Source organism: Actinoplanes sp. NPDC048967, assembly GCF_040649415.1.
GTDB lineage: Bacteria > Actinomycetota > Actinomycetes > Mycobacteriales > Micromonosporaceae > Actinoplanes.
Genome location: NZ_JBEZFL010000017.1, coordinates 57,672 through 115,178 on the forward strand (window position 1 = coordinate 57,672; position 57,507 = coordinate 115,178).

A 57,507-nucleotide genomic window follows, 5' to 3' on the forward strand; every position below is an offset into this window, starting at 1 on the left:
CAACGCCGAACCGGCACTCCGCAACCCGGACGGCACCTGGCCCGACGAGTCCTGCTCCATCCACCCGGACCCGACGACCGGCACCGGCTGCATCACCCCGCGCACACTTCACCTCGTCCAGCAGGCCACCGCCGCCGGCTTCCCGAAGCCGGGTTGCTATCGAGTCGACGACCACGGCGAGCACCCGAAAGGACGCGCCTGCGACTTCATGATGACCACTCGCGGCGAAGCCTCCGGCGCGCAGAAGGCCCAAGGCGACGCAATGGCCGCATGGGCCGTCGCCAACGCGGATCGCCTCGGCATCATGTACGTCATCTGGTTCCGCATGATCTGGACCCCAGCCCAAGGCTGGCACACCTACAACAACCCCTACGGTGGGAACGACCCATCCGGCTGGCACACCAACCACATCCACCTCAGTGTCGCCTGACGTTTCCGGGCCACACCGGGGGAATTGAGGATCCCCGTTCCCAGGTTTGCGGCCTGGTAGGACGAATTCAGACGGCGCAATGTCAGCGGCAGTCGTCCATAGAACATTTCCTAGGCACGCGTAGTGCATCGAGACGGACAGGGGCTTAGCTCTGGTTCGTCACTCTCAATCGGCTCAGCTTGTTCTTCTTCCCCCACGACGGACGGTCCGTAACGAACTCCACCGTCCCGGACCGTCGAAGGCACCCGGAAGCATCGCCTGTGTCGAATGCACACTAACGAGACATGGCGGGAGAGCCGAGGATTCAGCCCGCCGTTTGTCCGTAGATAGCAAACGCCACCTTCACTACCTGGGCCACGTTTTGCAGGTTCGCCGGAGCGTCGTCAAGCAAGCCCGTCACGCGGTCGAATAGTGCTTCAACCCAGCCTGTGTTGGGCTCAGCCTTGGCTGCCTCCCGCTCCAGCGCGGCGGCGACCTCCTCATACTCCGGCTGCTGGCCCACCGGGACGAGCTGCCCGAACTCGCGAAGAGCATTCACGAATACGGCAAGTGCCTGCGTCTGGTTGGTGTTGGCCTGGTCCTGAGTAACGTCGCGGTTCGCGACGGCGAGTTGCCCGCTGTTGTTGCCCATGATCGTCACGTTCACGCCAGCAGCGTCTCTCCGGTTCAGATACTCCACCACGCCGCCGTACTGTTCAATGCACTCAGTCCCGGCCGGCTCTATGGCTAGGCTCTCGTTGGTTCCGCCCAGGAGTCGCCGCCCCCGGAGGTATCCAACGGCCTCTGCCAGATCGGCGGCACTGAACAAGATCCCGTTGAACCAGCCGTAGGGGCAGGTGGCGATCTCGGTGATCTCCGTTGATTCTCCGGTTGCGTCCCGTTCGTAGACCCAACGGAGTACCGCGTCGCGACACGCGCTGCGCCGGGCACGATTGTCTTTGCGGCTCTCGATCCGCGACGCCGCTTCACGCCGACCCGAGTCGGTCAGCCACACCGGGAGACTCATGCCCTGGCTGCCGAAAGTCTTCGCCGAGCCGTTGAACAGCCCCGCCTCCTCAAGCGCGGCCACGGCCACCTCAACGTTGGGCCTGACTAACGGCTCAAACTCCCCGACCCCTAGGTCGGTCATCATTTCGGAGACCGAGGGCACAAGCCCCGACTTGGCATTCGAGTAGGCGTATCCCCAATCGAGCAACCAGCCAGCGACCAACTCCAGCTCAGAGCCGGTGACGGCACCGTCACTCGCGCCACCGGTCGCTTGCACCTTCCCGTCGATCGGGAGTCGCACCGGAGTCTTCGCAAATTCCCGTTCAATCTCACGGGCCATCTTCCGAATACCGGCCCTGTTGATCTTAAATCCGCTTGCCATGCGCTCCCCTGGTCGCCAACGGTCAACGTCGCGCGACACGGTACTCCCGGGGTGCGACACATCGTTCGTAAGTAGCCGTACAACCGTGACTGCTCACCCACGGACGACCTCTCACATACGATGTTGCACTCAGTGACCGTGCCTGAGAGCCATCGGCCGAGCCAACAAGGAGCCAGGCAAGTTGACTTGGGATTCGGTCGGGTTCCGTCTTCGCACAAGGCGTAGCTCGGCCCTGCCATCGTGAGTCACCGTCGATGTACGAGACCGAGTTGCGCTCCGTCCTGACGGGACTCCAGCGAGGGCTACACTCGGTGACGACTTTGGGGAAGGGATCCGCTCGTGACCGACTACGACCAACAGCTCGCGCGAACGCACCACCAGGTGACCGTTCAGGGCAACAACAGCGGGAACATCGCGTCAGGCAACCGGGATGTCGCTCAGACGGCAGCCACCCAGAATCAACTGGCCGCCACCGACATTGCGGAGATCATGAAGGCAGTGGTCGAAGCCGCTGCATCGCTAGGGCTGACCGAACGTGACCGCGATGAACTCGTGCGTACAGCGCAGTCCGCGCAGTACGAGCTTGACGCCGACGACCCCGACCCGCAGCAGGTGAAGTCGCTGGGGAGCAAAGTAATCCGGCTGCTCGGGCGCACCACGGGTGCCGTACTGCCTGTCGTGCTGACGAAGTACCTCGAATTGAAGCTCGGCATCGAGCCAGGCGCGTGAACGACGCGACGCGACGCGAATTCGCCCTGCTCGACTGGCTCGTCGCGCGACGTCCACCGGATTCGTCAGGCGTATATTCCCTGGCCGAGATGTTTGGCGGGAATCCGCCAGTCGGCGATGAGACCCTATGGATGGACACACTTCAAGATCTTGATCAGCGGGGGCTAATCCGAACCGCAATCGTCCTTGATTTCTTCGCCAGCGGGGTCCGACTCACCGCCGGGGGCCACGCAGAAACCCTGCGACGGCACGAACGACGTGATGATCCACTTCAGCGCGCCATCGGGTGCCGTCGAGGGCTGCTGTTGTGGGCGTACGGGCTGGACAAGGCCGCACCGGTGACTGGTTTCTTATCCTCGCCGCACGCTTCGCGCGAGGGGGCTGTATTCAGTGAGCGTGACATCGACGCTGCTGTTACCTACCTTGTCGACGAGGGACTCCTATATGCCTCGGATGGCACGGACTCCGACGCGGTACCGGTCATCCTTGTGCGCCTGACGGCCCGAGGCAAACGACATCTCGAAGAGCATGACTCCGAGAGGTCAGACCGCGGCAACGTCGTGTACGTGATGGGCGACAACAATGGCTCGCTCAACATAGGGAACCGCGACGTCACACAGCACGGCCCGACTGCCCAACTGCGCCCAGAGCCCGCATCTGCCACAGTGCCGCGCGAACTTGCAAAATTGGGCGGAACCGTTCCTTTACCTCAATTCGAGCGGTGGGCCGTGCTCCCACAAGCACGGCTTGCGTTGTTCGCTCGCGACTGGATGAGCCCATTCCTCTCTGGCGCGTCGAACGACCCAAAGACTGAATTCAGATTCATCTGGCGGCTCGCGTGCTCAGAGTGGCCGACATCGCTGCGACCGAAGTCGATCTCTGATGCGTTGATCGACCTGCTTCGCGGCCCGGAGGTGATGGACGCAGTCGCTCGGCACGCCGAAGTCGCCGATCTAGCCTGGACGCGGTACGCGGATCAGGGACGGACCAGCTTCGGTGCGCTGTTGCGTGCAGACAAGGACACTGGTGAGCCGACGGCCTGGGCGCGGTTCAATCCGCCGCCGACCGACGAACACTCGCTGTTCGGGCGCGAGCTGGGCTGCGCCGACCTATTGATCGCCATCCGCCACGGCCACGGTAAGGCCGCTCGGAAGGCGATGACGCTTACCGAGTGGGAACAGACTTTCAAAGCCTGGCTGCAGCGCACTCTTGAAGTTGCCGCCTTCCTTGCTCGGTTCGGTGCCGACCTTGCCGCAGAACCTGTGGCCCGTGTGGCGGTCGCGGTTTCGACGACGACAGACATGGGCGAAATCGTGGACCTGACTTCGATGTCCCGAATTCCTGGGACAACGACGCTGCCATGGTTCCTCGCGTCGGCCGCCGCCAACGCGAGTGGCATTTCGGTCGCCGACCTCAGCCGAGCCTGGATGACTACGATGTGCGAAGACGTTCTTCACCTAGACGATTACGACCTCACCAACCGATGACAGGCGTGACCATGCGCGCTGGGGCCGGTTTCCTCCAGGCGGTTTGTCGGGTTGCAGTGTCGACGTCAGCCAGCGGATCGCGGTAGAGCGGCGAGGCGTTCGAATGCACTGGACAGCGCGTTGGTCTTGGGCCAGCCGGCAGCAATCTTGACGCTGGTTCAGCGCGCGGGTGCGGGTGATCCGCGCGGCGATGTGCGGCAGCGGGGATGATCGGCCTGGGGCAACCGGCAAGTGGACCTTGCAATGCGCAGGAAGCGCGAGCGTGGTGGCCACACGGGTTCTGCGTCAGGCTCGGTCCAGGTCGCTTCGGAGTCGATTGGCCAGTTCGATCGTTTCTTCTCGGGGTTCAGCGTCCAGGTCGGCGAGTTCTTTGGTGAGGGCGCGCAGCAGGACGCGGATCCCGTCGGCGTTGCCGAGTGCGTGGCGGGCCTGCATGGCTTTGAGGTAGAGCGCCTCGTTGTAGCGGTCCAGGCCGATGGCCTTGTCGAGTAGGTCCGAGGCGGCTTGCGGGTCGGTGCCGAGTAGGTCGTCGGCCAGCATGAGGTGGGCCTCGGTCGCCCAGCGGCGGACGGTCTCGCGGTGCGGTTGGATCCATTCGTAGTCGTGGCCGTCGGCGAGTGGCGCGGTGTACAGGTCGCAGGCGGCGGTGAGCAGTTCGCGGCGGCGCGGTTCGGCGGCGATGGTCGCGTCGCGCATCAGGTTGCGCAGCGTCCACACGTCGACGTCGACGGTTGCCGGGTCGAGCCTGTACTTGCCGGCGGCCTTGATGACGTAGGCATTTCTGGTATCGGCGGTGCCGGCGCGGCCGAGGACGTGGCGCAGGTTCGAGGCGTTGGTGTGGACGCGTTGGTCGGCTTGGCTGAGGCGGGCGTCGGGTTCGAGGTATTCGCCGATCTCGCGAGTGCTGGCGCCGTCGGGATGCACGGCGAGGTACACGGCGAGTTCTTGGGCCTTGGCGCGCAACGGGCGGCCGTCTGCAGTGATGTCCTTGATCTCCGGTTTGCCGAGTACGCGAAGCTGGGCACGTCCCGGTGCCTTCCGCACGGACGGTGTGGTGTCGACGACGGAACCGTCGGCGCGGTCGGCTTGCAGAGGCATCAGCGCGGCTGGACCAGGGGCCTCACCGGTGGCGGTAGAGAGCTGAACCGGCGCCGAGCGGCTGGCCGGCGGCGCTTCCCCGGTGTGGGCCTCGCGTGCCGCATCAAGGAGATCGCGGGTCGCGGTAACGTCGAGAACGGCCAGCCGCATCTCGGAGTCCTGATCGCCGGGCTCGAGGCGGGCGTCGCCGTCGTCGGAGACCGAGAGGGCTGGGCCGTGAGGCCAGCGGCCAAGGATGACGGTGGTGATGCTCAAGCTTTCGGTGAGGCTGAAGGTGATGCGGGCTCGGGTGCTGGCGGCGGCCTGCTCGCTGCTGGTGATCAGGAGCAATGGCGGCAAGGTTTCCTCGGACGGTGCCGTGTCGCGTAGGGCGTCGATGTCGGTGAGGCTGTGTTCGTCGAGGATCCGGGCGCGGTGGAGCAGGTGGGTGTCGAGCAGGGTGAGTGTCTGCTCAAGGCCGTCGGTGATGTGCAGTCGTGGCCAGCCCATGATCGAGATGTCGCCGACCAAGGCGGTGAGCGTGGCGTGGTCGATGATGACTTCAGCGCGGAGTGCCGGGTCGGTGGGTGTGCCCGCAGTAAGCGCAGTGATGATCAAGCCGCGAGCGGCGGCGTCAGCCCCAGAGCCGACGAGTCCAACACCGCCGGAGGGCACTGTCTCGCCGTTCTTGGATTCGGCCGGCGCTGGAGCGACGGCGTGGCGGGTGTGGTGCTGGGCGGCGAGCACCGGGGCGGGTAGGTCGCGCAGCTCTTCAGTGGTGCCGGGAACGTAGCGGCGGCGGCGTTGCAACCAGATGAGGGCGGCTGTCGCCGTGATGGCAGCGGCCAGCGTCCAGGGGATGATGCTGCCTCCCGGCAGGACCAGATCCTCACCGTTTTGATCGTGCGAGCTGCCGTCCTCCGCATGACCGGCGGTGGGCGGTGCGGGATCGGCTGAGCGGCTTGCCCCGGCATCGGGGCTCTCCGGCACAGGGGCGGCACTTTCTGCGGGCGGGGTTGTCGGTTCGGGCTCGTTCCGCTCGGATGGTTCGGGGCGAGGCGCCGTGCGAGGTGGTCGGGCAGGTGTGGCGCCGGCTGGCGGGACCGCGTCGGCCGGCAACCGGAGGCTCCAGCCGGGATAGATCAAATCGCAGTCAGTCAGCGCCTGGTCGCGCGCGACGTGACGATGTTTGTTGAGCGAGCAGAGTTCGGGCCACCGATTCGAATCGTCCAGCCACGACTTGGCGATCTTCGAGAGGGTGTCGCCGCGGCGGACCCGATACTCGTAGCGGTCTTGGCCGACGGCGACTGTGACCAGACCGCTCGCTTCTATCGGCTCTTCCTCACGGGCGCTGTCGCGCGCTGGGTTCGGCGTACCGGCTGCGGCTCCCGGATGCATCGGAAAGACGGTCTGGTCGGACCCCGAGGCGGGAACGGCTTGCGCCACCGAGGTAGCAGCGACGGCTGCGCCAGCAGGGGTGGCGACCAGAGCGACGGTGGCGGTGCCGGTGAGCCCGACGATCAGGCGATGCAACGGCATCGGCAGCCGCCATCGCGGCAGCCGACGGCCACGTAGGGAACCGGCCACGCTGCCTACCAGCAGCGTCGCGAGTATCGCCCACGTTAGCCAGCCCGCCCAGATCAGCACGACCCGCAGCCCGGCGACGGGCGCGGCGGTGGCGTCGGCGAACGGAGCGGTGGTCCACCACGAGGACCACACAGTGATCGGATTGCCGAATCCGGTCCACAGCAGCCACGGCGGCCCGCCGAGCAGAAGGACCCCGGCGACCACGAGCCGGACGATCGGCGCGGACCGACGTTTCGCATCCAGCCCGACCGCGGTGGTGGGACTCGGCGCGGTCCATAGTGAAGGTTGCCGGGCGTATTGCGCCGCGCGGCGTGCCGCCTGCGATAGCTGCTCGTCTTCCATCGGTTCGATTCCCCCGAGGCTCGCCCGAATCATCCTCAGTAGCGGTCGGCGCCCGCCGGTCGCTACAGAGCAGCATCGATCTTTCACGATGTGAAGATCTGATCACCTATCGTCATCGGGGTCGTCGCCGTCACCGGTGGGCGCGGGACACTGCCCGGCATGGCCCCGGCGGATCTTTATCTCAGCGTGCACCTCGGCGCGCAGTGGACAGCTGCCGTCGCCTCGGTCGGCGGTCGGACGTGGCCGGTGACGTTCGACGGTCAGACGCGCATCCGGACGGGCGTCTGGACCGATCCGCAGTCCGGCACCGCCGTAGTTGCTGCAGCCGCAGTTGCCGCAGCCACCCAGCACCCGGATGCATACCTTCCGGATCCGATGGCCGCCCTGCGGACCACGACGGCCGAGACTGAGGCCGGGGCGATCGCGGCGGTCTCAGCGTTGCTCGCCCACGTCGCCAACACTGCCTCCACTCAGGCGGGTACCCCCGTGACCACGCTGATCGTGACGACTCCACAACCATGGGGACCGAAGTCGAGACAGCGGCTTACCCGAGCCGCCACCACCGCCGGGCTGCCCGAACCGACCATCGTCACCGCTGCCGCGGCAGCCGCCGCTTCACCCGTCCTCAACACGGCGCGGGACGGGTACGTGCTGGTCTGCACCATCGGCGACGACTACCCGCACCTCACTGTGCTGGACGCCACCGAGCAGTACACGCAACTCGCGGCCGTCATCGTGCACGATCCCGATGCGCCCGGGATTGACCGAGCCCTGGCAACCACGATCCGGCACCGCACGGGCGACAGCGCAGACCTTCCTGGGGATGTGGACTGGCAGACCGCGGCTGAGATAGACCGTGCCCGCACCGCGCTGATCAGCACCGCCCGCACCCCAGTCCTTCTGCCCGGCCAATCCGACCCCGTCGTCCTCGAAAGCTCCGACCTGGACAAGGCCGCACAACCACACCTCGATCAGCTCGCGTCGGCCCTTGCCTTGGCACTCACCGAGGCCGACATCGACCCGGCCGACATCACGGCGACTGTCCTGGTGGTCTACGACGCCACCGCTGCGGCGACCTCGATAGCGCTCGCCGACGCCGGCCTCCCGCCGCTGGCGACCCTTACTCAGTCGGACCAGATAGCGGCAGGCGCCGCACGCCTCACCGGGAACATCCGCGCCGCCGCAGCTCCGACGGCCGCCACAACCCGACTCCCTCGCACCCGCCTCACCATCGCCAGCCTCAACGCGGTCGCCGTATTCGCCGCCGCCTCGGTCGTATTGCTCTTGCAGACGGTTACCACCGCCGACGTCTCCACCATCAGCACCTACATCACCGGCGTACGCCTGCCGGTCGCCAACCTCACCCTCGCCGCAGCGATCGCCGCCACCGCCGCCATCGCAGCAGCTCAACTCGCCCCGACCACCTGGCTCTCACCGCAAGGCATGAACGACCCCGCCTCCACCGGCTACCTGCTGCGGCGCTCTTACCTTGGTGCGGCAGCAGCCGGCCTCGCGCTGGCCGGACTGTGGGGGCTCGGCACCGGCGTCGGTGTCGGCTGGACCGACCCGGCGTACCTGCGCTGGGCGCTGACCGCCGCTGCCCCGATCGCCGCCTGCGCGGTCGTCATCGCCGCCGTGTCGCCGCGGATCCCCGCCGCCCGGCTCGCTGACTGGCTGCCCCGCATGCGCCCACCGCTGTGGCCCATCGCCGCAGCCGCCGCCGGCGTCTACCTCGTCCGCGCCGCCTACACCCTGACGTTCCCTACCGACCTCACCGGCATGGTCGGCCTCACCGCAGCGATCGGCGCCGCCCTGCTCGGCGCGGCCACCGCCGCGACTGTCACCAGCCACCTCGGCATCCGCGTCGCCGTCGGTCTCATCCTCGTCCCCGGCTACGCCCTGATCGTCGCGGTCAGCACCATCGGCTACCTCACCGCCACGTACGTCGCAGCCCTCATCTGGTGGCACCTCGCCGCCACCGTCCACACCATCCGCGAAGCCGCCCCCGACAACCCGGTTACCCGCTGGCTCGCCAAGACCTGAACCAATGACCTGTACCGCGCCGTGAAGCCTCACCGGCGTGGTGCGAGGCGAATGCCTGCCGGAAGTCGCCGTCCCCCAGCCCGCCCGTTGAGCATCCGCTCGACGGGCGTCCTTATGCCCATCGAAAGGAGACTGATGATGACGATCTTGACCACTCCGTACCGCCATCCCGGCTTGCACGGGGCGCGAAGCCGCCGGACCGCCTATGGATGAACGGGCACCGCAGAGCAACCTCCCCGACGCACCTCACCCCCGCAAGCGATCTCGTCGAGTCCGCGTGCTCCCGCCCACGGTGGTCCCGATGCAACCCGACGACTACGAAAAGGCCGTCTCAGCACTCGCCGCGCTGATCGCCGCTTGGTGGCACAACCACCGAACCGACGCCGATCACTGACTCGGCCGTCACGCCCGGCACCGGGCTGCTCGAACGCACAGAGCACCCGGTGCCGGGCTTTTCGTGTTTCTGGAGCCTGACGCGCGGCTTGACCCTGGCCACGGATGGACCGACGGTCGATACCCCGCCCTGTAAATGATCTTGAGGTGATGATCATGGCTAAACGATCCCGCACGCCCCATCGCGTCCGGCAGATCATCGAAGACACCAGCCGCCGGATCGCGATCTACCTTCGCCGGTCCACCGACGAGGACCACCAGCCGTTCAGCCTGGAAGCCCAGGAAACGAAACTCCGGGCGTTCGTGGCGTCGCAGCCCGGCGACTGGGAGATCGTCGCCGTGTATTCCGACGATGCGTCCGGCGCCTCCACCGACCGCCCCGAACTCCAGAAGGCGCTTCGCGCAGCGCGGGCCGGGCTGTTCGACACGCTGCTGGTCTACCGGGTCGACCGATTCTCCCGCAGCCTGCGCGACCTGACCGGCCTGCTCGACGAGCTCGCCGACGCCGAGGTGGTGTTCCGGTCGGCTACCGAGCCGTTCGACACCGCCACCCCGGTCGGGCGGATGCTGGTCCAGATGCTCGGCGTCTTCGCCGAGTTCGAACGCGAAACCATCATCGACCGCGTCATCGCCGGGATGGAACGCAAAGCGGCCAAAGGCCTGTGGACCGGCGGTGCCCGGCCCCTCGGCTACACCATCGACCGCAAGCTCGACAAGCTCGTCCCCAACCCCGACGAGGCCGCCACCGTCCGCACCATCTTCGACCTCTACACCATCGACAGGCTCGGCACCAAGACCATCGCCGGTCGCCTCAACGACCAGGGACTACGCACCCGCCTCGGCAAGCCCTGGTCACAGCACACCGTCGAGATGACCGTGACCAACCGGATCTACCTCGGCGAGAAGACCTGGCGCGACATCAATGTCCCCGACGCCCATGAACCACTCATCACCCAGACCCAGTTCGACCTGGCTCAGCAGATCCTCACCCGCAGGTCCAGCGAGATCGGTCAGCGCGCCGCCAACCCATCCAGCTACACCCTCACCGGACTGATCCGCTGCCCCCAGTGCGGACGCGGCTACATCGGCACCGCCGCCACCGGACGCTCCAAGACCTACCGCTACTACACCTGCTGGAGCCGCGCCCGCTACGGCAACAAAGCCGGCTGCGACATCCACCGCTTCAACGCCGACGACCTCGAAACCGCCATCGAACAAGCCCTGCTCGACTTCTACACCACCGGCCACGACCTGATCACCGACGCCATCAGCCGCTTCCAGCAGACCCACACCGCCTCATCAGCAGCCGAACGCGACCGGCTCAACACCGTCAAACGCGAGATCAGAGAGAACACCGCCGCCGTCGACCGCTATCTGACCGCCTTCGAACGAGGCACCCTCGACGACGACGCACCCGAGATCCGCGCCCGCCTCGACGCCCTCAAGACCCAGGCGAAGGCACTACGCGCCCGCAAAGCCGAACTCGAATTCGCCATCGACACGACACCAATGGCGCTCACCCCCGTCGACCTGGCCGCCATCCGCACCGAGATTCGGCGAATTCTCACCGACGAGACTCACAACGCCCGCAAGGCACTCTTCGAGTCGCTCATCCACGAGATCACCATCATCGCGGATGACACCGTCCGACCCGTCTTCAAGCTCCCGATCACCGGAAACGACGAAGGGCCAGCCCCCGAAGGACTGACCCTTACCGACCGTGACGCAAACCAGGCGGTTCGCGCACTGCCAACTTTGGTGGGCGATACTGGGATCGAACCAGTGACCTCTTCCGTGTCAAGGAAGCGCGCTCCCGCTGCGCCAATCGCCCTCGTTCAGATGCCGAGGTGGAGACGGGATTTGAACCCGTGTACACGGCTTTGCAGGCCGTTGCCTCGCCTCTCGGCCACTCCACCGAGCTGGCCCCGCACGTAACCTGTGGCGGCCTCTCCGAGCGGACGACGGGATTCGAACCCGCGACCCTCACCTTGGCAAGGTGATGCGCTACCAGCTGCGCTACGTCCGCTTGTCTCTCCGGCGCGTTCCCCGGCGACGGATGAAACATTAGCCGGTCCCCGGCCGCCTTGCCAAACCGGGGTCCCCCGGCGCGTCGCCCCCGCGTAATCCACAGGTAAGGAAACCGGCGAGCGCAGCCACCCCGTACCCGCTTGGATGGGCTCATGCAGATCCGACAGGTCACCGCCGACGAGCGCACCGACACCATGTTTCCCCTGCAGACGTATGCCTTCATGCCCTCACCCTGGGCCGACGGCGACCGGGACACCTACGCCCGCCGGATGCAGTACTACCGGACCGCCGTGAGCCTTGTCGCCGAGGAGGACGGCCGGTCGCTCGCCGGCGTCGGCGCCTTCCCGATGCGCCAGAACGTGCGCGGCACCCTGCACGACATGGCCGGTGTCGCCTCCGTCGCGACCCATCCGTCCGCCCGCCGCCGCGGCTTCGTCCGGGCGCTGCTGGGCCGCCTGCTTCAGCAGATGCGCGACCAGGGCTGCACAGTCAGCGCTCTCTACCCCTTCCGCCCGTCCTTCTACGGCCGCTTCGGGTTCGTCGGTCTGCCCCGGGTGCGCACGGTCACCTTCGCCCCTGAGGGCCTCTCTCACCTCCTGAAAGCCGATCTGCCGGGCGAGGTGGAGCGCTTGCCCATGCGGGAGGCGTTCGACGACTACACCGCCCTCACGCTGCGTCTGTTGGGAGAACGGCACGGCTTCTCGGTGTTCGACGAGGTCCGCACCGCTGAGTTCCGCGACAATCCGCGCTGGGTTGCGATCGCCCGGGTCGAGGGCGAGGTCGTGGGGGCGGTGACCTACCGCATCGACCGGTTCGGCGGTGAACTGCTGGCCGACGACCTGCTGACCACCGGTTCGCTGGGCCGGGCGCTTCTCCTGCAGTACTTCGCCCGGCACGTGGACCAGGTGGCGCGCGTGATCCTCAAGGTGGGCACGGATGAGGTGCCGGATCTCTGGGGGACCGACTTCCCGGTGCTCACCCAGGGCCGGGTGGAGCATCCCAGCCAGAACGGTCCGATGGCCCGCTTGTTGTCGATGGAGGCGCTCACGGGCACCGCTACGACCGCCGAGCAGGCCATCACGATCGAGGTGGTCGACGACGACTTCATCGCGGGCCGCTACCAGCTGACCGGCGAGAGCGGGCAGCTCACCGTGGAGCCGAGCAAGAACGAGCCGCAGGCGACGGTCACCTGTGCGGGCATCTCCGCCCTCGCGTACGGGGTGCTCGATCCGATCGAGGTCGTGACCAGGGGCTTCGGACAGGTCGACGCATCGGCGGTCGAGCCGTTGGCGGCGCTGTTCCCGAAGCGGATGCCGTACCTGTTCGCCGACTTCTGATCAGGATGAGGTCAGACAGCGGCGGGAAGGCCGGCGGAGCTGAAGGCCCGGCCGTCGTCCGTCACCAGCGCGGAGTCGTAGCCGTTCGCCGCCAGCTTCGAGAGCCAGGCGATTCCCGCCTCGCCCATCGCCAACGCGGCGGTGGCGTAGGCATCCGCCAGCGCCAGGTCCGGTCCAACCACGGTCACCGACCGCAGGCCCCGGGCCGGCCCGCCGGTGCGGGGGTTGAAGACGTGGTCACCGCGTTCGTAGGTGCCGGAGGTGGCCACCGCCTGGTCGCTCACCGCCAGGACCCAGCTGAGCTTGTCCGCCTCCCACGGGTGCCGGATGCCGACCCGCCACGGCGCTCCCGTGGCGCATCGCCCTCGCGCCCGGATGTCCCCACCGGCGTTCACACAGTGGTTCATCGAGCCGGCCTCCACCAGCCGGGCGGAGGCGATCTCCACCGACCAGCCCTTCACGTAGCCGCTCGGGTCGAGCGGGCCCGCCGCGTAGGCGTCGAAGTAGCCGTCCGTCTCGCGCCACAGGTCGGCGCAGGCCTCCAGCACGTGCCGCATGTCCGTCGAGCAGTCCGCCGGGTCGATCTCCCGCCGGCGCAGCTTGCTGACCTCGCTGTCCTCGCGGTAGGTGCTGAAGCGCCGATCCACCTCATGCAGCCAGCCGCACACGTCGTCGACCATCGCGCGCAGCTTCTCCGGCGGCAGCTCGTCGGCCAGGTCGATGCTGACGACCGTCCCCATGACGTGCTCGGCGTGGTGCATGGCGCGGGACTCTACGCTGTCGCTTCGTCGATGGCCGCCTGCAGCGACTTCACGTACGACTCGGAGGTGAAGGTCGCGCCGGAGACCGCGTCGACTTCGGCGCTCTGGACCTTGAGCGTGCTCTGCTTCAGCGAGGCGATCGCCGGCGGGTTGATGGTCGCGCTGTCGCCGGTGACCGGGTACGTCGCGTCGGCTGCGGTGATCTTGCCGCCGGAGATCTTGATCGAGACCTGGATGGTGCCGTACGGGTTCTTCGCCGCCGAGCCCTTGAAGATTCCGTTCTTCAGGCCGCTGCCGCCTGCTTCGCCCGAGGCATCCGCTTCGTCGGCGTTCTCGGTGGGCTTCGCGGCCGGCTTCTTCGACGACGGCTTCTTGTTCGCCGAGCCCGCCGGTTCCGGGTCGTCGTTCTGGCCCGAGTTGGCCAGGTCGACGGCGGGCGGCGCGGCCGAGGGAACCACCGGCGCGGAGACGCTCAGCCGGACCCCGACGATCAGGGCGGCGCCGGTCAACGTCCCCACGGCTGCTGCGGTACTGCGTCGCATGAGCAAACTCCCGGAATCAGAATTCGAAGGGGTCGAGGTGCAACTGGCTGTCTGGCACTTCCAGCTCGCGCAGGGTCTGCACCGCGGCGTCGACCAGCCCGGGCGGCCCGCACAGGTAGACATCGCGGCGGTTGACGTCGGGCACCAGCCCGAGCAGGCCGTTCGCCGTGAAGAGCCGGCGCGGGCCGGGGTCGTTGCGCGAGCCGACGATGTAGCGGACCCAGGCGTCCCGGCGCTCGGCCAGCTCCTCCAGCTCCTCCCGGAAGACCAGCTCGTCGGGGCGGCTGGCCCGGTAGATCACGATCGTGTCCGGCGGCATGTCCTCGAGCAGGGCGCGGATCGGTGCGATGCCACTGCCGCCGGCGATGAGCAGAGCCCGGCGGCGTGTCCGGCGCTGCGCCGTGAAGGTCCCGAACGGGCCCTCCGCCCAGATCGACGTGCCCGGCTGCATCTCTGCGAGCTTCGCGGTGTGCCCGCCGACCGCGGTGACGGTCAGGCGCAGCCACTGCGAGTTCGGCGCCGCGGACAGCGAGAACGGATGCGTCTGCCACCAGCCGTTGGCGGTCAGGAACCGCCAGCGCATGAACTGGCCCGCCTGGGCGGTCAGGCTCTCCAGGTTGCGGCCGTCGATGTAGATCGAGAACGTGTTCGCGCCCTCGGCGACGACCTCGGCCACCTCGAAGCGGTGCCGCACGTTGAGCCACAGCGGCTCGACCAGCCGGCCCCAGAACAACGCGGCGACGACCAGGGCGGCGAGCCCGGGCCAGAAGACCGATGCGAAGCGGCCGGACAAGTCCGCGCCGGTGGCGACCTGGTGGCCGTAGCCGAGCAGCAGCACCAGGTAGGCGCTGAGGTGGATGAAGTGCCAGAGCTCGTACGGCAGCTTGGTCCGCGCGGCCCGGATCGAGATCATGCTGATCAGCACCAGCAGACCCGTGGCCACCGTCGCGCTGATCATCTCGGGGAGCGTGGTGATGATCGTCCAGCCCTGGTCGACGACGCCGGACTCGGCGGTCAACGCGTAGCCGTAGACGATGAAGACGATGTGCGCGAGCACCGCGACGACCAGCGTCGTGCCCAGCCAGCGATGCCAGCGCAGCAGGTCGCGGGCGCCGACCCACTCCTCGAGCCAGGACACCCGGCTCATCATCAGCAGCTGGATGAAGAGCAGATAGCCGGCGATCAGCCCGGTGACCCGGCCGACGGCCAACATCAGCGTGGCGGTGTCGTTGATCGCCCCCGCCTGGGTGTCGAAGAGCCAGAGGGAGACGCTCGTGGCCAGGCCTGAGAAGAACAACAGCACCGTGAGCAGGCGGTTACCGGATGTCGCCTCCGCGGGCGGGCGGTCGTCGGTGACGATCGCGGGGCCGGTGCCCTGCCAACCCGACTCGTCCGGCGCCTCGACGATGATGTCGCCGCGCGGCACGGCCTCGTTCAGGTCGGGCTGCTCCCAGAAGCCACGCTCCGGAGCCAGCGTGGACGCGAACGACGTCGCCGGCTCGTACTCGGGTTCGCGCTGGTCCTCGAAGGATTGGAACACGGTCGGCCCTGATCGGCCGGCAGTATCGCCGTACGCTCGCGCCATCGACCTCACCCGCTCAGCAGTCGTCCTTCGGCATCGGCCACCCCCCAGCGCCCGACGTGACGGTCCGGTCTCGGCAGGCCGTCGAGGGTTACTACGCGGTTCAGCGGGTGAAGGCTCAAACTCGAACGGAAAAAGTCCGTGACCAGGGATGATCTTGCTCCATGGGTGGGTGGCGGTGAGTCAGGCCGAGGTCCGCCGGTCAGAGGCATGATCGTGACGCAGGTGCAGGTAGATCAGTAGCGCCGGACCGAGGCGAGGCCCGCCGGCCGCGCGATCAATCAGCGTCCTCCGTGCGGTGAGGCAGTTCGATGCGCTGTCAAATGTGACGGACATGCGTATCGGATCCGCCGCGTTCGGGACAGTTGGAGACCTCCATCTGGTGACAGAGCGTTGCGGTGGGGCGGACGCTGCGCGCCAGAAGCAATCGACAGGCATCGACCAGGGGTACGGCGGAAGGAGGCTCGGTGACCGACGACTACCGTCACGACGTGACTGACGAACCCGCCGGCCTCACCGTGGTCGGCATCGGCGCCGACGGCTGGCCGGGATTGTCGGGTACGGCCACCGCGGCCCTGACCGCCGCGCAGGTGATCTTCGGCAGCACCCGGCAGCTGACCCTGTTGCCGTCGACGGTCGAGGGTGACCGAGTGCCGTGGCCGTCACCGCTGCTACCCGCGCTGCCAGGCCTGCTCGAAGCGCACCGGGATCGGCGCATCGCGGTGCTGGCCAGCGGCGACCCGATGTTCCACGGGATCGGCGCGACGTTGGTCCGGCTGCTCGGGGCGGACGCCGTACGCGTCATCCCGCACCCGTCCTCGGTCTCGCTCGCGGCGGCCCGCCTGGGCTGGCCGCTTCCGGAGGTCGACGTGCTCAGCCTGGTAACCGCCCCGGTCGAGGAGCTGCATCCACTCATCCACCCGCACCGCAGGATCCTGATCCTCAGCGCGGGCGCGGATACCCCGGCCGCGGTGGCGGCCCTGCTCACCTCCCGGGGGTACGGCGACAGCCGCATCACGGTCCTGTCCCAGCTCGGCGCCCCCACCGAGGCCGAGGTTTCCGGCCCCGCGGCATCCGTGGACCTGACCGGCACCAACCCGCTGAACGTGATCGCAGTGACCTGCTCAGCCGGCACGATGGCCGAGCTGCTGGAAACGGCGAGCGGGGTCACCGGCACCGTTGCCCGGCCGGCGGCCGACCCGGCGACACACGCCGAGCGGCAAACGTCCGCGCGCGGGCAAGACCCGCAGATCACCCGCGCGGTCCCGGACCGTAAAGGTCCTCGGCCGCTGGTGCCCGGCTTGCCCGATGCCGTCTACGAGAGCGACGGCCAGCTCACCAAGCGCGAGGTCCGCGCCGTAACGCTCGCCGTGCTCGGCCCGCAACCCGGTGAGCTCCTCTGGGACGTCGGCGCCGGCTCCGGCAGCATCGCGATCGAGTGGATGCGGACCCATCGGGACTGCCGCGCCGTCGCTGTCGAGTCCTCCGCTGAGCGGGTCGGGCGGATTGTGCGCAACGCTGCTGCTCTGGGCGTACCGAAGCTTCGGGTTGTCGAGGGCCGGGCGCCCGGCGCGCTGGCCGGATTGCCGGCGCCCGACGTGGTTTTCATCGGTGGCGGGGTGACGCGGGAGGGGGTCGTCGAAGCGGCTCTGGACGCCCTCCCCTCGGGTGGGCGGTTGGTCGCCAATGCGGTGACTCTGGAATCGGAGGCCGTGCTGGCGGCCTGGTACGCGAAGCTGGGCGGTGAACTGACCCGGCTCGCCGTGCAGCGAGCGGCGCCGGTCGGCGGGTTCACGGGATGGAGAGCGATGATGCCGGTGACCATCTGGTTGGTGACGAAGCCGTGACGGTGCATTTCATCGGCGCCGGGCCCGGCGCCGCCGACCTCATCACGGTGCGGGGCCGGCGGCTGATCGAGGCTTCGCCGGTCTGCCTGTACGCCGGCAGCCTCGTGCCCGCCGAACTGCTCGCCTACTGCCCGCCCGGCGCCCGGCTCGTCGACACCGCCCGCCTCACCCTGGACGACATCATCGGTGAGCTGATCACCGCCACCAAGGCCGGGCACGATGTGGCCCGGCTGCACTCGGGTGACCCCTCGGTGTTCAGTGCGGTCGCCGAGCAGATGCGCCGGCTGGACGAGGCCGGCGTCGAGTACGACGTGACGCCCGGTGTTCCGGCGTTCGCGGCGGCGGCTGCGTCGCTGGGCCGGGAGTTCACCGTGCCGGGTGTCGCCCAGACGGTCATCCTGACCCGCACCGCCGAGCGGGCCACCGCCATGCCGCCGGGGGAGGACCTGGCGACGCTGGGCGCGAGCCGCTCGACGATGGTGCTGCACCTGGCCGTCCAGCGCATCGACGCGGTGGTCGCGGAGTTGGTGCCGAGCTACGGCGCGGAGTGTCCGGTCGCTGTGGTGGCGCGGGCGAGCCGAGAGGACGAGCTGATCGTGCGCGGCACGCTGGCGGACATCGCCGCGAAGGTGGCGGCCGCCGGGATCAGACGCACCGCCGTGATCGTGGTCGGTGCGGCCCTGACCGCTTCCACCTTCCCGGACAGTCACCTCTACTCCGCAGACCGATGCCGTCCATAGCCAGACCCACGCCGGCGCGCGGAGGCCGCAATCGACGGTGGGCCGATGGTTCCGGCGAGGCGGACAGTGTCTGCCGCAAGCGGTCCTCGGCGAGGGCGGAGTCATGGCTTCCGTGAGCGGACAGACATCGCCCGCGCGCGTGCTCATCCTCGGTGGCACCACTGAGGGGCGCGAGCTGGCGTCAGCCTGCGCTCCCATCGCAGACCTCGAGGTAGTCAGCTCTCTGGCCGGCAGGACCACCTCGCCGCTCCTGCCCGCCGGCAAGGTCCGCACCGGCGGCTTCGGCGGCGTGGACGGCCTCACCGGCTACCTGCGCCAGGAGCGCATAGCTGCCGTCGTCGACGCTACCCACCCCTTCGCCGCGACGATGACCGCTCACGCGGTAGCGGCCTCGGCACAAGCCCACGTGCCGCTGCTGGTCCTGCGGCGCCCAGGCTGGACCGAACAGGCAGGCGACCGCTGGCACCGCGTACCCGACCTCGTAACCGCCGCAAAGCTGCTTCCCGAGCTGGGCGAACGCGTCTTCCTCACCACCGGCCGCCAAAGCATCGCGGCCTTCGCGGAAGTGGACACCTGCTGGTTCCTGTCCCGATCCGTCGAGCCGCCCGCCGAGCCTCTGCCGAGCCGCCTCGAAGTGCTGCTGGACCGAGGCCCGTTCACCCATACCGGCGAACGAGCTCTCCTCGCCGGGCACCGCATCGACGTACTCGTCACCAAGGACAGCGGCGGCAGCACCGCCAAGCTCGACGCCGCCCGCGAGCTCGGCCTTCCGGTCGTGCTGGTCGACCGGCCACCACTGCCACCGCACGCGAACGTGGCTCCCACCGTCGAGGCCGCGCTGGAGTGGCTCAGGCGGGGTAGTGCCGCGGCGTGTACACCTGGGTAGAGCCGTCGCCCCGGGTGGTCACCCGGGTCTGGCTGGAGCCGACGATCAGCAGGCAGCGCATGTCGATCGTCGCCGGGTCCAGGTCGCCCAGCGTTGTCACGCGGATCTCCTCCTCCGGGCCGCCCACATCCCGGCCGACCACCACCGGAGTCGCCGGGAGGCGGTGCTGCAGCAGCAGCTCACGGGCCCTGACCAGCTGTTCCTTGCGGCTCTTGGACGCCGGGTTGTAGATCGCGATCACCAGGTCGGCGCTCGCCGCCGCGGACAGCCGGGCGGCGATCACGTCCCAGGGCTTCAGCCGGTCCGACAGCGACATGATGCAGAAGTCGTGCCCGAGGGGCGCACCGGCCCGGCTCGCCACCGCCTGCGCCGCCGTCAGTCCCGGCACCACCCGGACCGGGACGTCCTTCCACTGCGGATCCTCGCTGACCTCCAGCACTGCTGCGGCCATCGCGAAGACGCCCGGGTCGCCGGACGACACCACTGCCACCTTGCGACCGCGTTTGGCCAGGTCCAGCGCGAACGCCGCGCGTTCCGCCTCCACCCGGTTGTCCGACGGGTGGCGGCGCTGGCGGGCGTTCGGCGGCACCCGGTCCACGTACGGGCCGTAGCCGACCACGTCGTCCGCCGCCGCCAGGGCCTCCTGCGCCTCCGGGGTGAGCCAGTCGCGGCCCGCCGGACCGAGCCCGACGACCGTCACCTGCCCCTGCTGCTCCTGCGTGACCGGCTCGGCCACGAACGTCGCGGCGGCTGGGCTCGGCAGCAAGGCCAGGGAGAAGTACGGCACGGTGTCCGGGTCGACGTCGGCCAGCCGGGCGTGGCGTTCCCGGTCGGTGGTCGCGCGTTCCACGTACCAGGCGTCGTCGAGGCGGCCGGCCTGCGCCAGTGCCTCGCGGACGCCGGTGAAGGTGCGGCCCAGCTTCATGATCGCGGCCGAATCGGTGGCGGCCAGCCGCGCCGCGAGCTCGGCCGGAGGCAGGGTGCCGGGCAGCACGGTCAGGATCTCGTCGCGTTCCATCAGCGGGCGGCCGAGCACCGCCGAGGCCGCGCTCACCGAAGTCACGCCGGGCACGACCTGTGTCTCGTAGCGGTCGGCCAGCCGTTTGTGCATGTGCATGTACGAGCCGTAGAAGAACGGGTCGCCCTCGGCCAGCACCACCACGTCACGGCCCGCGTCCAGGTGGGCGGCCAGCCGCTCCGCGCTCCGGGCGTAGAACTCGTCGATCGCGCCCTGGTAACCGCCCGGGTGGTCGGTCGTCTCGGTGGTCACCGGGTAGATCAGCGGTTCCTCGATCTGGCCCTCGCGCAGGTACGGCTCCGCGATCGCGCGGGCGTTGCTGCGGCCGTGCCGGGCCGCGTGGTACGCGATCACCCCGGCCGCGCTGATCAGCCGGGCCGCCTTGACGGTGACCAGCTCCGGGTCGCCGGGGCCCAGCCCGACCCCGAACAGTCGGCCCGCCATGACTACTCCTCCTCCGAGGCGAGGGCGTTGACCGCCGCCGCCGTGATCGCGCTGCCGCCGCGTCGCCCGCGCACGACCAGATGTTCCAGATCCGACGCGGCCAGCGCGTCCTTCGACTCGGCCGCGCCGATGAACCCGACCGGGATGCCCAGCACCGCCGCCGGCCGCGGCGCACCCGCCGCGACCATCTCCAGCAGCCGGAACAGCGCGGTCGGGGCGTTGCCGATCGCCACCACGGCACCGCCGAGCCGATCGCCCCACAGGTCCAGCGCCGCCGCACTGCGGGTGTTGCCGAGCTGCGCCGCCAACGCGGGCACGGCGGGGTCGCGCAACGTGCAGATGACCTCGTTGCCGGCGGGCAGGCGCTTGCGGGTCACCCCGGACGCCACCATCTCGGCGTCACACAGGATCGGCGCACCACCGAGCAGCGCCTTGCGGGCCGCGGTCACCACCCCGGCGCTGAAGCCGATGTCGCCGGTCAGGTCCACCATCCCGCAGGCGTGGATCATCCGTACGGCGACCCGCGCCACGTCGGCCGGCAACCCGGACAGATCGGCCTCCGCGCGAATCGTGGCGAACGACCGCCGGTAGATCTCCGCGCCGTCGCGCACGTACTCCATCTCAGCCCTTCCTCGCGGTGCCGACCAGCGCACCGACCTCACCGACCGAGGTGACGCCGCACGCATACGGCGACCGCACCTCGTAACCCGCCCCGGTCGCCTCGACCCGCACATGCGGCCCGGCGGGGCTTCCGCATCCGCGTGCGCAGCCGACCCAGTGCACCGGCAGTCCCTGACCCGCGACGGTCGCGGCATCCGCGTCGGCCCGCACATCAGCCAGCGACTTCGCGCAGCCCGGCCGGCCCGCGCAGGCGGTCACCCCGACCCACCGCGATCCCGCCTCCACCTCGAGCCCGGCCCCGGCCAGGGCCGCGAGCCAGGACCCGGCCGCCTGCGGCGTCAGACCGGGCAGGACGACCCCACGCCAGGGCGTGAAGATCAAGCTTTCCGCCGCCTCCAGCACTTTCAGTTGTACGTCGTTGAGCCGCCCGAGCGGCACCAGGGCCCCGACAGCCACGGTCCCGTCAACCTGCGCGACGACACCGATCGGCTCCCGGAGGACCGGCCGAGGCAGCTCCGCAGGCTCGCCGAGTGTCCGGCCCAGCGTCGCGGCGGTCCGCGCGGCCACCCGGGCCGGCCCGTCCGCCAGCTCCCGCACGCGCCAGGCCACTCGCTGCCGCCCATCGGCGCTGTCGCCGGCCCGAGGAGCAGGGATGCCGTCGGACCGCGCTCCGACGGAAGTGCTGTGGTCGACGACACCCGGTGCGGGCCGCGCGCCGGGCACTCCCGCGGCGGCTCCGGGGCCTGCGGAGGAGGGGACCGGGACGCTCCGCGGGGGATCGGCGGAGGCGTCGCGCCGGGTCGCGGTGGGCTCCGCGGTTGCGGGAGGCGCGTGCGGGGTGGTTGCGGTTGCGGAGGTCTGGGCGGCGCGTTCTTCGAGGAAGGCGTGAGCCGCTGCCAGCAGCGCCGGGATCACTTCGGCCGGCGGCACGCGCAGGCCGGCGTCCACCCCGGCGAAGATGATCGCCACTTCGTCGCCGAGCGGGAGGGCCGCCACGTCGGCCCCGAAGGCCACGTCGCCCTCGCCGCCGTCCAGGGCGAACAGGAACCGCCCGGGCAGCTCGGCCAGGGACGGGTCGGCACACAGGGCCCGGTCCAGGGCCCCAACCGGGAGTCCTCCGGCGAGCGGCGAGGCGGCTGTGTTCCGTACGAGTTCGTGGGTTTCGGAGGGCAGCAGGCCCGCGGCCCGCAGCCGGGCCGCCAGCTCGTCCACCGGGGCCTTTCCCAGCGCTCTGAGCTGGAGATTCGCCCGGCTGGTCAGCTCCACGTGCCCGTCGCCCCAGCGGGCCGCCAGCTCGTGCACCGCCGCGAGCTGCGCGCCGGTCATCCGGCCGCCCGGCACCCGGACGCGCGCCAGCGGCCCGTCGGCCGCGGCGTGCAGCCGCAGCGCGCCCGGGCAGGCATCGGCGTCGGCGCGCACGGATGGGTTGGGCACGGCCCGGATACTACGGATCCGGGCCGACACTTTCCCGGCGGCGGTCGGCATCGTCACACCCGGCGCCTCGCCTTGACGTTGCTCGTGCGCTTCTGGAGAGTGGGAGGCCACGTGCGGCGACGCCGCGGAGGAAGCCGGTGCGAGTCCGGCGCGGTCCCGCCACTGTCAGAGGGTCCTGATAGACCTTCGAGCCAGGAACTCCGGTCGCCGTGAATTCCACCGATCCGGGGCGCGGACCCCGAGGGGAGAGCCGTGTTTCTGCTGCTGTCGACGTCTGACACCGACCTGCTGAGCGCTCGGGCCAGCGGGGCCGACTACCGCCTGGGCAATCCCGCGCGCACGCGGGTCGCCGATCTGCCGGCGCTGCTCGACGGGGTCGAGCTGGTCGTCGTGCGGATTCTCGGCGGTCGCCGGGCCTGGGAGGAAGGGCTCGACGCGCTGCTGGCCGGGCCGGTCCCGGTGGTGGTGCTCGGCGGTGAGCAGGCCCCGGACGCCGACCTGATGAAGCTCTCCACCGTGCCCGCGGGTGTGGCCGCGGAGGCGCACGGCTATCTCGCCTACGGCGGCGCCGACAATCTGGCCGCCCTGCACGACTTTCTCTCCGACACGATCCTGCTCACCGGGCACGGCTTCGCCGCTCCGGTGCCCGCGCCCGACTGGGGTCTGCTGCCGCGTGCGGCGACCGGGCAGGCCGGTCCCACCGTCGCGGTGCTCTACTATCGCGCTCATCACATGGCCGGAAACACGGCTTTCGTCGAGGCCCTGTGCCAGGCGATCGAGGCCAAGGGTGCGCGGCCGCTGCCGATCTTCACGTCCTCCCTGCGCACGGCCTCGCCCGAGCTGCTCGCCGAGCTGCGCAAGGCCGATGCCCTGGTGGTGACCGTGCTGGCGGCCGGCGGCACCAAGCCGGCCACCGTCTCCGCGGGCGGTGACGACGAGGCCTGGGATGTCGGGGTGCTCGCCGATCTCGACGTGCCGATTCTGCAGGGCCTGTGCCTGACCAGCAGCCGGGCCGCGTGGGAGGCCAGCGACGACGGGCTCTCCCCGCTGGACGCGGCGACCCAGGTGGCCATCCCCGAGTTCGACGGCCGGATCATCACCGTGCCGTTCTCGTTCAAGGAGATCGACCCGGACGGCCTGTCGATCTACGTTCCCGACCCCGAGCGGGCCGCCCGGGTGGCCGGCATCGCGGTCGCGCACGCCCGGCTGCGGCACATCCCGCCGGCCGAGCGCCGGATCGTGGTCATGCTCTCGGCGTACCCGACGAAGCACTCCCGGATCGGTAACGCGGTCGGGCTGGACACGCCCGCCTCCACGGTCCGGCTGCTGCAGGCCATGCGGGAGCGCGGCTACCGGATCGGGGACTTCCCGGGCGTCGCCGAGGGCGACGGCGACAAGCTGATCCACGCGCTGATCGCGGCCGGCGGACAGGATCCGGACTGGCTGACCGAGGACCAGCTCGCCGGCAATCCCGTACGGATCACCGCCTCCGCCTACCGGCAGTGGTTCGCGACGCTCCCGGCCGACCTGCGCGAATCCATGGAACGGCACTGGGGCGAGGCGCCCGGCGAGCTGTACGTGGACGACGACGCGATCGTGCTGGCCGCCCTGCGCGACGAGAACGTGGTCGTGATGGTGCAGCCGCCCCGTGGCTTCGGCGCCAACCCGGTCGCCATCTACCACGACCCCGACCTGCCGCCGAGCCACCACTACCTCGCGGCCTACCGGTGGCTGGCCGACGACTTCGGCGCGCACGCGGTCGTGCACGTCGGCAAGCACGGCAACCTGGAATGGCTGCCCGGCAAGAACGTCGGCATGTCCGCCTCGGACGGCACCGACGCGGCGCTCGGCGACCTGCCGCTGATCTACCCGTTCCTGGTCAACGACCCGGGCGAGGGCACCCAGGCCAAGCGGCGGGCCCACGCGACGCTGGTCGACCACCTGATCCCGCCGATGGCCCGGGCCGAGTCGTACGGCGACATCGCCCGCCTCGAGCAGCTGCTCGACGAGCACGCCAACATCGCCGCGCTCGATCCGGCGAAGCTGCCCGCCATCCGGGCGCAGATCTGGACCCTGATCCAGGCGGCCAAGATGGACCACGACCTGGGCCTGGCCAACCGGCCCGACGACGAGGAGTTCGACGAGTTCATCCTGCACGTCGACGGCTGGCTGTGCGAGATCAAGGACGTGCAGATCCGCGACGGCCTGCACATCCTCGGGGCCGCGCCGAGCGGCGAGGCCCGGGTCAATCTGGTGCTCGCCATGCTGCGCGCCCGGCAGATGTGGGCCGGTCAGGTGGCCGCGCTGCCCGGTCTGCGGGAGGCGCTGGGTCTGGCCGAGGACGCGTCCACCGCCGAGACCGACGCCGTGGAGGCGCGGGCGCACGCGCTGGTCGCCGCCATGGAGGAGGCCGGCTGGGAGCCCGCCGCCGCCGACCGGGTCACCGACGACGAGACGGTGGCCCAGGTGCTGCGCTTCGCCGCGACCGAGGTGGTGCCCCGGCTCGCGCGCACGACCGACGAGCTGACCAATGTCCTGCATGCCCTCGACGGCGGCTATGTGCCGGCCGGGCCCAGCGGGTCGCCGCTGCGCGGCCTGATCAACGTGCTGCCGACCGGCCGCAACTTCTACTCCGTCGACCCCAAGGCCATCCCGAGCATGCTGGCCTGGGAGACCGGCCAGGCGATGGCCGAGTCGCTGCTGAGCCGCTACCGCGCCGACTACGGCGATTGGCCGAAGTCGGTCGGCCTGTCCGCCTGGGGCACGAGCGCCATGCGGACCGCCGGCGACGACATCGCCGAGATCCTCGCCCTGATGGGGGTACGCCCGATCTGGGACCCCGCCTCCCGCCGGGTCACCGGCATCGAGCCGATCGAGCTGGACGAGCTGGGCCGGCCCCGGATCGACGTGACCGTGCGCATCTCCGGCTTCTTCCGCGACGCGTTCCCGCACGTGGTGGCCATGCTGGACGACGCGGTCGGGCTGGTGGCCGGGCTGGACGAGACACCCGAGCAGAACTTCGTCCGGGCGCACGCGCTGGCCGACGTCGACGCGAAGAAGTCGTGGCGGCAGGCGACCACCCGGATCTTCGGCTCGCGGCCGGGCGCGTACGGGGCGGGCATCCTGCCGCTGATCGACAGCCGCAACTGGCGCGGGGACGCCGACCTGGCCGAGGTGTACGCGGTCTGGGGCGGCTTCGCCTACGGGCGCGGGCTGGACGGGGTCGAGGCGCGCGGGGACATGGAGACCGCGTACAAGCGGATCGAGGTCGCGGCCAAGAACATCGACACCCGCGAGCACGACATCGCCGACTCCGACGACTACTTCCAGTACCACGGCGGCATGATCGCCACGGTACGGGCGCTGACCGGGCGCGCGCCGGCGGCGTACATCGGCGACTCGACCAACCCGGACGCGACCAGGACCCGCAGCCTCACCGAGGAGACCGCCCGGATCTTCCGCGCCCGCGTGGTGAACCCGCGCTGGATCGCGGCGATGCGCCGGCACGGCTACAAGGGCGCGTTCGAGCTGGCCGCGACGGTCGACTACCTGTTCGGCTACGACGCGACCGCGGGCGTGGTCGCCGACTGGATGTACGAGCAGCTGGCGGCCAGCTACGTGCTGGACCCGGACAACCAGAAGTTCATGACCCAGTCGAACCCGTGGGCGCTGCACAGCATCACGGAACGGCTGCTGGAAGCGGCGGACCGCAAGCTCTGGGAGTCCCCGGAGCCGGCCACCCTGGCCGCACTGCAGCAGGTCTACCTGGAGACCGAGGGCGATCTGGAAGGCGACGCGGAATAGTTCGCGGCCCATGTCGAGCCGGCGCCGGTGACTCCGACCCATGAGCATGAAGAGCGAAATGAGCAACCGCCGCGTCGTCGGAAACATCTCCCTGTCCCTCGACGGCCGCACCAACGGCGTCGGTGGCGACTACGACATGAGCTGGATCGTGCCGCACGCGGTCACCGAGGCCGGCCGCGACCACATGATCCGGGTCACCGAGCCGGCCACCACCGTGCTGCTGGGCCGCAAGAACTACCAGGGCTTCGGCAGCTACTGGCCGGCCGTCGCCGACAACCCCGAGGCCGACGAGCGTGACCGCACCTTCTCAGCCTGGCTGAATCGCACGGAGAAGGTGGTGTTCAGCACGACCCTGACCGAGGCGCCCTGGGAGAATTCCCGCGTCGTCGCCGGCGACCTGCCCGCGGAGGTCCGCAAGCTGCGGGCCGGGGCCGGCGGGGACATCATCGTGCTGGCCAGCAGCAGCATCATCCGCGCCCTGCTCGACGCCGAACTGCTGGACCGGCTGTGCATCACGCTGTGCCCGGCCGTGGTCGGCGGCGGCGCCCGACTGCTGGAGGACGGCCTCCCCGCCTCCACGTGGACGCTCGCCGATACGACGACGTCGGAATCCGGGGCGCTCTGCCTGATCTACGACCGGGTGTCCGCCTGATCGGCGTCGCGGCGGCGCAACAGGTACGTGTCCATGATCCAGCCGTGCCGCTCCCGGGCCTCGGCGCGGACCCGGCGGATCTCGTCGCCGACCTCGGCCAGCGGGCCGGAGACCAGCAGCTCGTCCTCGGTGCCGAGGTACGCACCCCAGTAGATGTCCACGTTCGCGGCGTCGACCGACCCGAACGTCTGGTGCGCGTCCAGCATCACGATCACGTCGTCGACGTCCGCCGGCCACTGTTCGGCCAGCCGCCGGCCCGTGGTGACCTGGAACGGCCGGCCGACCCGGTTCAGGCCGACCCGGTGCTTGGCCGCGAGCGTCGAGACGCTGCTGATGCCCGGGATGACCTCGTAGGCGAAGGTGGTCTCGCCGCGGGCCAGGATCTCGTCGAGGATGCTGATCGTCGAGTCGTAGAGCGACGGATCACCCCAGACCAGGAACGCCCCGGTCTCCTCGTCGAGCAGATGCTCGCGGATCAGCGCCTCGGTCACCTCGGACCGCCGGTGCCGCCAGTCCGCGATCGTGCCCGCGTAGTCGGCCGGGGTGCGGTCGCGGTCGGGGTCGCGGCCCTCGGCGATGCGCCGGCTGGGGCGGGCGTACGCCTTCAGCAGCCGGCGCCGGAGCTCGATCAGGCTGTCCTTGGTGTCGCCCTTGTCGAGCAGGAAGAACACGTCGGTCCGGCCGATCGCCTTGGCTGCCTGCAGGGTCAGGTGGTCCGGGTCGCCCGCGCCGATCCCGATGACGTAGATCTTCCGCACGCCCAGCAGTCTGCCGCACGCCACCGAAGCCCCGAACCCCAGGCCCGGGCCGAAGCCGCCGGAAGGCCGACGCCCGGACGCCAGGGAGCCGGACGCCAGGGAGCCGGACGCCGGGCGGGGTCGGAGGCCGGGCGGGGTCGGAGGCCGGGCGGGGTCGGAGGCCGGGCGGGGTCGGAGGCCGGGCGGGGTCGGAGGCCGGGCGGGTCGGAGGCCGGGCGGGGTCGGAGGCCGGGCGGGTCGGAGGCCGGGCGGGTCGGAGGCCGGGCGGGTCGGACGCCGGGCGAGTCGGACGCCCGGAAGCCAGACGCCGGACAGCCGGGGAGCCGGACGCCGGGGACAACGCCGACCGAGGTGGCCCATTGGGTCAGACGGCGACCGCCGCCGCCCGCGCATGCTCCAGCGCCAACTGCAACGCCCCGTGCAGCGCCGCCTCCGTGCCCAGGGTCCCGTGCTCGACCCGCGTCGGCCCGGGGAACGAGATCGCCGCCCGGACCCGCGGCAGCAGCGCCGGATGCGTCCCGACCGGCCCTCCCAGCAGCACCAACGCCGGATCCACCACCGCCGCCACCGAGATGATCGCCCGGGCCACCGCCGCCGCGAGCACCCGCAACGCCGGCTCGTCGCCGCGATCGAGCAGCTCCAGGGCCGCCGCCACATCGTTGGACGGGGCGTCCGAGCGGCCGAGCCCACCCGCCGCCAGTTCAGCGGCGATCGTCGGGGCTCCGGCGCCCGGCAGGTACCCGATCTCACCGGCCAGCCCGTGCGCGCCGCGGATCAGCTGGTCGCCGATGTAGAGCCCGACGCCCAGGCCCGCGCCCACGTAGACGTACGCGAAGCTGGCCTCGCCCGCCGCCCGGCCGGCGCGGTGTTCGGCCAGCGCGGCCAGATTGACGTCGTTGTCGACCAGGATCGGGGCGGACACCAGGTCGCCGATCAGTTCGGCTGGGCTGAGCAGGCCTTCCGGGAACGGCGTGCCGGCCAGCGGGACGACTTCGTGGGTGACCGGGTGCACCGGGTTCGCGATGGAGATGCCGACGGCTCGCAGCGGCCCGGGCTGAGCGGGGAAAGCGTCGACGGCCGCGCGCAGGTTGGCCACCAGGGCTGCCACGTCGCCGGGGGCGCCGGCCGGGCGACGGTGCTCGTCCAGCGTGCGGCCGGCCAGGTCGGCGGCGCGGGCCCGGACGCCGGACTGGTCCAGCTCCACCGCCAGCACCCAGCCGGCCCGCGCGCCGAGCTCGTAGAACGTGCCGATCCGGCCCCGGCGGCCGGTCTCCTTCAACCCGGTGGCGTCCAGCAGGCCGCCCTCGACCAGGCGCCGGACGGCCTCGGAGACCGTGGGCCGGGAGTAGCCGGTCCGGTCGGCCAGCTCGGCGCGGGTGGTGCGGCCCTGGCGGATCGTCTCGTCGAGCAGGCGCCGGTCGGTGGCAGCACGGAGCACCGTCTGCGGCAGTGCCCGGCTGACGTCGTTCACCGTCACCTCTTGTGATCTTCCGGCGGGATCTCCTACATTAGGACAAGGTTCTAGTTAGGTCACCTAATCAAATGGAGGCAGCGATGCACCCCGCCCCGGACGACATCCCCCGCGCCATCCGTGAGACCAAGGCCGAGCTGCGCAAGCGGATCGGCGACGTCACCGGCGCCTTCGCGCGGGCCGAGGCCGCGGTGCGGGCCGAGGTCGCCGAGGTGGTCGCGCAGCGCGAGCGCGGCGAGCAGGTCTGGCCGGTGGTCCAGTTCGCCGACATCGCCGCCGGCACGGTGCCGGCCGAGCTCGTCGAGGCGGTCCGCCGCCGCGGCTGTGCCGTGGTCAAGGGCACCTTCGGCCGTGACCGCGCCGAGGGCTGGGACGCCGAGCTGGTGTCGTACCTGGACCGCAACGACTTCGCCGGCAAGTACCGCTACCTCGACGACGGCATCTTCGGCGGGCTGTCCGCGAGCAAGCCGTCGATCTTCCCCATCTACTGGTCGCGCCCGCAGATGGAGGCCCGTCAGGACGACAACATGGTCGCCGTGCGCGGCTTCCTCAACTCCTTCTGGAAGCACGAGTCCGAGGGCCGGGTGTGGTTCGACCCGACCCGTGACACGGCGTACCCGGACCGGGTCCGGCGCCGGGAGCCCGGCACCGACTCCGCCGGGTTGTCCGCGCACACCGACTCCGGCTCGATCGAGCGCTGGCTGCTCCCGGCGTACCAGAGCGTCTTCCGGCACGTCTTCGCCGGCAACCCCGAGGCGTACGACCCGTGGGACGGCGCCTACCGCACCGAGGTGCACGAGTACGAGTCCACGGTGATGTGCTCGGCGTTCCGGACGTTCCAGGGCTGGACGGCGCTGTCCGACATGGCGCCGACCGAGGGCGTGCTGCACGTGGTGCCGATCCCCTCGGCGATGGCCTACCTGCTGCTGCGGGCCCTGCAGGACGATGTGGCCGACGACGATCTGTGCGGCGCGGCCAACGGCCAGGCGCTGCCGATCAGCGAACGCTGGCACCCGGCGCTGATGCCCGCGCTCACCCCGATCCCCGCGGTCGAGCCGGGGGACACCGTCTGGTGGCACGGCGACATGATCCACTCCGTCGGCCCGGTGCGGGACCAGCAGGGCTGGGGCAACGTCATGTACATCCCGGCCAGCCCGTACTGCGAGAAGAACGCCGCCTACGCGGCCGAGTGCGGCCAGGCGTTCCTGCGGGGCGTCAGCCCGACCGACTTCGCCGCCGAGGACTACGAGGTCGACTGGGCGGGCCGGCCCACCGCCGACGAGCTCAGCCCGACCGGCCGCGCGCAGCTGGGTCTCCCGGCGGGCTGAGGTAGGCGAGCACGGCCAGCACCCGGCGGTGACTGTCGCCGGTGTCGGGCACCCGCAACTTCTGCAGGATGCTGCGCATGTGGGTCTCGACCGTCCGCTCGGCCAGCGTCAGGCCGGCCGCGATGGCCCCGTTGGAGCGGCCCTCGGCCGCCAGCGCGAGCACCTCGACCTCGCGCGGCGTCAGCACGGCCAGCGGGTCGGCGCGACCGGTCGAGGCCAGCAGGGCCGAGACCACCTCGGGATCGAGGGCGGACCCACCGGCGGCGACCCGCCGGATGGCATCCAGGAAGTCGTCCACGCCGAGGACCCGGTCCTTGAGCAGATAGCCGAAGCCACCGGTCGCCACCAGCGGCACGCAGTGCCGGGTCTCGACGTGCTGGGAGAGCAGCATCATCGGCAGACCGGGGTGGGCCGCCCGGAGCCGGCGGGCCGCCAAGGCGCCGTCGACGGTCATCGTGGGCGGCATCCGGACGTCGATGATCACGAAGTCCGGCCGGTGCCGGTCCACGGCGTCGTCGAGCCGATCGGCGTCACCCACCGCGGCGACCACGTCGTGCCCACCCTCGGCCAGCAGCCGCCGCAGGCCCTCCCGGAACAGCGCCGAGTCCTCGGCCAGCACGATGCGCACTCAGATCACCGCCGCGATCGTGGTGCCGCCGCCGGCCGGGCTGTGCACGGTCAGCTCGCCACCGATCGACAGGACCCGATCGCGGACGGAGGTGAGCCCGAACCCCGGCCGGGCCCCGCCCACCCCGTTGTCGGACACCTCGATGCGAAGCCCTCCGCCCTGCTGCCGGACCACGACGCCGATCCCGGTGGCCTGCGCGTGCTTCATCGCGTTGGTCAGGGCCTCGGCGACCACGAAGTACGCCGTGGTCGCCACCACCTCGGGCGGGTCCAGCTCGGGAACCGTCACCGTGACCGGTACCGAGCTGTCCGTGGCCAGGGCCCGCAGTGCCGCGGCGAGCCCGTCCTCCAGCCGGCTCGGGCGTACGCCGTGCGCCAGCCGCCGCAGATCGGCGACCGTGTCACCCAGCGCGGTCACCGCCGTCTCCAGATCCTGATGGGCGGGCTGGTCCGGGGCGATGCCGCGCTGCACCGACCGCAGGCGCATGCCGACCGCGATGAGCTGCTGCTGGGCGCCGTCGTGCAGGTCGCGGGCCAGTCGCTGCCGTTCGGCCGCGCCGGCCAGCGCGAGCCTGGCCTGCCCGGCCCGGGTCTCGTCGAGGGCCCGCCGCAGCTCCAGTCGCAGCCGGCTCACCTCGATCGGCAGCCGGGCCTGGACGGCCGCCTCCCGGGCCCGCCGCAACCGCCGGGCGGAGGCCAGCCCGAGCACGATGACGCCCACCTCGGTGCCACTCGTGGTCAGTGGCACGCGGACGGCTCCGGGCGCGACCTGCGACGGTTCCCCGGCCGGATCGACGTACCGGTCCGCCGCGCTGCCCGGTAGCCGGACGAGCAACCGCAACCCCGGATCACCGAGCACGGTACGCAGCACCGCCTCGGTCTCCTCGGGCTGCGCGGTGCCGCCGCGCACCTGCCGCACGAACTGCTCGACCCGGGCCCGGGTGACCGTGCGCTCCCGGTCGACGACCCGGCCGACCAGCTCGCTGATCAGCCGGTGCAGCGGCAGCAGGCACATGGCGGTGACGAAGGCCGCGCCGGTCAGCCCGACCCGCGAGTCACCGCCGGCCGCGTCGGCGATCGCGAACACCACCCCGGCGAAGATCGCCGCGGAGAGCACCGACGTGACGATCCAGGCCAGCGTCGTGCCCAGCAACCGGTCGATGTCGAAGAGGTCGTGCCGCACGACCGCGACCGCGATGGCGGCGGGCACGGCGAGCAGCATCGCGGCCAGGAACCCCAGGTACGCGAGGTCGACCGGCGTGCCGAACAGCTCGGCGATCCAGCCACCGGCCAGCAGCACGGGCACGGTGCCCGCGCCGAGCACCAGCCAGCGCAGCTGCGTCCGTACCGTCTCGCCGCCGGCCCGGTAGCGCACGACCAGGCTGCCGACCGCCAGGCCGAGCGCGACCAGAGCAGCGCAGAAGGCCGGAATGGCGACGGACGCGAAGACGGCGTCCGGCACCTCGAGGCCCGGGCGGCGGAGGCCGGGCGGGTAGTCACCGGACACGGGCCGCAGCAGCGAGACGACCGCGTGCACGGACAATGCGGCGGCCACGCAGTAGGCGACGGCGAACCGCCAGCGCCGTCCGGGCAGCATCCCGTCCGGGAACACCAGGCAGAGAGCGACGAAGCCGGCCAGGTTCCACACCCAGGCGCCCAGCTGGAAGGTGTAGACCCAGCGGGCCGCCGGCCAGGGGCCGCCCGTCAGCACGGTCGCGCCCCAGCTCTCGACCGCGAAGACCGCCGCCGGCGCGGCGCCGACCCAGCTGAGCGCGGCACCGACCGGGCTGCCCGGCACGCGCCGGTGCAGCAGCAGGCCGGTCACCACCGGTACGCCGAGCAGGCATGTCTGCACCGCCCAGTCCACGACCGAGGGGTTGAGCGGGGCCGACACCGCGACGGCCACGGCGAAGACCAGCCCGGGCAGCAGCGCGCCCCGGCGCAGCATCGTCCGGGCGCCCATCCGGTCATCCTGGTCCACCGGACGGTTCCCGTCATCAGTGTCAGCACTTAGCCGCCGGTACGCGGCTGGGTCCGGCACTGGCCCGGATGTGCGCCGGGGTCCCGTCCGGCCAGGGTGAAGCGGTCACCAGCGCACCCTCGGAGGGAAATGTCATGGAACTGATCGTCACCGTGCTGCTCGCGTTCCCGCTCGGCTTCGCCGTGCGCTCCCGGACGGTGGCCTACGTGGCCTTCATCGCTGTGCACTCGTTCGTGTTCCCCTTCCAGAACATGCAACTGCTCCGGGAGTGGACGGCCGGTGACACCTCGGCCTTCGCGGCCGACGCCGGCACCGTCCCCTGGTCGTATCTGCTGGTCAACGCGGTCATCTACGCCGCCGGGCTCGGCCTGGTGGCGCTGGGTCACCGGGTGCGCAGCCGGCGGGCCGCGCGGCCGGCACAGGCGGCCGACCTGGCGGGTTGAGGCCCGGGGGCTCAGTCGGGGAGGATCGGCACCGACGGGTTGAGGTCGCGGCCCAGCGACGCCGCCCGGGTCACCGAGGACGAGCCGAACCTGTCCCGGACCGCGTCCAGCGCGGTGTCCAGGCTGTCGGCCACCGGCACGTCGAACGGCAGCTCCAGCTGCACCGCGCCGTCGCTGTCCAGGTTGCCGACCGCGACGCCGACCAGGGTCAGGCCGCGCTCGTCGATCAGTGGCCGGGCCTCGGTCAGCAGCTGGCGCGCCGTGGTCAGGATGGCGCTGGTCTGCATGGTCGCCTTGAGCAGGCTGCGCGAGCGGGTGGCCCGGGTGAAGTCGCCGAAGCGCAGCCGCAAGGTGATCGTGCGACCGGCCCGGTGGGCCGCGCGCATCCGGCGGGTGACCCGGTCGACCAGGGCGGCCAGGGTCGCGTCGATCTCCTCGAACGGGCGCGGCCGGCGGCCCAGCGCGCACTGCGAGCCGATCGAGCCACGCCGGTGGCCGGTGCGGACCCGGCGGGGGTCGCGGTTGTGGGCGAGCGCGTGCAGGTGCCGGCCGGCGTGCGCGCCGATCATGGTGACCAGGGCGGCCTCGCCGATGCGGGCCACGTGCCCGACGGTCAGGATGCGGTGCTCGCGCAGCTTGCCCGCGGTGACCGGGCCGACGCCCCAGAGGCGTTCGATCGGCAGCGGGTGCAGGAAGGCGAGCTCCTCGCCCGGGGGCACCACGAGCAGGCCGTCCGGTTTGCCGACGGCGCTGGCCACCTTGGCCAGGAACTTCGTCCGGGCCACGCCCACGGTGATCGGCAGGCCGACCCGCTCGCGGACCTCGGCCCGCAGCCGGGCGGCGATGCCGGCCGGGGTGCCGCTGATCCGGTGCAGGCCGCCCACCTCGAGGAACGCCTCGTCGATGGAGATGCCCTCGACGATCGGGGTGGTGTCGCGGAAGACCTCGAAGACGGCCTTGCTGGCCGCCGAGTACGCCGACATCCGCGGCGGGACCACGAGGGCGTGCGGGCACAGCGCGCGGGCCTGGGCGATGCCCATCGGGGTGCGGACGCCGTACGCCTTGGCCTCGTAGCTCGCGGCCAGCACGACGCCGCCGCCGACCAGGACCGGGCGGCCCCGCAGGGCGGGGTCGTCCCGCTGCTCGACCGACGCGTAGAACGAGTCGAGGTCGGCGTGCAGGATGGTCGCCTGGTCGGACACCGCGTCATCTTCGCACACCTGTTCGAATTCGGCGACGCGCGAGGATGGGGCACATGACGACGCGACCGCCGCTGGCCGAGAAGCTCGATCTGCAACCCCACCCCGAGGGTGGCTGGTACCGCGAGACGTTCCGGTCCGCGGTCACCATCCGGCCCGACGGGTACGCGGGCCCGCGCGCCGCCGCCACCGGCATCTACTTCCTGCTGCAGCCGGGAGAATTCTCCGCGTGGCACGTGGTGGCGTCCGACGAGCTGTGGTTCCTGCACTCGGGCTCGCTGGAGCTGCGGTACGGCGGCGCCGGCCCGGACCCGCTCGAGGGCGGCGAGACGGTGGTGCTCACCGCTGGGAATCCGCAGGCGCTGGTGCCCGCCGGGGTGTGGCAGAGCGCGTATCCGGCCGGTGCCGAGCCCGTGCTGGTGAGCTGCGTGGTGTCGCCGGGCTTCGACTTCGCGGACTTCCGGCTGGCCTAGTGTCGCAGCTCACGGGCTGTTCCGGAAGTACCAGGGGGGCACCCCGGTTATGCAGGTTGAGTGCATCACGCTCAACCTTGAACCGGAGGAACCTCCCATGGTGCTGCGTACCGATTTCGACCGCCTGACCACCCGCGTCTTCGACTCCGCCACCCGTAGCGCCGGCGCCCGCCTGGACGCCTACCGCGAGGGTGACTCCTTCTACATCGACATCGATCTGCCCGGCGTCGACCCGGCCGGCATCGACATCACCGTGGACCGCAAGGTGCTCACCGTGCGCGCCCAGCGCAAGCGGGCCGAGCGCGACGGCGTGCAGTACGTCGTGACCGAGCGCCCGATGGGTCCGGTCAGCCGGCAGGTCTTCCTGTCCGACTCGCTGGACACCGACCGGCTCGACGCCCGCTACGACAACGGCGTGCTGACCCTGAGCATCCCGGTGACCGAGAAGGCCAAGCCGCGCAAGTTCGAGGTGGCCGCCGCCTGACGTTCAGGTGCTTCTCCCGGGGCCGCGCGCCGATCGAGGTGCGCGGCCCCGGCGCGTCAGTGGGCGAACGCGAAGTAGTTCACGTTGACGAACTCGGCGGCGTCGTCGCGGGCGAAGGTGAGGAACACGGTGTGCCGCCCGGTGGTGGGCTCGATGTCGGCACTGCGGGACTGCCACTCCTGCCAGCCGCCGGTGTCCTCGACCGGCACGGCCCCGGCCGGGGCGTTACCGGGGCTGTCCAGGCGTACCTCGATCCGGCCGCCGCCGCCGTCCACGTCGGAGGCGAGCCGGACGGCGACCTTGGTGGCCGGCTCGGCGCCGAACTCCACGTCGTCGAAGCGCAGCCAGTCGCCGTTGCTGATCCAGCCGATGTTCTGCCCGCCGCCCTCGTCCTCGGTCTCCTGGAACTGGGTGCCCTGCTGACCGGCGGCCGTCTCGGCCTGGATCACCGCGTAGGCATCGACGCCGCCGGGCGCCGGGGTGCTCGGCGCGGGTGCGGGCTCTGCCGACGGGGCGACCGGCTCCGAGGGGGACGACGCCACCGACGGTGGAGCGACGACCGCGGCGGCGGCCGGGGTGTCCGATCCGCCCTGGAGGCGCCCGATCAGGTAACCGAGCAGGACGAGGGCCAGTCCGGCCGCGGCGAGCGCGAGCCGGTTACGGGTGACCCGCGACCGGGAGTGATAGACGCCGGGTGGCGGGGAGGCTGGAGTAGTCATCGGCTCAGCAGGATAACGCAGCGGCCGGCTTTTTCGAAAAGTGTCGACCATGGACGCTGAGCTGCGGTAACGACTCGAAGTGCCGGTCGGCGACGGCTGTGCTAACGGCGGGGACATCGGCCGGCGTCTTCGGTTGACATCTCCGGAAGGCCGTACCAAGCTCGGTGAGAGCGCTCTCAGCAACAACAGAGCGTAATGGCCGGGACGCACCCCCCTTCCCTGTCCGCCCCCGAAGCGGCCCGGCCGACGCCGGATCCCTCCCGCGCGGATGTCCTCTCGCCGGGCCGGTGTCATCCGGGGGCCGACAGTTAGGTGCTCATGCGTCTCAACCGCAGATCTCTGCTCGGGCTCGCCGTCGCGGCGGTCGCCATCCCCGCCGCCGTCGCGGTGATCCCCACCGCCCAGGCCGCCACCGGCCCCGACCTGCTCCCGCTCACCGTCACCAACAACTCCGGCCGCGGCGAAGCCACCCACCTGTACGTGCTGGGTGTCAGCGGCGGCAAACTCGGCTATGTCACCGAGGCCGGCACCTTCACCCCGTGGACCGGTGGGGCCAACCCGCCCGCGCCGGCGCCCGACGTGTCGATCGACGGCCCGGCCAACGGGGCCAGCAAGACGATCCCGGTGCCGAAAGGCCTCTCCGGCCGGATGTACATGTCGTTCGGCGACAAGCTCGACTTCAGGATCAGCCAGGACGGCGGTCTCGTGCAGCCCGCGCCGTGGGCGGCCGGCGACCCCAACAGCGACATCCTGTTCGACTGGAGCGAGTTCACCTACAACGACTCCGGCATCTGGCTCAACAGCTCGCAGGTCGACATGTTCGCCGTGCCGCACGCGGTCAGCGCCACCGGCTCCGACGGCAGCACCGCGGTCACGGGTCAGCTCAAGCCCGGCGGGCGCAACGCCGTCATCGACGCCATGAAGGCCGACGCCTCGTTCAGCGGTCTGGTCCGCACCCGCGCCGACGGCACTGTGCTGCGCGTGCTGGCTCCGGGCAAGGGCGCCGACGGTGGTGACTTCGACCCCGACTACCTGGCGTCCTACATCGACAAGGCCTGGGCCGCGTACGAGAACACCGACCTCACCGTGAAGCCGTTCGCCGACCAGCCCGACAAGATCTTCAAGGGCCGGACCAGCGGGGCCGTCATGACCTTCACCGACGCCACCGGCGCCCAGGTCGCGACGTTCACCAAGCCCACCACCGCGCACGTCTGGGGCTGCGACGGCAACCTCGGCGCCCCGAACGACCTCGTCGTGGGCCCGATCGCGCGCAGCCTCTGCGCTGCCCTGCAGCGGACCACGCTGGGCACCCAGGCCGTCGAGCCGAGCACGGACCCGTCGACGTTCTACCGCAACGAGCCGACCAACCTGTACAACAAGGTGATCCACGAGCAGATGGTCGACGGCAAGGCGTACGCGTTCGCCTTCGACGACGTGGCCAACCAGGAGTCGCTGGTGCACAGCGGCGACCCGACCGCGATCGGCATCACGCTGACGCCGTTCGAGTAGGACCGTGCGGGTACGGCGCACCGGGGGTCCGCGGTGCGCCGTACCGTCGCTCAGATCTTCGGAATGAGCACCTGGGCGACCGCCGTCGCCTCGGCCAGGTTCTCGTCGTCGCTGTCGCCACGGCTGTAGACGTCGATCGAGACCGTGCCGTAGAGCACGTAGAGGTGACCGGCCAGCTGGAAGGCCCGCTCACCGATGTCGTTCACCGGCGTCGCGTCGGCGATCTTGACGGTGAAGTCCTGCTCGGTGGTCCGGCTCAGGAAGACGGCCAGTTGCCCGCCGGCCTGCTGCCACTGGCAGAAGCGGTTGGTGTCGCCGGCCGGCAGCCCGTCCTTGTCGATCTGGGTGATCTCTCGCCCGGTCAGCTCGGTGACCTGTTTCTTGCTGAGCAGCGTGCACGGGTCGGGGATATCGCCGGAGTCCTTGACCGAATCACCCAGTCCACTCGCGGCGGTCGGTGCTGGCGCCGCCGAGGTGGCGGCCGGCGGGGAAGCCGTCGAGGCTTGGTCCACCACCCCGCAGCCCGTCAGGGCGAGGCAGGCGACAAGGGCGGCGAACGGGCGGCGGTGATTCATGCGCCCAAGGTTGCCGGGTCGCGCCGGGGCACCGGAAGGGCCGGTACGCGCAGATGGCACGGAGGCGGGAGAACTTCAGCCGTTAGGGGCGAGGGCGGACAGGATCTCCTCGGCCCGTTCCCCGGCGGCCCGCGGATCGCCGTCCGGTGAACCGATGAACGGATCCCAGTTCAGGTCGTAGAACAGCTCGGTGACACCGGCCTCGGCGTAGAGCTGGGCGCCGCCCCGGATCTGGTCCCAGGTGCCCGACAGCGGCACGCCGTCCTCGCGCAGCCCGGCCTTGACCACGCCGCGCACGACGATCCGGAGCGAGTCCGGGTCGCGACCCGACTCCTCGGCCGCCCGCCGCACGATCTGCGCACCCCGCGCGATGTCCTCGAGACCGGCCCGGCTGCTGCTGACCCAGCCCGCGGCGATCCGCCCGGCGCGCCGCAGCGCGACATCCGCCGTGCCGCCCAGCAGGATCGGCGGACCCCCGGGCTGCACCGGCGCGGGAGCCATGACGCTCGGCGGCACGGTGTAGATCTCGCCGTCGAAGGCGACCTGCTCACCGGTGAACAGGGCCCGCAGCACGCGCAGATACTCCTCCGTGCGGCGGCCGCGGGGATTCGGGTCCGAGCCCGTCGCCGCGAACTCCACCTCGGACCAGCCGGTGCCCAGACCCAGGTCGAAACGGCCGCCGGAGAGCACGTCCAGGGTGCTCGCCTGTTTGGCGAGGTAGGTGGGGGACAGGTACGGCAGGTTGATGACGGCGACCCCGAGCCGGATGTCGGTGGTACGGGCGGCCGCGTAGGTCAGCGCCAGCAGCGGATCGAGCACGCTGCGGTAGACCGGCTGCAGGTTCTGCTCGGCACCGGCCAGCAGCCGCTGGAACGACCACAGGCCGTGGTAGCCGAGCTCCTCGGCCCGCATCGCGAAACCGGTCAGGGACAGGGGATCCGCCCACACGCCGGAGACCGGGCAGCCGCAGCTGATCAACATGCGGTTCACCGTACTGCGCGCCGGCCGGATGCGCCCGGGGCCGCGGTGCACAATCGATGCAGGTTTCCGTACGGTCGGAAGAGGGCCACGGCTTGTCGCTGACGCTCGCAGAGATGGACCCGGACGACTTCGGGCGCCGCCGCGCGCTCCTGGTCGCGAGTTACGCCGAGGCGATCACGACGGCGCGGGCGCTGACTCCGGCGCAGGCGCGGGCCGAGGCCGAGCGGGACGTCGCCGAGCGGCTGCCGCGCGGCCCGGCGACCCGCGGCCAACTGCTGCGCAAGGCTCTCGTGGACGGGACCGAGGTCGGCTGGATCTGGCTGTCGCTGCCCGGCACGACCGTGCCGGACCTCGCCTGGATCAACGACATCGAGGTCGATCCGCCGTTCCGGTCCCGGGGGTACGCCGGCGCGATCATCACCGCCGCGGAGGCGGAACTCGTCGCCCGCCGCGTGCCGGCGATCGGCCTGAACGTCTTCGGTGACAACGACACAGCCCGTCGCCTCTACGAGCGGCTCGGCTTCGAGGTGACCGCGGAGCAGCGTTCGCGCTCGCTGGCCGAGGTGCCGGTGGCCGAGGACATCGAGCTCGTGCCGATGGCCGACTACCGGAGCCGGATCGAGCAGTTGTTCGCCGACTACGCCCAGGATCTGGTGCACGAGCGGGGCCTGTGGCACGGCGAGGCCGAGGACCGGGCGGCCCGCAAGCTGGCCGAGCTGCTCCCCGCCGGGGCGCGGACCCCCGGGATGCTCCTGCGCACGGTGGTGGCGCGGGGCGTACCGGTCGGCTGGGTCTGGGCCGCTCTGCCGGCGCCGCCGCGGGTCGCCCTGGGCTGGCTGCACAACATCGAGATCGACGAGCCCTATCGCCGCCGGGGTCACGGCCGGGCGGCCATCGCCGCGGTCGAGGCCGAGCTGGCGCGGCGGGGCGTCCGCACGATGGGTCTCAATGTGCACGGAGCCAACACGGGGGCCCGCCGGCTCTACGACCGGCTGGGCTACCGCCTGCTGGCCCAGCAGATGGCCAAGCACCTACCGGCCCGGTGACCCGCGGCGGTCGTCAGTTGCTGTAGATCCGGGTCGGGCTGATCAGCACGGCGGTGCGGCGCTGCTCGGCCATGACCCGGTCGTACTCGGCCCAGTCGTCGTGGGAGCCGCCCGCCGCGGTGAAGATCTCGCGCAGCAGCAGGCGCAGACGGTCGGCGTCCAGCCACGGCCGGGGATCGTCCGGGCCGGCCAGCTCGGCGTGGCCCTCGACCGTGGCCCACTGCCAGCCGCCGCGGAACGCCGTCGTGATCTGCGGCCGGGCCCGCAGGTTGGCCAGCTTGACCCGGCCGTACGTGACGAACGCCAGCACCTGCCCGCCGGTACCGGGGTGGGCCACGACACCGGCGTTGACCAGCGAGGACTGGATCGTCTGGTCGGCGCGCAGGGTGGAGACGACGGCCAGGCCGCTCTCGTTCGCGGCCAGGCTCCACGCCTCGGACAGGGTTGTCACCGTTCGGCCTCCGCCTTGTCGAGGAAGTCCTGCATCCAGGCGACGCGGTGCGGGCTCAGGCCGGCCTCCCGCCCCTGGGCGACCGCTTCCCGGACGTGCGCCAGCCCCTGCTCGCGCAGGCCGTCGGCCAGCTCGGCGATGCCCAGGGCCATCGTGCCGCCCGGGATCCAGCGCGGGTCGCCGAGCTCGGCGCGCAGCTCGTGCGAGACGCGCAGGTGCTCCAGCGCCTTGTCCGACTGCAGATCGGAGGCCGCGTAGTAGAAACCGACGTGGCGGTGCACCTCGGAGCGCAGCAGCAGGTCGCCGTACCGGTCGGCCAGGTCGAGGGCCTCCCAGTAGTACGGCATGGCGGCCGCCCAGTCCTGGCGCAGCACCTGGTGGACCAGCCCGAGGCCGAACAGCGACTCGGCCGTGCCGGCCGGGTCGCCGAGGTCCCGCCGGATCTCCAGGGCCTGCAGGAAGAGGGCTTCCTCACCCTCGCTGTCGGCCTTGCCGAGATCCTCGTCCTCCAGCGCCCGGAAGTGCATGAGCATCGCCTGCCGGTCCAGCACCGCGGCCTCGAGGGCCCGGTCGCCGTCGGCCCGGGCCTGGGTCAGCAGCTCCGCGAAGGTCCGCTCGGCCGCCTCGTAGTCCCCGGTCCGGAACGCGGCCTCGACCATCGCCTCGTTGCCGGCCGCCAGTGTGTCCCCCGTTGTCCCCATCCTTCGCAGGCTACCGGCGGATCGGCGCCCAGGCTGTCCGCCCGCGCGTTTGCTTGCCCCGGCCTGCTCGAATCAAGGGCGTGACCGAGGACATCGAAACCCGCCTGACCGCGCTCGCCGGACTGGTCCGCGAGGCCGAGCTGCTCCGCGCCCGGCGGGCCGAGCTGGACCAGCGTCTCACCGAGCAGGCGGCCGCCCTGGCCGAGCTGCGCGCGCAGTGGGCCGGGGAGGTCCGCGACGTCGAGCGCCTCGAGGGCGTCTCGCTGTCCCGGGTGCTGATGACTCTGCGCGGCGCGCACGCCGAGGAGTTGTCCCGTGAGCAGGCCGAGGCCGGAGCGGCGCGCTACCGGGTCGCCGAGGGCGAGAGCCGGCTCGCCGCCCTCCGGGCCGAGCGGGCGGCCGTCGACGCGCGGCTGGCCGAGTTGGCCGACCTGCCGGCCCGCTTCGCGCGGGCGGTCGACGACAAGGAGAGCCACCTGCGCCGGACCGGTGGCCCGCAGGTCACCCGGTTGCTGGCCCTGGCCGGCGAGCGCGGCCGGGTGGAGGCGGAGCTGCGTGAGCTGCACGAGGCCGGCCGGGCCGCGGACGCCGCGCTGGGTGCGCTGGCCGAGCTGCGCCGGCAGCTCGACCGGCTCTCGGGCCGCCAGACGAGCAACAACCTGCTCGGCGGCGCGGTCGCGCTGCGTTCGCCGGACTGGCTCGACGGGGTCGCCCGGTCGGCGGCCCACGCCGACCGGTGCCTGGTGGTGCTGCACACCGAGCTGGCCGACGTCGGCCTGGCCCGGCCGCTGGGCCACGCCCCGCGGCCGGTCGTCCCGCCGACCGGCGTCGCGCAGGTCTTCTTCTCCGATCTGCTCATGCGGGACCAGATCAACCAGGCGATCCGCAACACCGACGGGTCGGCCGCGGTGGTCGCGGAGGTACGCCAGGACGTCGCCGGGCGCACCGAGGCGGCCCGCGCTCACTGGGGCGGACTGATGCGCGAGCGGCAGGACCTGCTGACGGCGTGACTACAGCGCGGCGAGCGCTTCCGGGATCGGGGTGTCGCCGGCGAACAGCTCGAAGGTGGTGCCGATGGTGGCGGGCGTGGTCAGCACGGCGGCCAGCACCGCCGCCGCATCGTCCCGCGGCACCGGTCCCCGGTTGCCCAGCTCGGCCGAGACTTTGACCAGGCCGGTGCCGGGGTCGTCGGTGAGCGACCCGGGGCGCACGATTGTGAAGTCCAGCCCGCTGTCCCGCACGTACGCGTCGGCCTCGGCCTTGGCCCGCAGGTATGCGCGCATCGACTCGCCCGCGGAGTCCGGCCGGTCGGCGCCGATCGAGGAGACCATGACGTAGCGGCGTACCCCGGTGGCCCGGGCCGCGTCGGCCAGCTTGACCGCGCCGCCCAGGTCGACGGTCCGCTTGCGCGCGGCCCCGCTGCCCGGCCCGGCGCCGGCCGCGAACACCACGGCGTCGGCGCCCTTGACGTACGCGTCCAGCGTCGCGTCGTTCTCGAGATCGCCGACGACGGGCACCGCGCCGAGCGCGGTGAGATCGCCGGCCTGGCCGGGTGAGCGGATGAGGCCGCGGGCGGTGTGCCCCTGGCCGGCCAGCAGGCGGAGCAGGCGGAGAGCGACCTTGCCGTGGCCGCCGGCGACGAGGATGTCCATGCCTCTGTTCTACTCCGCCGGCTGCGGCACCGGCTGGAACGCGATCTCGGTCACGTCGGCCGCCAGCTCGGTGAAGTCGGTGCCGTAGGCGGCCGGCTCGACGATGCGCAGCACCAGCGCGAACGGCCGGTCGGCGCCGTAGCGGCGGGCCAGTTCGGGGTGGTGGGCGGCCAGGTAGCGGGCGGCGGCGAGGTTGCTGCCCGCGGTCAGGCCACCGAGGAAGAACACCGGGTGCCCGCCCGCCGGTCCCCAGAACCGGGCAAGCAGGACGTAGCTGGTCTCCGGGGTGAGGACGTACTCGGTGCCACCGACGGCGAACGACACCCGGCGCTTCTCGTCGTCGAAGATCGCGTACGTCACGCCGCGCAGGATCGTGCGGACGTGGGTGGCGCTGCGCGGACTGGCGTCGCCGGGACCGCCGACGCAGAACTCGGTGAGCCGGCCGATCTCGCCGGTCGGCTGGTTCTCCCCGACCCGGTCGGCGTGCGCGCCGCACTCGCGGGCGATGGTCGCCAGCTCCACCAGCGCGGCGACGTCGCGGCGGTGCACGCTGAACTCGCGCGGCGACGAGGCGTGCCGGGACACCACCAGCAGGCAGCTGGCTCCCTCGGTGAGGCCGAAGAAGGCACGTTCGCGGCTCAGCTTGCGGCGGCGCAGCAGGAAGCCGGCGAGCCAGACGGCCGTACCGGCGATGACGCTGGCCAGGAGATTGATCGCGAGGTCGCCCACGCGGTCATGATGGCCGATGTCGTCGACCGGGCCTCACGCGGACTCGCGGATCACCAGCGTCGGCTGGAAGGTCACCGAGCGTGGCAGCCGGCCGGGCGAGGCGATGTGGGCCATCAGCACCTCCGCCATCTCGGCGGCCATCTCCTCGACCGGCTGCCGGATGGTGGTCAGCAGCGGCCGGCAGTCGAGAGCGGCGCTGCTGTCGTCGAAGCCGACCACGGCGATGTCGTCGGGGACCCGGCGGCCGAGATCCTGCACCGCGCGCAGCGCGCCCTCGCTCATCAGGTCGCTGGCCACGAACAGGCCGTCGATGTCCGGGTGCTCGGCCAGCAGCCGGCGGGCGCATTCCTCGCCGCCGTGCCGGGTGAAGTCGCCCTCGATCGACGGCACGTCGACCAGGCCGCGGTTGGCCAGAAAGGACCGGAAGCCGTCGAGCCGGTCGGAGCCGGCCGGGATGTCCAGCGGCCCGCTGATCGTGGCCAGCCGGCGGCAGCCCCGGCTGAGCAGGTGCTCGGCGGCGAGCCGGGCGCCGAGCCGCTGGTCGACGTCGACGAAGCTGGCGGCCAGCGGCGACGCGGGCCGGGCCGAGACGACCGCCGGGATGCCGAGCTCGTGCACCTGGCGGGGCAGCGGGTCCTGCTCGTGGCTGCTGATCAGCAGCACCCCGTCGACGTGGCCCTGGCGCAGGTAGCGGATGACGTGGTGGTGGTCGGTCGAGTCGGTCGGGATGATCACCAGGTGCACGTCGTGCGGGCGCAGCGCGCCGGTGGCGCCGGCGGTGATCCGGCCGAAGTACGGATCAGTGAAGATCCGGTTGAGGAACGAGGAGTTGTGCGGCCGGTCGGGCTCGGAGATCACCAGGGCCACGGAGTTGGACTTGCGGGTGACCAGGGAGCGGGCCGCCACGTTGGGCACGTAACCGGTGTCGGCGATGGCGCGCTGGACGATCTCGCGGATCTTGGCGTCGACGCTGGGGGCGCCGTTGATCACCCGGGAGACGGTGGCCCGCGACACCCCGGCCGCCTCGGCGACCTGGTCCATCGTCGGGTGCTGCCCTGCGCGGGAGGGCCGGGTAGTCATGGCGTCTGTTATAGCACCAGGCGTTTTTCGCTTGAGAGCGCTTTCACGCCCGGAGCCGCCGGGGCGGCGACGAGCCCCGGCGGCTGCGGACGTCATCTCACGGCCGTCCGTTCGTGCCGCACTTGACGATGATCCGGATGCAGTCGTTCACCCGGCGGGCCATCTCCTCGACCGGCCAGGCGTTGAAGAAGTCGCCGTGCATGCTGTACCCGTTGCCGGAGGCCAGCCGGAAGTTGGCCGGATTGCCGCTGACCGGGTAGCGCATGACCTGCCGCAGCTTCGGCACGACGACCGGGTGGCTGGCCGGGCAGGCGGCGTTGACCGGGTACGCCATGTGGCTCTTGTGGTCCGGCGAGTCCAGGTCGCGGCCGTTCCAGCACTGCGGGAAATCGAGGTACGACTCCAGCATCGTGCCGGCCGGGCACTCCACGAAGTCGTGCGACGAGCCGACCTGCCCCGCGTGCAGGCACGACCAGCGCGAGTTCGACGCGTCGGCCGGGCCGGTCGCCTTGGCGTTGCCGGCCACGATCCGCAGACCGAACGGCAGCGGCTGGGCCTGGGCGATCAGGTCGTCCCGGACGCCCTCACCCAGGTAGTAGAAGATGCCGGTGGTCGGCTCGACCGGGGTGTTGCCGTTGTAGAAGGTCGGGATCCAGTACGACGACTTGTCGATCGACGGGTTGCAGTTGCTGTTCGCATTGAACAGGTCGTTGACGGTCGAGTTGGCGTTGGTCACCGTGCTGCCGAAGAAGCTGTGCATGTGCGAGGCGCCCGGCATGTTCGGGAAGACGATCGGGTCGTCGGGCAGCCGGTGGCTGAACGGGCAGTCCGCGAGGAACTCGGCCACCCGGACGGCGCCGGGCGGGATCGTCGGCGGGGGAGCGGTGCCGCCGCCGCTGCCGTACACCTCGAACTCGGCCAGCGAGACACCCCACTGGGTGGCGCGGGCGGTGGACTGCAGCCGGACGTAGCGACCGGAGCCGGTGACGGCGACGGTCTGCCGGCCACCGGTGCCGGCGACATTGGCCTTGATCGTGGTCCACGAACTCCCGTTGGCCGAGGTCTGCAGGTTGAAGGTGCGCGAGTACGCGGCCTCCCAGTCGAGCACCACCGAGGAGAGGGTGGCGGTGGCACCGAGGTCGACCTGCAGCCACTGGGGGTCGCTGAACGCGCTGGACCAGCGGGTGCCGGGGTTGCCGTCGACGGCGTTGGCGGCCGGGAAGGCCGCGGACTCGAGGGAGGAGGCCGTGGCCGGCCGGTTCGCCGACAGCAGCCCGTCGGCGGCGCTGGCCGAGCCCTGCGTGATGGCCACGAAGCCGGTGAGGACGGTCGCTACCGCGGCCGCGGTGAAAAGAGGTCGTTTGCGCATGGGGATCCTTCCTGGGCCGGGGCGGGCGGGGAAACCCGCCCCGGCACGGGGTCAGCTCACTTGTAGACGCGGACGTAGTCGACGAGCATCCGGGCCGGGAACGGGGTGGAGGCGTCGATGGGACCGGGGAAGTCGCCGCCGACCGCCAGGTTGAGGATGACGTAGAACGGGTGGTCGAAGATCCACGGTCCGCGGGTCGCCTCGACGGTCGCCTTGCTGGCGTAGAACACCTGGTTGCCGTCGAGCAGGAACTTGATGCCCTTGCTGTCCCACTCCGCCGCCCAGACGTGGAAGTCCTGCGACAGGTCCACGGTGGCGTACTTCTGGCCGTAGCCGCCGGCGCCGTTGTACTGCGGGGCGTGCAGTGTGGAGTACGCCTCGCTGGTGTTGCGGCCGAGGACCTCCATGATGTCGATCTCGCCGTTGTACGGCCACGGGCGGCCGGTGAGGAAGTCGGCGCCCATCATCCAGAACGCGGGCCACAGGCCGTTGCCCTTGGGCACCTTGATCCGGGCCTCGACCCGGCCGTACTGGGTGGTGAACTTGCCGCCGGTGTTCATCCGGGCCGAGGTGTACTCGCGGCCGTTGACGGCTTCCTTGCGGGCCTCGATCACCAGCTGGCCCTGGCCGTTCATCTGCGCGTTGTTGCTGTTCTCGGTGTAGTACTGGACCTCACCGTTCTGCGGCACGCCCGGGTCGTAGGTCCACTTGGCCGTGCTCGGCTTGGTGCCGGCCGGGTCGTTGAACTCGTCGTTGAAGACCAGCCGGCTGGCCGGGAAGGCCGGGTCGGCGGGCTGGGCCGGCGATGCGGTGGGGGCGCCACCGGTGCCGTAGACGTTGAAGTCGTAGAGCGAGTAGCCGTACGGGGTGGCCCGGGCGGTGCCGTACATCCGCACGTAACGGCCGGTGCCGCTGACGTTCAGCACCTCCTTGAAGCCCTTGCCGGTGGTGGTCGAGTAGATGTCGGTCCAGCTGCTCGCGTTCGGCGACACCTGGATCTTGTACGAGGTCGCGTACGCCGGGTCCCACTGCAGCTCGACCCGGCTGATCTGGGCCGTGGCCCCGAGGTCGACGTAGATCCAGCCGGGGTCGACCCAGCCGGTGGTGGAGCTGGTCGCCCAGCGCGTCGCCGGGTCCAGGTCGAAGGCCTTGCCGACGGTGCACGGGTTGCAGTTGACGTCGTTCTGCTCGCTCGACGCCGCACCCGGCTTGTTGTAGGACAGCAGCGTCGTGCCGCCCGCGGGCGGCGGCGTGGTCGGGCCGGTCGGCGGAGTGGTCGGCGTGCTGCCGCCCGCGAAGACCTGGAACTCCCACAGCGAGTAGCCGTAGATGGCCAGGGCCCGCTCGGTCAGGTTGAGCCGCACGTAGCGGGTGTTGCCGGCGACCGTGATCGTCTGCTCGCCGGCGTTGCCGCGCAGCGTGCCCGTGGCGTTGGTGAAGGCGGTGCCGTTGGTGGAGAACTGGACGGTGAAGGCGGTCGCGTACGCGGCTTCCCAGTTCAGCTTCACGCCGCTGACCGCCGTCGTGGCGCCGAGGTCGACCTGCAGCCACTGGGCCGCCGCGAAGGCGCTGGACCAGCGGGTGCCGGTGTTGCCGTCGGTGGCGGCGGAGGCGGGCGTGCCCTCCCATTCGACGGAGGATGCGGTGGTCGGCTTGCCCTGCGAGACCACGACCTCGGCCGCGTCGGCGTTGCCGACCGTGGCGACCAGGTAGGCCGCCAGCAGGCCGAGCAGCGCGAAGGTGAGCGCGGCGATCCGCACGGGCGCCAGGCGGCGCCCGTCACTTCGGAAAACTTCAGGACTCATGGACGGTCCTCCTTGCGGGGAATCAAGAGGTGGGGAACCAGCAGGATGTATCGGAGCGGTTTCGAAACTGCTTCGGGGATGAGAAAGCGCTCTTTGGTACGTCACTCTGAACTGCCGTTTAACAGGTGTCAATGCCTGCTAGAGCCTCGGGAAGCGCTTTCTCGTCGGCGTTCTCCCGGCGCGAAGCGGATCGATGCAGGTGAACGGGCACGCGGGGCGATCAGTGGCCTTCGCCGGCCGCGCCAGGTTCCGGAACCGGCGGAAGGTCAGCGGGCGTGCGCCGCCGGCTGAAGAGCCGTCGCGACGAAGGCGGTGACGAGCCGGGTCCAGAACACCGGCCGCCGCAGCAGGGTGTGCGTCTCGCCGGGAACCGGCACGAACGAGGCGCCGATCCGGGCCGCGTACGACGCGGACGACCGCGGGTCCGTCACCCGGTCCGCGTCACCGTGCGCGATCACGATCGCCGCGCCGGGCCGGGGCGCCGGCTCGCCGGCCTCGATCCAGGGCGCCAGCGCGCACACGCCGGCCACCCCGGGCTCGCCGGCCAGCCGCAGCGCGACCCGCCCGCCCATCGAATGGCCCACCAGCACGACCGGGGCGCCGGGATGCGTCCGGCGCGCCTCCTCCAGCGCCCAGCGGGCATCGCGCACGGGATCCTGCGCGTCGCCGTTCCAGCCGCGCACCCGGTAGCGCAGAGTCCAGACCGCTACCTGGTCACCACGGGTGTGCCAGCTGATCGCCCGGGCGAACGGCACCATCCGCAGATAGGCCAGGCCCCGGCGCGCCGGAGCGACGCTGGTCTCGCGGCCACCGGGCAGCAGCAACACCACCGCGCGAGCGTGCTCGCGAGGACCCGACATGTCGAGCGCGGGCACCGGCTCGACGCGGGCCCGGGACGCAGACGCGGTCATGTCCCTGTCACTACCCGTTTTTGCTGGGTGAACTCCGCGCGGACCTGGTCACTCCGGCACCGGCAGCGGCGGCCGGTGCAGCCGCGGCAGCGCGGTCACGGCCCAGATCAGCAACGCGGCGACGCCGAGGGCCAGCACCGCCGCGCTGACCGCCTTGTCGATCGCCTGCGCGGTGACCATCATCGGCAGCAGCTTGACCGCCACCGAGCCGCCGAGCGCCCGCACCGACGCGCTGTAGGCCAGCGCCGTCGTGATGCCGTCGGCCGGCGCCTCGTCCGCGACCAGCGCGTCCATGTCGCCCTCGAACGCCGTCTGGCTCACCCCGGCGAGGAACTGGGCGATCAGCACACTGACCGCGTGCATCGGCGCCCCGAGCCAGCCGACCAGCATGGCGACGCCCCACAGCGTCCAGCGCAGGACGGCCGGCAGCTTCATGGTGCCGATCGCCTCGACCGCGGCGGTCGCCAGCAGGCAGCCGAGGCTGAACGCGATTGCGGCGCCGGCCACCCAGTGCCGGCCGTGCAGCTCGGTGGTGAGCGGGATGGCGAGCAGGGTCGGTCCGGACGCGAGCAGCATGATGCCGCCGCCCGCGACGAGCAGCCGCGGCGAGACCGCGAGCCGGCGCCGGGGGCGGCGGGCCGGGCCGCGCCGGTGCCCGGTGATCCCTGTGCCGCCGGTCAGCGTGCTGACGGCGTACCGCAGGATCCGGGCCGGCATGATCCGGCGGGCCGCGCCGTGCGGCATCATCCGGGCCCGGCGCGAGCTGATGATCGTGGGGATCAGCGAGCCCGCGTACGCGATGAAGATCAGCGCCAGGGGCCAGCCGGTCGGGTAACCGTCCGGGCCGGCCGGCAGCAGCGCGCCCAGCCCGGTGCCGGCGGCTTCGACGGCCGCGATGGCCAGCGCGTAGCGCGTCATCGACCGTGGCCGGGCGTCCACCGCCGCGACCTCGGCCCGCATCGCGGCGAAGCCCACCCAGGCCGCCACGTGCATCGCCGTCACGGCCACCGCGATCAGCCAGGACGGCAGGCCCACGATGAGCCCGGCCAGCGCGCCGACGCGCAGCAGGATCTCCGTGCCGGCGGCCCCGCGCAGCAGCGTCCGGCCGGCGTAACGCCGCGACAGCCAGCCGGTGACCGGCGCGGACAGCACCACGCCGACGAGCATCGCGGCGTTGTAGAGGGCGGCCTCGGCGAGACCGCCCCGGGAGACGGCCAGCAGCACCAGGACCGTCCAGCCCAGCGCCATGCCGAACGAGTCGATGACGCCGGACACCACGAGCTCGCGGACCCGGCCGGCGCGGCGCAGGCCGACCGGTCCGACGCGGCGGTGCCCGCCGCTCCTGGGCTCACGCCGCTTGTGGTCAGTGACCACCGGAGGTTCCGGACCGGACCAGCTCATCCGTCAGCTCCCGCAGGTCCGGCTGGCCGGTGCCGCCGCCGACGAACAGCGGCGTGGGTGGCGCGAAACCGTTGAAAGCAGAGGCGTAGCTGAGGGTGTAGGCACCCGCCGAGCCGATGTAGACGACGTCGCCCACGTCGATGCCGGCCGGCAGCTCGACGCCGTGGAACATCGTGTCCGAGCTGTCGCAGCTGGGACCGGTGATGGTGAAGGGCAGCGTGGCGACCTCACCGTGACCGGGCACGGACGACCAGATCGGGTAGTCCCAGCCGGTCGGCACCTGGATCGTCTCCATCATGCCGTTGTAGGCGCCGACGTCGACGAACAGCCAGTCGCGGCCGCCGCGGACCTCCCGGCCGATCACCCCGACGGCCATGACCGCGGCCTCGGCGACCAGGTGCCGGCCGGGCTCGGCGACGAGCAGTTCCGGCCGGTACGGCAGCAGCTCGGCCAGCGCGGGCAGCACCATGGCGCCGATCTCGCCGATCGAGGGCACGTCGGCCTGGTAGCGGGCGGGGAAGCCGCCACCGAGGTCGATCATGTCGAGCCGGATGCCGTCGTCGAGCAGGTCGGCCATGATCGCCCCGGTCGCGCCGAGGGCGTGCCGCCAGGCGGCCGCGTTGCCGCACTGCGAGCCGACGTGGAAGGTGATCCCGTACGGGCGCAGCCCCAGCCGCCGAGCGAGGACCAGCAGGTCACGGGCCTCGGGCAGCTCGGCGCCGAACTTGCGCGACAACGGGAACGAGCTGGCCGTGTCGTCCACCCGCAGCCGCAGGTAGACGGCGCTGCCCGGGGCGTGCTCGGCGATCTTGCGCAGCTCGTTGGCCGAGTCGAAGCTGAAGCGCCACAGCCCGGCGGCGTGCGCGGCGGCGATGTGCCCCGGCGCCTTGACCGGGTTGCTGAAGAGCACGCCGGCCGGGTCGACGCCGAGGCGCTCCAGCATCCGCAGCTCACCCAGCGAGGCGACCTCGAAGCTCGCGCCGTGGTCCCGCAGGGTCGCGAGGATCTCCGGCGAGGGGTTGCACTTCATGGCGTAACACGGCAGCACGCCCGGCAGCGCCGCGGCGAACGCCGACAGCCGGTCCACGACCGTGCCGAGATCGGTGACCAGGTACGGGGTGGGCATGTCGATGACCTCGAGGCAGTGCGGGGACAGCGCGGCGGGCCACTGGGCCGGGAGCTGAGCGCGGGTGCCGGTGAGGGCGGCGGTCATGCGTACTCCTGAACTGTGCTGGGGGCGGGGGGTACGGGGATCAGGCCGGGGCCGGCTGGGCGCCGGCCCCTTCGAGCAGCAGGCGGCCGGCCTCACCGGCGGGCACCGGGCGGGAGAAGTAGAAGCCCTGGGCGAAGGTGCAGCCCATCTCCCGCAGCGCGGCGAGCTGGCCGTACTCCTCGATGCCTTCGGCGACCGTGGACATGCCCAGGCTCTGGCCGAGCTGGACGATCGTGCCGGCCAGCGCGGCGTCGTCGGCCTGCTCGCCGAGCCGCTCCACGAACGAGCGGTCGATCTTGAGCGTGTCCACCGGGAACCGGCGCAGGTAGGCCAGCGAGGAGTAGCCGGTGCCGAAGTCGTCGATCGCCAGCGTCACGCCGAGCGCCTTGAGCCGGACCAGCTGGGCCAGGTTGTCCTCGGTGTCGGTCATCAGCACGCTCTCGGTCATCTCGAGGCAGAGCTGGTCGGCCGGCATGCCGGTCTCGGTCAGCACCTCGCGGACGACGGCGGGCAGGTCGCTGCGGTCGAACTGGCGTACCGACACGTTGACGGCCATCTTGACCGGGCGGCGGCCGTCGCGCGCGGACCACTCCATCGCCTGGCGGCAGGCCTCGTGCAGCACCCAGCGGCCGAGCGGCACGATCAGCCCGGTGGTCTCGGCGATCGGGATGAAGTCGAGCGGGTTGATCATCCCGCGGGTCGGGTGCTGCCAGCGCACCAGCGCCTCGAAGCCGATGACCCGGCTGTCGGCCATGTCGATGGTCGGCTGGTAGTGCAGCCGGAGCTCGCCGCGCTCCAGGGCCAGGCGCAGGTCGGCCTCCAGCTCCAGGCGCTCGACCAGGCCGGCCAGCATCCGCGGGTCGTAGCTGGCGAAGCCGCTGCCACCCGTGCCCTTGGCCTTGTACATGGCCAGGTCGGCGTTGCGCATGAGCTGCTCGGCGTCGTCGGCGTGCCCGGCCCCGGCCGCACCCTCGCCGAGGGCGGTGTACGCGGCCAGCCCGATGCTGCCCCGCACGTGCAGGTCACGGTCACCGACGCGGAACGGCTCGTGCAGCTCGTCGACGATGCGCTGGGCCACGATCTCGGCCTCACCCTGGCCGACCGCCGAGCGGATCAGCACCGCGAACTCGTCACCGCCGAAGCGGGCCACCACGTCGCCGTCACGCACCGAGGCGGTCAGCCGGTCGGCCACCCGGACCAGCAACTGGTCGCCGGCCAGGTGCCCGAGGCTGTCGTTGACCTCCTTGAAGCCGTCCAGGTCGAGGAAGAGCACGGTCACGTCGTCGTCCTCGCCGCGCTGCTCCAGCGCCTCGGCCACCCGCTCCCGGAACAGGGCGCGGTTGGCCAGCTGGGTCAGCGCGTCGTGGTACGCCTCGTGCACGAGCTGCTCCTGCAGTTCCTTGCGCTCGCTGATGTCGCGAGTGTTGAGCACCAGGCCACCGACGTTGGGGTCGCCGAGCAGGTTGGTCACGGTGATCTCGGCCTGGCGCAGACGCTGGTCGAGGTGCGGCAGGGTCAGTTCCAGCACGGTGGTCGCGTACGGCCGCGCGCTCACCGAGCGCAACGCGTCCAGCAGCCGGGCGGCCGACTCGGGGCTGAACCGTTCGGTGAGGTCGCGCCCGGTGAGCATGGCCGGGGTGTAGCCGAAGACGCGCTGCACGGACTCGCTCTGGTACAGCACCACGGCGTCGGTGCCGACCACGGTCACCACGTCGGAGCTGTGCTGCACGAGCGCGTGGAAGCGCTGCTCGCTGGCGTACAGCTCGGCGGTGCGGTCGGCGACGCGGGTCTCCAGGTTGCGGGTCAGGCCACGGTTCTCCAGCAGCGTGAGCAGCTGCCGGCCGACGATCAGCAGGATCAGCGCCGAGCGGGTGTACGCGACGAACGGGGTGGCCTGCCCGGTGCGGGCGAACCAGACGATGCTGGTGGCCAGCGCGGCGAGCACGGCCACGTACGGCAGCAGCACCCCGAACGGCTGGCCGCCCTCGCCGTCCACCGGGGCCGGCTCGGCCGGGTCGGCCGTCCCGAGCGGCTTGGTGGCGGCGAGCAGGATCAGCGAGAAGCCCGCGAACCAGCCGATGTCGGTGCCGCTGCCGGAGGCGTACGCCCCGGTCAGGTTGAGGTAGGCGTACCCGATGTCGGAGGCGGCGAAGGCGACGATGCCGGCCGCGACCAGCGCCAGGTGGGCGAAGTCGCGGCCGCGGCGGCGCTGCAGCGCCAGCATGTAGACCACGATCGTCACCATGACGATGTCGCCGAGCGGGTAGGCGAGGCTGAGGTAGAGCGCGAGGACGCTGTCGCCGCCGGCCTTGATCAGCGGCTCGATGACCACGAACCAGGCGATCAGCACCAGCGAGACGGCGACCATCAGACCGTCGAGCACGCTGCGGGCCCGGTTGGCCAGGGTCTGGGTGGCGACCGGCAGCACGAGCAGGCCGGCCGAGGTCAGCAGGATCATGCCGAGGTAGCCGATGTCGGCCTGCGACGGCAGCGGCACCGAGCCGGTGAAGGTCTCCAGCCAGACCGCGCAGCCCTGGCCGGCACCCCAGGACAGCACGCCCAGGCCGAGCAGGGCCCAGCCGGCGCGCACCCGGCCCCGCAGGGCCGCGGCGCGGAACAGGCAGGCCAGGGCGGCCGAGGCGGCGGCGGCACAAAGTCCGAGGTTGGAGATGAGCTGTGCGGTGTCCGCTCCGCCGACCCCGGTGCTGAGGACAACGCCGAAGGTGGCGACGACGACTGCGACGCTCACGCAGAGCCGTGCCCAGCGGTGGACGCCGCGTGGCGTCGGCGGTGCTGTGCTGGCTGCCATCAGACTCATCTCCGGTTCGCTCGGCCCCCGGGGCAGGGTGGTCGTAACTGCCGTGATCGGGTGGCCGTGGTGCGGACCTGAGAGGTTCGCCCAGATGGCCGGGTGCAATTCGGGTGCCCGATGACTCCGTTTCATTGACACGCGTCTTTGCTGCGTGACAACGTTGTCACGTGACGATGACGTCGTTGACCGGAGGTTTACCGATGACCCGTCGGCTCCTGGTGGCCCTGCTGCTGGTCGTTTCCGTCGGCACCGCGAGCCCCGCCCAGGCCCGGGCCGCCGCCGCCGCCGCGGAGGATCCCGTCGAGCTGGTGCACCCGTTCGTCGGCACGCAGAACTTCGGCAACACCTTTCCCGGCGCGAGCGCGCCCTTCGGGATGGTGCAGGTCAGCCCGGACACCGGCGGCCAGGGCGGCTACGACTACCAGCAGGACAGCATCTACGGCTTCAGCCAGACCCACCTGTCCGGGGTCGGCTGCGGCGTCGCCGGCGAGCTGCCCATGCTGCCCACCACCGGTGCGGTCACCACCGCGGACCCGAACCAGTACCGCTCGCCGTTCTCGCACGACGACGAGGACGCCGAGCCCGGCTACTACCGGGTCGGCCTGTCCAAGTACGGCGTGAACGCCGAGCTGACCGCCACCGCGCGCACCGGCTGGCAGAAGTACACCTTCCCGGCCACCGGCGCGGCCAACGTCCTGTTCAACACCGGCAAGGCCAACCAGAACGTCTTCGACTCCGAGATCCACGTCGTCGGCGACCGGACCGTCGAGGGCCGGGTCCGCGCCGGCAATTTCTGTGCCGGCAAGGACGACCACACCGTCTACTTCACCGCCAGCTTCGACCGCCCGTTCGCCGCCACCGGCACCTGGCGCGGCTCGGCGCTCTCGCCCGGCGGCCGGGACGCCGCCGGCTCCGGCAGCAACGGTGCCTGGGTGACCTTCGACGCGAGCCAGGACCGCGACGTGGTGGTCAAGGTCGGCCTCTCCTACACCGGCCTGGCCGGCGCCCGGCAGAACCTGGCCGCCGAGACCGCCGACTCGTACGACTTCGCCGCCACCCGGACCGCCCTGCGCGCCCGCTGGGCCCAGGAGCTGGACCGGATCTCGATCGGCGGCGGGGCGGCCGACCGGCGCAGCGTCTTCTACACCGCGCTCTACCACTCCCTGCTGCACCCGAACCTGGCCGGCGACGTCGACGGCCGGTACGTGGGCTTCGACCGCCAGGTGCACACCGCCGAGGGATACACGCCGTACCAGAACTTCTCGCTCTGGGACACCTACCGGCCGCAGAACCAGCTCCTGGAGCTGCTCGTGCCGCAGGTCGCCCGGGACGTGGCGCTGTCCGTGGTGGCGATCGGGCGGGACGGTGGCTGGCTGCCGCGCTGGGCGCTGGCCAACAGCGAGACCAACATCATGACCGGTGACCCGGTCACCCCGTTCCTGGTCGAGGCCTGGTCCAAGGGTTTGCTGGCCGGGCACGAGCAGGAGGCGTACGCGCTCCTGCGGCAGAACGCCACCGCCCAGCCGCCGGCCGGCTCGCCGTACAACGGGCGGACGGGTCAGGACTTCTACGCCGACCGCGGCTACATCCCGTCCGGGCTGAGGCGCGGCCAGGAGTGCGCCGACAAGGGCGGCGACAACGACTGTGACCACCCGGCCTCGGCGACCCTGGAGTACGCGGCGGCCGACGCGGCGCTCGCCCTGATGGCCGCAGGGCTGGGCCGGACCGCCGACGCGAAGCTGTTCGCCGGGCGGGGGCAGTGGTACCGCAACCTGTGGGACTCCTCGATCAAGCAGTTCCGGCCCCGGACGGTCGACGGAACCTGGCTGACGCCGTACGACCCGATCGCGGCGGCCGAGCAGTTCCACGAGGGCGGCGCGTACCAGTACCAGTGGCTGGTGCCGCAGGACCCGGCCGGACTCGTGCGCCTCATGGGCGGCCGGGCGGCGACCGAGAAGCGGCTGGACGACTTCTTCGTCTACGACAAGCTGCTCACCGATCCGGCCGGCACCGCGCGCGAGGACTGGATCGCCGCGCCGTACGACTACTACGCCAAGGCGACGTACAACCCGAACAACGAACCGGACCTGCTGGCGCCGTACATGTATCTCTGGGCGGGCGACCCGGCCAAGACCGCGACGGTCGTCCGGGCCGCGATGACGCTGTTCACCACCGGCCCCGACGGCATGACCGGCAACGACGACCTGGGCACGATGAGCGCCTGGTACGTCTTCTCGTCCCTGGGCCTCTACCCGACGATGAGCGGCGCCAACTTCCTGGCGCTGTCCAGCCCGCAGTTCCCCAGGGCGACCGTGCGCACGGGCGGCAAGACGCTGACCATCACCGCACCCGGCGCCTCGGACACGAACCGCTACATCCAGGGCATCCGGCTCAACGGCCGATCCGTCGGCAAGACCTGGCTCGACTGGTCGGCGGTGACCCGCGGCGGCACGCTCGCCCACACGCTCGGCCGGAAGCCGTCGTCCTGGGGCAGGTCGGTCGCGGCCCAGCCGCCGTCGGTGAACAAGGCGCCGGCGGACGGCCGTACCCATGTCGACGCCACCGTGCGCCCGGCCGGCGCGGCCCTGCCGGCCGGCTCAGCCACCGCCCAGCAGGCGGCGTTCCAGGTCGACGTG

Annotated in this window: 46 protein-coding genes, 3 tRNA genes, 1 pseudogene and 1 riboswitch (2 of these 51 running past the window's edge); of the genes and pseudogenes, 19 read left to right on the forward strand and 31 right to left on the reverse strand. The window is 71.4% G+C overall.

Translation table 11 applies throughout. The features are described from left to right. A protein-coding gene (locus AB0C12_RS43150) for a hypothetical protein (protein WP_360556943.1) crosses the window boundary here: on the forward strand, positions 1–430 show its end. 584 nt of this gene lie to the left of the window's left edge; 430 of the gene's 1,014 nt are visible here — the last part of the coding sequence; its start codon lies off the left edge, out of view; the stop codon is at positions 428–430. A 304-nt stretch (positions 431–734) separates the two neighbouring features. Here AB0C12_RS43150 and AB0C12_RS43155 read toward each other — a convergent pair whose 3' ends face one another. Further along, positions 735–1,799, reverse strand: coding sequence for a hypothetical protein (locus AB0C12_RS43155; RefSeq protein ID WP_360556944.1), 1,065 nt, complete (start codon positions 1,797–1,799; stop codon positions 735–737). Between the two features lie 339 nt (positions 1,800–2,138). Between AB0C12_RS43155 and AB0C12_RS43160 the strand changes: the two genes are divergently transcribed. Together AB0C12_RS43160 and AB0C12_RS43165 are read left to right on the forward strand one after the other, a co-directional pair. Beyond that, positions 2,139–2,528 carry a hypothetical protein gene (locus tag AB0C12_RS43160; RefSeq protein WP_360556945.1) on the forward strand — a complete coding sequence of 130 codons (390 nt, stop codon included), beginning with the start codon at positions 2,139–2,141 and terminating at the stop codon, positions 2,526–2,528. Continuing rightward, positions 2,525–4,015, forward strand: coding sequence for a hypothetical protein (locus AB0C12_RS43165; RefSeq protein WP_360556947.1), 1,491 nt, complete (start codon positions 2,525–2,527; stop codon positions 4,013–4,015). The genes AB0C12_RS43160 and AB0C12_RS43165 overlap by 4 nt, the downstream gene beginning before the upstream one ends. Before the next feature lie 285 nt (positions 4,016–4,300). Here the strand turns inward: AB0C12_RS43165 and AB0C12_RS43170 are convergent, their stop codons facing one another. Continuing rightward, positions 4,301–7,021, reverse strand: coding sequence for a LysM peptidoglycan-binding domain-containing protein (locus AB0C12_RS43170; RefSeq protein WP_360556949.1), 2,721 nt, complete (start codon positions 7,019–7,021; stop codon positions 4,301–4,303). A 159-nt stretch (positions 7,022–7,180) separates the two neighbouring features. Here AB0C12_RS43170 and AB0C12_RS43175 point away from each other — a divergent pair, with 159 nt between their 5' ends. Both AB0C12_RS43175 and AB0C12_RS43180 read left to right on the forward strand, forming a co-directional pair. After that, positions 7,181–9,064 (forward strand): hypothetical protein, encoded by a 1,884-nt coding sequence (locus AB0C12_RS43175; protein WP_360556951.1) that lies wholly within the window; start codon positions 7,181–7,183, stop codon positions 9,062–9,064. Between the two features lie 549 nt (positions 9,065–9,613). Further along, positions 9,614–10,621: pseudogene (locus AB0C12_RS43180) on the forward strand (recombinase family protein); the annotation flags it as partial. 297 nt (positions 10,622–10,918) lie between these two features. On the opposite strand, the gene AB0C12_RS43185 reads toward AB0C12_RS43180, so the two are convergent. The 4 genes from AB0C12_RS43185 to AB0C12_RS43200 all read right to left on the reverse strand — a co-directional run bounded on the left by AB0C12_RS43185 (position 10,919) and on the right by AB0C12_RS43200 (position 11,483). Then, positions 10,919–11,074, reverse strand: a complete 156-nt coding sequence (locus AB0C12_RS43185) for a hypothetical protein (RefSeq protein WP_360556953.1) — start codon at positions 11,072–11,074, stop codon at positions 10,919–10,921. Positions 11,075–11,213: 139 nt separating this feature from the next. Further along, positions 11,214–11,288: transfer RNA gene (locus tag AB0C12_RS43190), tRNA-Val, on the reverse strand. Positions 11,289–11,302: 14 nt separating this feature from the next. Then, positions 11,303–11,373 (reverse strand) — tRNA-Cys (locus AB0C12_RS43195). Between the two features lie 37 nt (positions 11,374–11,410). After that, positions 11,411–11,483, reverse strand: a tRNA-Gly gene (locus tag AB0C12_RS43200). Between the two features lie 154 nt (positions 11,484–11,637). On the opposite strand from AB0C12_RS43200, the gene AB0C12_RS43205 reads away from it, so the two are divergent. Then, positions 11,638–12,822, forward strand: coding sequence for a GNAT family N-acetyltransferase (locus AB0C12_RS43205; RefSeq protein ID WP_360556955.1), 1,185 nt, complete (start codon positions 11,638–11,640; stop codon positions 12,820–12,822). A gap of 11 nt (positions 12,823–12,833) precedes the next feature. On the opposite strand, the gene AB0C12_RS43210 is transcribed toward AB0C12_RS43205, so the two are convergent. Genes AB0C12_RS43210 through AB0C12_RS43220 form a run of 3 tightly spaced genes read right to left on the reverse strand, consistent with a single transcriptional unit; the run spans position 12,834 to position 15,665 of the window. Continuing rightward, entirely contained in the window at positions 12,834–13,583 is a 750-nt protein-coding gene (locus AB0C12_RS43210) for an FAD:protein FMN transferase (protein ID WP_360556957.1), read from the reverse strand. 11 nt (positions 13,584–13,594) lie between these two features. Beyond that, a complete protein-coding gene (locus tag AB0C12_RS43215; protein WP_360556959.1) occupies positions 13,595–14,125 on the reverse strand; it encodes an FMN-binding protein in 531 nt (176 codons plus the stop codon). A gap of 16 nt (positions 14,126–14,141) precedes the next feature. Next, positions 14,142–15,665, reverse strand: a complete 1,524-nt coding sequence (locus tag AB0C12_RS43220) for a ferric reductase-like transmembrane domain-containing protein (protein ID WP_360556961.1) — start codon at positions 15,663–15,665, stop codon at positions 14,142–14,144. Between the two features lie 533 nt (positions 15,666–16,198). Here AB0C12_RS43220 and cbiE point away from each other — a divergent pair. From cbiE to AB0C12_RS43235, 3 genes are all read left to right on the forward strand, one after another. Beyond that, on the forward strand, positions 16,199–17,554 hold the full coding sequence (gene cbiE / locus AB0C12_RS43225; protein WP_360556962.1) for a precorrin-6y C5,15-methyltransferase (decarboxylating) subunit CbiE: 1,356 nt from the start codon (positions 16,199–16,201) through the stop codon (positions 17,552–17,554). Then, positions 17,551–18,294 (forward strand): precorrin-4 C(11)-methyltransferase, encoded by a 744-nt coding sequence (gene cobM, locus AB0C12_RS43230; RefSeq protein WP_360556964.1) that lies wholly within the window; start codon positions 17,551–17,553, stop codon positions 18,292–18,294. Before cbiE ends, cobM begins: the two co-directional genes overlap by 4 nt. Before the next feature lie 103 nt (positions 18,295–18,397). Next, complete coding sequence (locus tag AB0C12_RS43235) at positions 18,398–19,180, forward strand: cobalt-precorrin-6A reductase (protein WP_360556966.1); 783 nt, start codon at positions 18,398–18,400, stop codon at positions 19,178–19,180. Here AB0C12_RS43235 and AB0C12_RS43240 read toward each other — a convergent pair. Genes AB0C12_RS43240 through AB0C12_RS43250 form a run of 3 tightly spaced genes read right to left on the reverse strand, consistent with a single transcriptional unit; the run spans position 19,143 to position 22,697 of the window. Then, positions 19,143–20,642, reverse strand: a complete 1,500-nt coding sequence (locus AB0C12_RS43240) for a precorrin-2 C(20)-methyltransferase (protein WP_360556968.1) — start codon at positions 20,640–20,642, stop codon at positions 19,143–19,145. The genes AB0C12_RS43235 and AB0C12_RS43240 overlap by 38 nt on opposite strands. A 2-nt stretch (positions 20,643–20,644) precedes the next feature. After that, positions 20,645–21,262, reverse strand: a complete 618-nt coding sequence (locus AB0C12_RS43245; RefSeq protein ID WP_360556970.1) for a precorrin-8X methylmutase — start codon at positions 21,260–21,262, stop codon at positions 20,645–20,647. Between the two features lies 1 nt (position 21,263). Continuing rightward, on the reverse strand, positions 21,264–22,697 hold the full coding sequence (locus AB0C12_RS43250) for a precorrin-3B synthase (protein WP_360556972.1): 1,434 nt from the start codon (positions 22,695–22,697) through the stop codon (positions 21,264–21,266). Between the two features lie 127 nt (positions 22,698–22,824). Beyond that, positions 22,825–22,898, forward strand: a riboswitch (cobalamin riboswitch). A gap of 51 nt (positions 22,899–22,949) precedes the next feature. Here AB0C12_RS43250 and cobN point away from each other — a divergent pair. Next, positions 22,950–26,501, forward strand: coding sequence for a cobaltochelatase subunit CobN (gene cobN, locus AB0C12_RS43255; RefSeq protein WP_360556974.1), 3,552 nt, complete (start codon positions 22,950–22,952; stop codon positions 26,499–26,501). Between the two features lie 58 nt (positions 26,502–26,559). Continuing rightward, positions 26,560–27,153, forward strand: coding sequence for a dihydrofolate reductase family protein (locus AB0C12_RS43260; RefSeq protein ID WP_360556976.1), 594 nt, complete (start codon positions 26,560–26,562; stop codon positions 27,151–27,153). Here AB0C12_RS43260 and cobF read toward each other — a convergent pair. Further along, positions 27,132–27,911 (reverse strand): precorrin-6A synthase (deacetylating), encoded by a 780-nt coding sequence (gene cobF / locus AB0C12_RS43265; protein ID WP_360556978.1) that lies wholly within the window; start codon positions 27,909–27,911, stop codon positions 27,132–27,134. The genes AB0C12_RS43260 and cobF overlap by 22 nt on opposite strands. Positions 27,912–28,275: 364 nt before the next feature. Continuing rightward, entirely contained in the window at positions 28,276–29,382 is a 1,107-nt protein-coding gene (locus tag AB0C12_RS43270) for an ROK family transcriptional regulator (RefSeq protein WP_360556980.1), read from the reverse strand. 83 nt (positions 29,383–29,465) lie between these two features. Between AB0C12_RS43270 and AB0C12_RS43275 the strand changes: the two genes are divergently transcribed. Then, positions 29,466–30,710 (forward strand): YbiU family protein, encoded by a 1,245-nt coding sequence (locus AB0C12_RS43275; protein ID WP_360556982.1) that lies wholly within the window; start codon positions 29,466–29,468, stop codon positions 30,708–30,710. On the opposite strand, the gene AB0C12_RS43280 is transcribed toward AB0C12_RS43275, so the two are convergent. Both AB0C12_RS43280 and AB0C12_RS43285 read right to left on the reverse strand, forming a co-directional pair. After that, a complete protein-coding gene (locus tag AB0C12_RS43280) occupies positions 30,667–31,338 on the reverse strand; it encodes a response regulator transcription factor (protein ID WP_360556984.1) in 672 nt (223 codons plus the stop codon). The two genes, AB0C12_RS43275 and AB0C12_RS43280, sit on opposite strands and share 44 nt — an antisense overlap. Beyond that, a complete protein-coding gene (locus AB0C12_RS43285) occupies positions 31,339–33,300 on the reverse strand; it encodes a histidine kinase (protein WP_360556986.1) in 1,962 nt (653 codons plus the stop codon). Positions 33,301–33,452: 152 nt separating this feature from the next. On the opposite strand from AB0C12_RS43285, the gene AB0C12_RS43290 reads away from it, so the two are divergent. Beyond that, positions 33,453–33,761, forward strand: coding sequence for a hypothetical protein (locus AB0C12_RS43290; protein WP_360556988.1), 309 nt, complete (start codon positions 33,453–33,455; stop codon positions 33,759–33,761). Positions 33,762–33,772: 11 nt separating this feature from the next. Here AB0C12_RS43290 and dinB read toward each other — a convergent pair whose 3' ends face one another. Beyond that, positions 33,773–34,963 carry a DNA polymerase IV gene (dinB, locus tag AB0C12_RS43295; protein WP_360556990.1) on the reverse strand — a complete coding sequence of 397 codons (1,191 nt, stop codon included), beginning with the start codon at positions 34,961–34,963 and terminating at the stop codon, positions 33,773–33,775. Between the two features lie 53 nt (positions 34,964–35,016). Between dinB and AB0C12_RS43300 the strand changes: the two genes are divergently transcribed. Together AB0C12_RS43300 and AB0C12_RS43305 are read left to right on the forward strand one after the other, a co-directional pair. Beyond that, positions 35,017–35,433, forward strand: coding sequence for a cupin domain-containing protein (locus AB0C12_RS43300; RefSeq protein ID WP_360556992.1), 417 nt, complete (start codon positions 35,017–35,019; stop codon positions 35,431–35,433). 97 nt (positions 35,434–35,530) lie between these two features. Next, entirely contained in the window at positions 35,531–35,917 is a 387-nt protein-coding gene (locus AB0C12_RS43305) for an Hsp20/alpha crystallin family protein (RefSeq protein ID WP_360556994.1), read from the forward strand. A gap of 56 nt (positions 35,918–35,973) precedes the next feature. Here AB0C12_RS43305 and AB0C12_RS43310 read toward each other — a convergent pair whose 3' ends face one another. Further along, a complete protein-coding gene (locus tag AB0C12_RS43310) occupies positions 35,974–36,636 on the reverse strand; it encodes a carbohydrate-binding protein (RefSeq protein WP_360556996.1) in 663 nt (220 codons plus the stop codon). 318 nt (positions 36,637–36,954) lie between these two features. Here AB0C12_RS43310 and AB0C12_RS43315 point away from each other — a divergent pair, with 318 nt between their 5' ends. Further along, complete coding sequence (locus AB0C12_RS43315; protein ID WP_360556998.1) at positions 36,955–38,145, forward strand: beta-1,3-glucanase family protein; 1,191 nt, start codon at positions 36,955–36,957, stop codon at positions 38,143–38,145. Between the two features lie 50 nt (positions 38,146–38,195). On the opposite strand, the gene AB0C12_RS43320 is transcribed toward AB0C12_RS43315, so the two are convergent. Both AB0C12_RS43320 and AB0C12_RS43325 read right to left on the reverse strand, forming a co-directional pair. Then, the gene (locus tag AB0C12_RS43320; RefSeq protein WP_360557000.1) at positions 38,196–38,720 is read right to left on the reverse strand and encodes a DUF3558 family protein; all 525 of its coding nucleotides are present in this window, start codon (positions 38,718–38,720) and stop codon (positions 38,196–38,198) included. A gap of 75 nt (positions 38,721–38,795) precedes the next feature. Then, the gene (locus AB0C12_RS43325; RefSeq protein WP_360557002.1) at positions 38,796–39,701 is read right to left on the reverse strand and encodes a TIGR03619 family F420-dependent LLM class oxidoreductase; all 906 of its coding nucleotides are present in this window, start codon (positions 39,699–39,701) and stop codon (positions 38,796–38,798) included. A 113-nt stretch (positions 39,702–39,814) separates the two neighbouring features. Between AB0C12_RS43325 and AB0C12_RS43330 the strand changes: the two genes are divergently transcribed. After that, the gene (locus AB0C12_RS43330; RefSeq protein ID WP_360557004.1) at positions 39,815–40,747 is read left to right on the forward strand and encodes a GNAT family N-acetyltransferase; all 933 of its coding nucleotides are present in this window, start codon (positions 39,815–39,817) and stop codon (positions 40,745–40,747) included. 13 nt (positions 40,748–40,760) lie between these two features. On the opposite strand, the gene AB0C12_RS43335 is transcribed toward AB0C12_RS43330, so the two are convergent. Both AB0C12_RS43335 and AB0C12_RS43340 read right to left on the reverse strand, forming a co-directional pair. Further along, a complete protein-coding gene (locus tag AB0C12_RS43335) occupies positions 40,761–41,198 on the reverse strand; it encodes a TIGR03618 family F420-dependent PPOX class oxidoreductase (protein WP_360557006.1) in 438 nt (145 codons plus the stop codon). Next, a complete protein-coding gene (locus tag AB0C12_RS43340) occupies positions 41,195–41,899 on the reverse strand; it encodes a tetratricopeptide repeat protein (protein ID WP_360557007.1) in 705 nt (234 codons plus the stop codon). The genes AB0C12_RS43335 and AB0C12_RS43340 overlap by 4 nt, the downstream gene beginning before the upstream one ends. Before the next feature lie 80 nt (positions 41,900–41,979). Between AB0C12_RS43340 and AB0C12_RS43345 the strand changes: the two genes are divergently transcribed. Continuing rightward, positions 41,980–42,909, forward strand: a complete 930-nt coding sequence (locus AB0C12_RS43345; protein ID WP_360557009.1) for a hypothetical protein — start codon at positions 41,980–41,982, stop codon at positions 42,907–42,909. Here AB0C12_RS43345 and AB0C12_RS43350 read toward each other — a convergent pair whose 3' ends face one another. The 9 genes from AB0C12_RS43350 to AB0C12_RS43390 form a co-directional block, all read right to left on the reverse strand. Then, positions 42,910–43,551, reverse strand: a complete 642-nt coding sequence (locus AB0C12_RS43350) for an SDR family oxidoreductase (RefSeq protein WP_360557011.1) — start codon at positions 43,549–43,551, stop codon at positions 42,910–42,912. It abuts the gene before it with no gap. Between the two features lie 9 nt (positions 43,552–43,560). Further along, complete coding sequence (locus AB0C12_RS43355; protein ID WP_360557012.1) at positions 43,561–44,280, reverse strand: hypothetical protein; 720 nt, start codon at positions 44,278–44,280, stop codon at positions 43,561–43,563. A gap of 33 nt (positions 44,281–44,313) precedes the next feature. Further along, entirely contained in the window at positions 44,314–45,360 is a 1,047-nt protein-coding gene (locus AB0C12_RS43360; RefSeq protein ID WP_360557013.1) for a LacI family DNA-binding transcriptional regulator, read from the reverse strand. Positions 45,361–45,457: 97 nt separating this feature from the next. Beyond that, positions 45,458–46,729, reverse strand: coding sequence for a DUF1996 domain-containing protein (locus AB0C12_RS43365; protein WP_360557014.1), 1,272 nt, complete (start codon positions 46,727–46,729; stop codon positions 45,458–45,460). A 56-nt stretch (positions 46,730–46,785) separates the two neighbouring features. Then, positions 46,786–48,534, reverse strand: coding sequence for a discoidin domain-containing protein (locus AB0C12_RS43370; protein WP_360557015.1), 1,749 nt, complete (start codon positions 48,532–48,534; stop codon positions 46,786–46,788). 266 nt (positions 48,535–48,800) lie between these two features. Then, on the reverse strand, positions 48,801–49,445 hold the full coding sequence (locus tag AB0C12_RS43375; RefSeq protein WP_360557016.1) for an alpha/beta fold hydrolase: 645 nt from the start codon (positions 49,443–49,445) through the stop codon (positions 48,801–48,803). Positions 49,446–49,493: 48 nt separating this feature from the next. Further along, positions 49,494–50,819 carry a hypothetical protein gene (locus AB0C12_RS43380; protein WP_360557018.1) on the reverse strand — a complete coding sequence of 442 codons (1,326 nt, stop codon included), beginning with the start codon at positions 50,817–50,819 and terminating at the stop codon, positions 49,494–49,496. Next, positions 50,809–52,059: a type III PLP-dependent enzyme gene (locus AB0C12_RS43385; protein ID WP_360557020.1), complete on the reverse strand. Its 1,251-nt coding sequence runs from the start codon at positions 52,057–52,059 to the stop codon at positions 50,809–50,811. Before AB0C12_RS43385 ends, AB0C12_RS43380 begins: the two co-directional genes overlap by 11 nt. A 40-nt stretch (positions 52,060–52,099) precedes the next feature. Next, complete coding sequence (locus AB0C12_RS43390; RefSeq protein WP_360557021.1) at positions 52,100–54,868, reverse strand: bifunctional diguanylate cyclase/phosphodiesterase; 2,769 nt, start codon at positions 54,866–54,868, stop codon at positions 52,100–52,102. A 203-nt stretch (positions 54,869–55,071) separates the two neighbouring features. On the opposite strand from AB0C12_RS43390, the gene AB0C12_RS43395 reads away from it, so the two are divergent. Beyond that, a protein-coding gene (locus tag AB0C12_RS43395) for a GH92 family glycosyl hydrolase (protein ID WP_360557022.1) crosses the window boundary here: on the forward strand, positions 55,072–57,507 show its 5' portion. Its footprint extends 813 nt past the window's final position; 2,436 of the gene's 3,249 nt are visible here — the first part of the coding sequence; it begins with the start codon at positions 55,072–55,074; its stop codon lies off the right edge, out of view.

What these genes read in the sequence shown, in the direction of transcription:
- AB0C12_RS43360 (WP_360557013.1), bottom strand. Translation starts at nt 45,360, where the DNA reads ATGACTACCCGGCCCTCCCGCGCAGGGCAGCACCCGACGATGGACCAG.
- AB0C12_RS43290 (WP_360556988.1), top strand. Translation starts at nt 33,453, where the DNA reads ATGGAACTGATCGTCACCGTGCTGCTCGCGTTCCCGCTCGGCTTCGCC.
- AB0C12_RS43365 (WP_360557014.1), bottom strand. Translation starts at nt 46,729, where the DNA reads ATGCGCAAACGACCTCTTTTCACCGCGGCCGCGGTAGCGACCGTCCTC.
- AB0C12_RS43310 (WP_360556996.1), bottom strand. Translation starts at nt 36,636, where the DNA reads ATGACTACTCCAGCCTCCCCGCCACCCGGCGTCTATCACTCCCGGTCG.
- AB0C12_RS43275 (WP_360556982.1), top strand. Translation starts at nt 29,466, where the DNA reads ATGCACCCCGCCCCGGACGACATCCCCCGCGCCATCCGTGAGACCAAG.
- AB0C12_RS43240 (WP_360556968.1), bottom strand. Translation starts at nt 20,642, where the DNA reads ATGGCGGGCCGACTGTTCGGGGTCGGGCTGGGCCCCGGCGACCCGGAG.
- AB0C12_RS43330 (WP_360557004.1), top strand. Translation starts at nt 39,815, where the DNA reads ATGGACCCGGACGACTTCGGGCGCCGCCGCGCGCTCCTGGTCGCGAGT.
- AB0C12_RS43300 (WP_360556992.1), top strand. Translation starts at nt 35,017, where the DNA reads ATGACGACGCGACCGCCGCTGGCCGAGAAGCTCGATCTGCAACCCCAC.
- AB0C12_RS43155 (WP_360556944.1), bottom strand. Translation starts at nt 1,799, where the DNA reads ATGGCAAGCGGATTTAAGATCAACAGGGCCGGTATTCGGAAGATGGCC.
- AB0C12_RS43340 (WP_360557007.1), bottom strand. Translation starts at nt 41,899, where the DNA reads ATGGGGACAACGGGGGACACACTGGCGGCCGGCAACGAGGCGATGGTC.
- AB0C12_RS43350 (WP_360557011.1), bottom strand. Translation starts at nt 43,551, where the DNA reads ATGGACATCCTCGTCGCCGGCGGCCACGGCAAGGTCGCTCTCCGCCTG.
- AB0C12_RS43235 (WP_360556966.1), top strand. Translation starts at nt 18,398, where the DNA reads ATGGCTTCCGTGAGCGGACAGACATCGCCCGCGCGCGTGCTCATCCTC.
- AB0C12_RS43205 (WP_360556955.1), top strand. Translation starts at nt 11,638, where the DNA reads ATGCAGATCCGACAGGTCACCGCCGACGAGCGCACCGACACCATGTTT.
- AB0C12_RS43215 (WP_360556959.1), bottom strand. Translation starts at nt 14,125, where the DNA reads ATGCGACGCAGTACCGCAGCAGCCGTGGGGACGTTGACCGGCGCCGCC.
- AB0C12_RS43370 (WP_360557015.1), bottom strand. Translation starts at nt 48,534, where the DNA reads ATGAGTCCTGAAGTTTTCCGAAGTGACGGGCGCCGCCTGGCGCCCGTG.
- AB0C12_RS43385 (WP_360557020.1), bottom strand. Translation starts at nt 52,059, where the DNA reads ATGACCGCCGCCCTCACCGGCACCCGCGCTCAGCTCCCGGCCCAGTGG.
- AB0C12_RS43325 (WP_360557002.1), bottom strand. Translation starts at nt 39,701, where the DNA reads ATGTTGATCAGCTGCGGCTGCCCGGTCTCCGGCGTGTGGGCGGATCCC.
- AB0C12_RS43375 (WP_360557016.1), bottom strand. Translation starts at nt 49,445, where the DNA reads ATGACCGCGTCTGCGTCCCGGGCCCGCGTCGAGCCGGTGCCCGCGCTC.
- AB0C12_RS43320 (WP_360557000.1), bottom strand. Translation starts at nt 38,720, where the DNA reads ATGAATCACCGCCGCCCGTTCGCCGCCCTTGTCGCCTGCCTCGCCCTG.
- AB0C12_RS43245 (WP_360556970.1), bottom strand. Translation starts at nt 21,262, where the DNA reads ATGGAGTACGTGCGCGACGGCGCGGAGATCTACCGGCGGTCGTTCGCC.
- AB0C12_RS43260 (WP_360556976.1), top strand. Translation starts at nt 26,560, where the DNA reads ATGAGCAACCGCCGCGTCGTCGGAAACATCTCCCTGTCCCTCGACGGC.
- AB0C12_RS43390 (WP_360557021.1), bottom strand. Translation starts at nt 54,868, where the DNA reads ATGGCAGCCAGCACAGCACCGCCGACGCCACGCGGCGTCCACCGCTGG.
- AB0C12_RS43170 (WP_360556949.1), bottom strand. Translation starts at nt 7,021, where the DNA reads ATGGAAGACGAGCAGCTATCGCAGGCGGCACGCCGCGCGGCGCAATAC.
- AB0C12_RS43210 (WP_360556957.1), bottom strand. Translation starts at nt 13,583, where the DNA reads ATGCACCACGCCGAGCACGTCATGGGGACGGTCGTCAGCATCGACCTG.
- AB0C12_RS43315 (WP_360556998.1), top strand. Translation starts at nt 36,955, where the DNA reads ATGCGTCTCAACCGCAGATCTCTGCTCGGGCTCGCCGTCGCGGCGGTC.
- AB0C12_RS43175 (WP_360556951.1), top strand. Translation starts at nt 7,181, where the DNA reads ATGGCCCCGGCGGATCTTTATCTCAGCGTGCACCTCGGCGCGCAGTGG.
- AB0C12_RS43305 (WP_360556994.1), top strand. Translation starts at nt 35,531, where the DNA reads ATGGTGCTGCGTACCGATTTCGACCGCCTGACCACCCGCGTCTTCGAC.
- AB0C12_RS43285 (WP_360556986.1), bottom strand. Translation starts at nt 33,300, where the DNA reads ATGGGCGCCCGGACGATGCTGCGCCGGGGCGCGCTGCTGCCCGGGCTG.